66 protein-coding genes and 1 pseudogene (1 of these 67 running past the window's edge) are annotated in these 55,826 nt (G+C 47.6%); 49 read left to right on the forward strand and 18 right to left on the reverse strand.

The annotated features are described in order from the left end of the window. Window positions 1-752: 752 nt before the first annotated feature. Together E6C74_RS09875 and xylB are read right to left on the reverse strand one after the other, a co-directional pair. A complete protein-coding gene (locus E6C74_RS09875) occupies window positions 753-1,085 on the reverse strand; it encodes a hypothetical protein (RefSeq protein WP_136484588.1) in 333 nt (110 codons plus the stop codon). A gap of 197 nt (window positions 1,086-1,282) precedes the next feature. Continuing rightward, window positions 1,283-2,740, reverse strand: coding sequence for a xylulokinase (xylB, locus tag E6C74_RS09880; RefSeq protein WP_136484590.1), 1,458 nt, complete (start codon window positions 2,738-2,740; stop codon window positions 1,283-1,285). Window positions 2,741-2,936: 196 nt separating this feature from the next. Here xylB and E6C74_RS09885 point away from each other — a divergent pair, with 196 nt between their 5' ends. Then, the gene (locus E6C74_RS09885) at window positions 2,937-4,130 is read left to right on the forward strand and encodes a DNA-binding transcriptional regulator (RefSeq protein WP_136484593.1); all 1,194 of its coding nucleotides are present in this window, start codon (window positions 2,937-2,939) and stop codon (window positions 4,128-4,130) included. Between the two features lie 103 nt (window positions 4,131-4,233). Here the strand turns inward: E6C74_RS09885 and E6C74_RS09890 are convergent, their stop codons facing one another. Further along, window positions 4,234-5,637, reverse strand: a complete 1,404-nt coding sequence (locus E6C74_RS09890; RefSeq protein ID WP_136484595.1) for a sugar porter family MFS transporter — start codon at window positions 5,635-5,637, stop codon at window positions 4,234-4,236. Between the two features lie 326 nt (window positions 5,638-5,963). On the opposite strand from E6C74_RS09890, the gene xylA reads away from it, so the two are divergent. Next, window positions 5,964-7,283, forward strand: coding sequence for a xylose isomerase (gene xylA / locus E6C74_RS09895; protein WP_136484598.1), 1,320 nt, complete (start codon window positions 5,964-5,966; stop codon window positions 7,281-7,283). A 352-nt stretch (window positions 7,284-7,635) separates the two neighbouring features. Here xylA and E6C74_RS09900 read toward each other — a convergent pair whose 3' ends face one another. Further along, window positions 7,636-8,079: a DUF2798 domain-containing protein gene (locus E6C74_RS09900; protein ID WP_168797005.1), complete on the reverse strand. Its 444-nt coding sequence runs from the start codon at window positions 8,077-8,079 to the stop codon at window positions 7,636-7,638. 68 nt (window positions 8,080-8,147) lie between these two features. On the opposite strand from E6C74_RS09900, the gene E6C74_RS09905 reads away from it, so the two are divergent. The 21 genes and pseudogenes from E6C74_RS09905 (at window position 8,148) to E6C74_RS10010 (ending at window position 26,548) form a co-directional block, all read left to right on the forward strand. Then, window positions 8,148-8,585 carry a MarR family transcriptional regulator gene (locus E6C74_RS09905; RefSeq protein WP_136484602.1) on the forward strand — a complete coding sequence of 146 codons (438 nt, stop codon included), beginning with the start codon at window positions 8,148-8,150 and terminating at the stop codon, window positions 8,583-8,585. Window positions 8,586-8,746: 161 nt separating this feature from the next. Next, complete coding sequence (gene rutR / locus E6C74_RS09910; protein ID WP_136484605.1) at window positions 8,747-9,430, forward strand: HTH-type transcriptional regulator RutR; 684 nt, start codon at window positions 8,747-8,749, stop codon at window positions 9,428-9,430. Window positions 9,431-9,789: 359 nt separating this feature from the next. Continuing rightward, window positions 9,790-10,881: a pyrimidine utilization protein A gene (rutA, locus tag E6C74_RS09915; RefSeq protein WP_136484608.1), complete on the forward strand. Its 1,092-nt coding sequence runs from the start codon at window positions 9,790-9,792 to the stop codon at window positions 10,879-10,881. Continuing rightward, window positions 10,878-11,600: a pyrimidine utilization protein B gene (rutB, locus tag E6C74_RS09920; RefSeq protein ID WP_136484610.1), complete on the forward strand. Its 723-nt coding sequence runs from the start codon at window positions 10,878-10,880 to the stop codon at window positions 11,598-11,600. The genes rutA and rutB overlap by 4 nt, the downstream gene beginning before the upstream one ends. Before the next feature lie 11 nt (window positions 11,601-11,611). Then, window positions 11,612-12,001, forward strand: a complete 390-nt coding sequence (gene rutC, locus E6C74_RS09925) for a pyrimidine utilization protein C (RefSeq protein ID WP_136484612.1) — start codon at window positions 11,612-11,614, stop codon at window positions 11,999-12,001. Between the two features lie 24 nt (window positions 12,002-12,025). Further along, a complete protein-coding gene (gene rutD, locus E6C74_RS09930) occupies window positions 12,026-12,790 on the forward strand; it encodes a pyrimidine utilization protein D (protein WP_136484614.1) in 765 nt (254 codons plus the stop codon). 86 nt (window positions 12,791-12,876) lie between these two features. Continuing rightward, window positions 12,877-13,467: a malonic semialdehyde reductase gene (locus E6C74_RS09935; protein WP_136484616.1), complete on the forward strand. Its 591-nt coding sequence runs from the start codon at window positions 12,877-12,879 to the stop codon at window positions 13,465-13,467. After that, on the forward strand, window positions 13,460-14,017 hold the full coding sequence (locus E6C74_RS09940; RefSeq protein ID WP_206208402.1) for a flavin reductase: 558 nt from the start codon (window positions 13,460-13,462) through the stop codon (window positions 14,015-14,017). Before E6C74_RS09935 ends, E6C74_RS09940 begins: the two co-directional genes overlap by 8 nt. A 317-nt stretch (window positions 14,018-14,334) precedes the next feature. Then, window positions 14,335-15,828: an NCS1 family nucleobase:cation symporter-1 gene (locus E6C74_RS09945; protein WP_136484618.1), complete on the forward strand. Its 1,494-nt coding sequence runs from the start codon at window positions 14,335-14,337 to the stop codon at window positions 15,826-15,828. Window positions 15,829-15,945: 117 nt separating this feature from the next. Continuing rightward, the gene (locus tag E6C74_RS09950; RefSeq protein ID WP_136484620.1) at window positions 15,946-16,707 is read left to right on the forward strand and encodes an SDR family NAD(P)-dependent oxidoreductase; all 762 of its coding nucleotides are present in this window, start codon (window positions 15,946-15,948) and stop codon (window positions 16,705-16,707) included. A 78-nt stretch (window positions 16,708-16,785) separates the two neighbouring features. After that, a pseudogene (gene ribB, locus E6C74_RS09955) lies at window positions 16,786-17,466 on the forward strand (3,4-dihydroxy-2-butanone-4-phosphate synthase); the annotation flags it as partial. Window positions 17,467-18,147: 681 nt separating this feature from the next. Next, a complete protein-coding gene (locus E6C74_RS09965; protein ID WP_136484625.1) occupies window positions 18,148-19,086 on the forward strand; it encodes a universal stress protein in 939 nt (312 codons plus the stop codon). A gap of 134 nt (window positions 19,087-19,220) precedes the next feature. Continuing rightward, window positions 19,221-19,412, forward strand: a complete 192-nt coding sequence (locus E6C74_RS21140) for a hypothetical protein (protein ID WP_136484627.1) — start codon at window positions 19,221-19,223, stop codon at window positions 19,410-19,412. 161 nt (window positions 19,413-19,573) lie between these two features. Next, window positions 19,574-22,240, forward strand: coding sequence for a hydrogen gas-evolving membrane-bound hydrogenase subunit E (gene mbhE, locus E6C74_RS09975; RefSeq protein WP_136484629.1), 2,667 nt, complete (start codon window positions 19,574-19,576; stop codon window positions 22,238-22,240). Next, window positions 22,240-22,593 carry a Na+/H+ antiporter subunit C gene (locus E6C74_RS09980; protein WP_136484631.1) on the forward strand — a complete coding sequence of 118 codons (354 nt, stop codon included), beginning with the start codon at window positions 22,240-22,242 and terminating at the stop codon, window positions 22,591-22,593. The genes mbhE and E6C74_RS09980 overlap by 1 nt, the downstream gene beginning before the upstream one ends. Then, complete coding sequence (locus tag E6C74_RS09985) at window positions 22,590-24,086, forward strand: proton-conducting transporter membrane subunit (RefSeq protein WP_136484633.1); 1,497 nt, start codon at window positions 22,590-22,592, stop codon at window positions 24,084-24,086. Before E6C74_RS09980 ends, E6C74_RS09985 begins: the two co-directional genes overlap by 4 nt. Next, entirely contained in the window at window positions 24,083-24,559 is a 477-nt protein-coding gene (locus tag E6C74_RS09990; protein ID WP_136484636.1) for a Na+/H+ antiporter subunit E, read from the forward strand. Before E6C74_RS09985 ends, E6C74_RS09990 begins: the two co-directional genes overlap by 4 nt. Further along, window positions 24,552-24,830, forward strand: coding sequence for a cation:proton antiporter (locus E6C74_RS09995; RefSeq protein ID WP_136484638.1), 279 nt, complete (start codon window positions 24,552-24,554; stop codon window positions 24,828-24,830). Before E6C74_RS09990 ends, E6C74_RS09995 begins: the two co-directional genes overlap by 8 nt. After that, window positions 24,830-25,123, forward strand: a complete 294-nt coding sequence (gene mnhG, locus E6C74_RS10000) for a monovalent cation/H(+) antiporter subunit G (protein ID WP_136484641.1) — start codon at window positions 24,830-24,832, stop codon at window positions 25,121-25,123. The genes E6C74_RS09995 and mnhG overlap by 1 nt, the downstream gene beginning before the upstream one ends. Before the next feature lie 150 nt (window positions 25,124-25,273). After that, entirely contained in the window at window positions 25,274-25,774 is a 501-nt protein-coding gene (locus E6C74_RS10005) for a hypothetical protein (protein WP_136484643.1), read from the forward strand. Window positions 25,775-26,080: 306 nt separating this feature from the next. Next, window positions 26,081-26,548, forward strand: a complete 468-nt coding sequence (locus E6C74_RS10010; RefSeq protein ID WP_136484645.1) for a GNAT family N-acetyltransferase — start codon at window positions 26,081-26,083, stop codon at window positions 26,546-26,548. 193 nt (window positions 26,549-26,741) lie between these two features. Here E6C74_RS10010 and E6C74_RS10015 read toward each other — a convergent pair whose 3' ends face one another. The 11 genes from E6C74_RS10015 to E6C74_RS20990 all read right to left on the reverse strand — a co-directional run bounded on the left by E6C74_RS10015 (window position 26,742) and on the right by E6C74_RS20990 (window position 36,129). After that, window positions 26,742-27,704, reverse strand: coding sequence for a transposase (locus tag E6C74_RS10015; protein WP_136484647.1), 963 nt, complete (start codon window positions 27,702-27,704; stop codon window positions 26,742-26,744). A 622-nt stretch (window positions 27,705-28,326) separates the two neighbouring features. Beyond that, window positions 28,327-30,549 carry a DUF2971 domain-containing protein gene (locus E6C74_RS10020; RefSeq protein WP_136484649.1) on the reverse strand — a complete coding sequence of 741 codons (2,223 nt, stop codon included), beginning with the start codon at window positions 30,547-30,549 and terminating at the stop codon, window positions 28,327-28,329. A gap of 181 nt (window positions 30,550-30,730) precedes the next feature. Continuing rightward, window positions 30,731-31,960, reverse strand: a complete 1,230-nt coding sequence (locus tag E6C74_RS10025; RefSeq protein ID WP_136484651.1) for an integrase — start codon at window positions 31,958-31,960, stop codon at window positions 30,731-30,733. Window positions 31,961-31,963: 3 nt separating this feature from the next. Continuing rightward, entirely contained in the window at window positions 31,964-32,164 is a 201-nt protein-coding gene (locus E6C74_RS10030; RefSeq protein WP_136484653.1) for a hypothetical protein, read from the reverse strand. Window positions 32,165-32,244: 80 nt separating this feature from the next. Next, window positions 32,245-32,574, reverse strand: coding sequence for a hypothetical protein (locus tag E6C74_RS10035; protein ID WP_136484655.1), 330 nt, complete (start codon window positions 32,572-32,574; stop codon window positions 32,245-32,247). A gap of 22 nt (window positions 32,575-32,596) precedes the next feature. Next, the gene (locus E6C74_RS10040; RefSeq protein ID WP_136484657.1) at window positions 32,597-34,108 is read right to left on the reverse strand and encodes a DNA cytosine methyltransferase; all 1,512 of its coding nucleotides are present in this window, start codon (window positions 34,106-34,108) and stop codon (window positions 32,597-32,599) included. A gap of 65 nt (window positions 34,109-34,173) precedes the next feature. Further along, the gene (locus E6C74_RS10045) at window positions 34,174-34,443 is read right to left on the reverse strand and encodes a hypothetical protein (protein WP_136484659.1); all 270 of its coding nucleotides are present in this window, start codon (window positions 34,441-34,443) and stop codon (window positions 34,174-34,176) included. Between the two features lie 12 nt (window positions 34,444-34,455). Continuing rightward, on the reverse strand, window positions 34,456-34,668 hold the full coding sequence (locus E6C74_RS10050; protein ID WP_136484661.1) for a hypothetical protein: 213 nt from the start codon (window positions 34,666-34,668) through the stop codon (window positions 34,456-34,458). A gap of 48 nt (window positions 34,669-34,716) precedes the next feature. Beyond that, complete coding sequence (locus E6C74_RS10055) at window positions 34,717-35,535, reverse strand: DUF2303 family protein (RefSeq protein WP_136484663.1); 819 nt, start codon at window positions 35,533-35,535, stop codon at window positions 34,717-34,719. Window positions 35,536-35,575: 40 nt separating this feature from the next. Continuing rightward, window positions 35,576-35,971 (reverse strand): hypothetical protein, encoded by a 396-nt coding sequence (locus E6C74_RS10060; RefSeq protein WP_136484665.1) that lies wholly within the window; start codon window positions 35,969-35,971, stop codon window positions 35,576-35,578. Between the two features lie 14 nt (window positions 35,972-35,985). Next, entirely contained in the window at window positions 35,986-36,129 is a 144-nt protein-coding gene (locus E6C74_RS20990; RefSeq protein ID WP_168797006.1) for a hypothetical protein, read from the reverse strand. A gap of 518 nt (window positions 36,130-36,647) precedes the next feature. Between E6C74_RS20990 and E6C74_RS10065 the strand changes: the two genes are divergently transcribed. Further along, complete coding sequence (locus E6C74_RS10065; RefSeq protein ID WP_136484667.1) at window positions 36,648-36,842, forward strand: hypothetical protein; 195 nt, start codon at window positions 36,648-36,650, stop codon at window positions 36,840-36,842. A gap of 570 nt (window positions 36,843-37,412) precedes the next feature. Here E6C74_RS10065 and E6C74_RS10070 read toward each other — a convergent pair. After that, the gene (locus E6C74_RS10070; RefSeq protein WP_136484669.1) at window positions 37,413-38,048 is read right to left on the reverse strand and encodes a hypothetical protein; all 636 of its coding nucleotides are present in this window, start codon (window positions 38,046-38,048) and stop codon (window positions 37,413-37,415) included. 21 nt (window positions 38,049-38,069) lie between these two features. Next, window positions 38,070-38,852, reverse strand: coding sequence for a helix-turn-helix transcriptional regulator (locus tag E6C74_RS10075; protein WP_136484671.1), 783 nt, complete (start codon window positions 38,850-38,852; stop codon window positions 38,070-38,072). Window positions 38,853-38,887: 35 nt separating this feature from the next. Here E6C74_RS10075 and E6C74_RS10080 point away from each other — a divergent pair, with 35 nt between their 5' ends. The 10 genes from E6C74_RS10080 to E6C74_RS10125 all read left to right on the forward strand — a co-directional run bounded on the left by E6C74_RS10080 (window position 38,888) and on the right by E6C74_RS10125 (window position 44,168). Continuing rightward, window positions 38,888-39,091 carry a helix-turn-helix domain-containing protein gene (locus E6C74_RS10080; RefSeq protein ID WP_136484673.1) on the forward strand — a complete coding sequence of 68 codons (204 nt, stop codon included), beginning with the start codon at window positions 38,888-38,890 and terminating at the stop codon, window positions 39,089-39,091. A gap of 52 nt (window positions 39,092-39,143) precedes the next feature. Next, window positions 39,144-39,596, forward strand: coding sequence for a YmfL family putative regulatory protein (locus E6C74_RS10085; protein ID WP_136484675.1), 453 nt, complete (start codon window positions 39,144-39,146; stop codon window positions 39,594-39,596). Then, window positions 39,593-39,841: a hypothetical protein gene (locus E6C74_RS10090; RefSeq protein WP_136484678.1), complete on the forward strand. Its 249-nt coding sequence runs from the start codon at window positions 39,593-39,595 to the stop codon at window positions 39,839-39,841. Before E6C74_RS10085 ends, E6C74_RS10090 begins: the two co-directional genes overlap by 4 nt. A gap of 78 nt (window positions 39,842-39,919) precedes the next feature. Next, window positions 39,920-40,441 (forward strand): DNA methyltransferase, encoded by a 522-nt coding sequence (locus E6C74_RS10095; RefSeq protein ID WP_136484680.1) that lies wholly within the window; start codon window positions 39,920-39,922, stop codon window positions 40,439-40,441. Continuing rightward, the gene (locus E6C74_RS10100) at window positions 40,441-40,725 is read left to right on the forward strand and encodes a hypothetical protein (RefSeq protein ID WP_136484682.1); all 285 of its coding nucleotides are present in this window, start codon (window positions 40,441-40,443) and stop codon (window positions 40,723-40,725) included. Before E6C74_RS10095 ends, E6C74_RS10100 begins: the two co-directional genes overlap by 1 nt. Continuing rightward, window positions 40,716-41,687: a helix-turn-helix domain-containing protein gene (locus E6C74_RS10105; RefSeq protein ID WP_136484684.1), complete on the forward strand. Its 972-nt coding sequence runs from the start codon at window positions 40,716-40,718 to the stop codon at window positions 41,685-41,687. The genes E6C74_RS10100 and E6C74_RS10105 overlap by 10 nt, the downstream gene beginning before the upstream one ends. A gap of 192 nt (window positions 41,688-41,879) precedes the next feature. Further along, complete coding sequence (locus E6C74_RS10110; protein ID WP_136484686.1) at window positions 41,880-42,575, forward strand: phage antirepressor KilAC domain-containing protein; 696 nt, start codon at window positions 41,880-41,882, stop codon at window positions 42,573-42,575. Next, the gene (locus E6C74_RS10115; RefSeq protein WP_136484689.1) at window positions 42,572-42,880 is read left to right on the forward strand and encodes a hypothetical protein; all 309 of its coding nucleotides are present in this window, start codon (window positions 42,572-42,574) and stop codon (window positions 42,878-42,880) included. Before E6C74_RS10110 ends, E6C74_RS10115 begins: the two co-directional genes overlap by 4 nt. Continuing rightward, on the forward strand, window positions 42,877-43,161 hold the full coding sequence (locus tag E6C74_RS10120) for a DUF4406 domain-containing protein (RefSeq protein WP_240798163.1): 285 nt from the start codon (window positions 42,877-42,879) through the stop codon (window positions 43,159-43,161). Before E6C74_RS10115 ends, E6C74_RS10120 begins: the two co-directional genes overlap by 4 nt. Then, the gene (locus E6C74_RS10125) at window positions 43,155-44,168 is read left to right on the forward strand and encodes a DUF968 domain-containing protein (protein ID WP_136484691.1); all 1,014 of its coding nucleotides are present in this window, start codon (window positions 43,155-43,157) and stop codon (window positions 44,166-44,168) included. Before E6C74_RS10120 ends, E6C74_RS10125 begins: the two co-directional genes overlap by 7 nt. Before the next feature lie 40 nt (window positions 44,169-44,208). Here the strand turns inward: E6C74_RS10125 and E6C74_RS21145 are convergent, their stop codons facing one another. After that, on the reverse strand, window positions 44,209-45,132 hold the full coding sequence (locus tag E6C74_RS21145) for a hypothetical protein (protein WP_240798164.1): 924 nt from the start codon (window positions 45,130-45,132) through the stop codon (window positions 44,209-44,211). A 222-nt stretch (window positions 45,133-45,354) separates the two neighbouring features. On the opposite strand from E6C74_RS21145, the gene E6C74_RS21150 reads away from it, so the two are divergent. The 15 genes from E6C74_RS21150 to E6C74_RS10205 form a co-directional block, all read left to right on the forward strand. Then, on the forward strand, window positions 45,355-45,516 hold the full coding sequence (locus E6C74_RS21150; protein ID WP_240798165.1) for a DUF968 domain-containing protein: 162 nt from the start codon (window positions 45,355-45,357) through the stop codon (window positions 45,514-45,516). A gap of 329 nt (window positions 45,517-45,845) precedes the next feature. Further along, window positions 45,846-46,268 (forward strand): hypothetical protein, encoded by a 423-nt coding sequence (locus tag E6C74_RS10140; protein WP_136484693.1) that lies wholly within the window; start codon window positions 45,846-45,848, stop codon window positions 46,266-46,268. 137 nt (window positions 46,269-46,405) lie between these two features. Then, a complete protein-coding gene (locus tag E6C74_RS10145; RefSeq protein WP_136484695.1) occupies window positions 46,406-46,879 on the forward strand; it encodes a hypothetical protein in 474 nt (157 codons plus the stop codon). Window positions 46,880-47,019: 140 nt separating this feature from the next. Continuing rightward, window positions 47,020-47,373, forward strand: coding sequence for a hypothetical protein (locus E6C74_RS10150; RefSeq protein WP_136484697.1), 354 nt, complete (start codon window positions 47,020-47,022; stop codon window positions 47,371-47,373). Between the two features lie 243 nt (window positions 47,374-47,616). Beyond that, the gene (locus E6C74_RS10155; protein WP_136484700.1) at window positions 47,617-48,285 is read left to right on the forward strand and encodes a hypothetical protein; all 669 of its coding nucleotides are present in this window, start codon (window positions 47,617-47,619) and stop codon (window positions 48,283-48,285) included. A gap of 131 nt (window positions 48,286-48,416) precedes the next feature. Further along, on the forward strand, window positions 48,417-48,602 hold the full coding sequence (locus E6C74_RS10160; RefSeq protein ID WP_240798166.1) for a hypothetical protein: 186 nt from the start codon (window positions 48,417-48,419) through the stop codon (window positions 48,600-48,602). Further along, a complete protein-coding gene (locus E6C74_RS10165) occupies window positions 48,589-49,071 on the forward strand; it encodes a lysozyme (protein ID WP_136484705.1) in 483 nt (160 codons plus the stop codon). The genes E6C74_RS10160 and E6C74_RS10165 overlap by 14 nt, the downstream gene beginning before the upstream one ends. Then, on the forward strand, window positions 49,050-49,526 hold the full coding sequence (locus tag E6C74_RS10170) for a lysis protein (protein ID WP_240798167.1): 477 nt from the start codon (window positions 49,050-49,052) through the stop codon (window positions 49,524-49,526). The genes E6C74_RS10165 and E6C74_RS10170 overlap by 22 nt, the downstream gene beginning before the upstream one ends. Before the next feature lie 122 nt (window positions 49,527-49,648). Continuing rightward, window positions 49,649-49,843 carry a hypothetical protein gene (locus tag E6C74_RS10175; protein ID WP_136484707.1) on the forward strand — a complete coding sequence of 65 codons (195 nt, stop codon included), beginning with the start codon at window positions 49,649-49,651 and terminating at the stop codon, window positions 49,841-49,843. Window positions 49,844-50,089: 246 nt separating this feature from the next. Continuing rightward, entirely contained in the window at window positions 50,090-50,620 is a 531-nt protein-coding gene (locus E6C74_RS10180; protein WP_136484709.1) for a Rha family transcriptional regulator, read from the forward strand. Window positions 50,621-50,792: 172 nt separating this feature from the next. After that, a complete protein-coding gene (locus E6C74_RS10185) occupies window positions 50,793-51,377 on the forward strand; it encodes a helix-turn-helix domain-containing protein (protein WP_136484711.1) in 585 nt (194 codons plus the stop codon). Then, window positions 51,352-53,247: a terminase gpA endonuclease subunit gene (locus E6C74_RS10190; protein ID WP_240798168.1), complete on the forward strand. Its 1,896-nt coding sequence runs from the start codon at window positions 51,352-51,354 to the stop codon at window positions 53,245-53,247. Before E6C74_RS10185 ends, E6C74_RS10190 begins: the two co-directional genes overlap by 26 nt. After that, window positions 53,244-53,453 carry a gpW family head-tail joining protein gene (gene gpW, locus E6C74_RS10195; RefSeq protein WP_136484715.1) on the forward strand — a complete coding sequence of 70 codons (210 nt, stop codon included), beginning with the start codon at window positions 53,244-53,246 and terminating at the stop codon, window positions 53,451-53,453. The genes E6C74_RS10190 and gpW overlap by 4 nt, the downstream gene beginning before the upstream one ends. Then, window positions 53,453-55,012: a phage portal protein gene (locus E6C74_RS10200; protein ID WP_136484717.1), complete on the forward strand. Its 1,560-nt coding sequence runs from the start codon at window positions 53,453-53,455 to the stop codon at window positions 55,010-55,012. The genes gpW and E6C74_RS10200 overlap by 1 nt, the downstream gene beginning before the upstream one ends. Next, on the forward strand, window positions 55,005-55,826 hold the 5' portion of the coding sequence (locus E6C74_RS10205; protein ID WP_136484719.1) for a S49 family peptidase. The gene runs 537 nt beyond the window's last position; only the first 822 of its 1,359 coding nucleotides appear in the window; its start codon is at window positions 55,005-55,007; its stop codon lies beyond the right edge, outside the window. Before E6C74_RS10200 ends, E6C74_RS10205 begins: the two co-directional genes overlap by 8 nt.

Consider the following 55,826-nt stretch of genomic DNA (forward strand, 5'->3'; position numbering starts at 1 on the left):
GGTCCATCGGTTCTGAAAAACGAGCGTCTGTGCGGGGGATGAGACGGAGGCTGGATCACAGCAGGCTATTTTTGAACTGGCAATATTAGGGAAGTGGAGGGATAGTTACCTCCCGGCATTGCCAGTTCTGTTGGGTTAGCCTCTGACTATTGCGTTGAGGCTGTTTGATTTGTCACGATTTGACTTGTTACTCGCTATTGCGTGTCAATAGCTGGTTTTGCGGATTAGCTTGCGGCTAATCACTTGGTCACTATGATTTTTTCTCTGCTTGTTTCGTATCTTTCCAATATTGAATACGAACACGATGCAGCTGAGCTTTTCTCATTTTTTTCATAGTAATCTCCTTTATAAGTAGCGCCCTTGGTGGGCTTATTTTTCAGGTTTACTTTGTGACGCTTCTGCTTCAACAGAAGCACATAAGACGTTATGGCTTAGCTAATACGACTGAAGCAACATAACAGAAGATGCCTGCTTTTTCGCAGCGCTTATCTTACAAGTTACGATGTTTCTCTCAACAGCCTGGAATCACCTTAACCGGCCTGTGTGACAGAAAAATGTCAAACTTATCTTTGTCTGACATGTCATCGAATGTTCATATTCATACACCCAAATCTATAGTGAATGCAAGCATTAAAATAACGTTGTGCGTAGCTGTTGGCAACTTGTCGCGTTTGCTGTGGATAAGTGTCGGTTTTATAAGGCGCAACATCAGCGCTGCGCCCCGTATTTATCTAAAATGACAAACCAGTGAGCTAAGGTAAATACATCCCCAAAGTGTTTAAAATCGGGTCTAACTCTTGCTGGTGACGGTGGGAAGTGTCGATAATTGCACTCAGTTCCTGCGGACTGAGGGACGATCCAAAGATAATAAAGCAGCGCCATTGATTCTCTGCCAGACTGAGCTGGGAGAGAAAGTGCGGGTAACTGATTTCACCCTCTTCATAGACCAGGTAATAAGTCAGCATGGTTAACAAGCGCGGGTAGCACGCTTCACGAGCGATAGGACAGGTGGATAGTGCAGTGATTAAGCGTTCTTTTAGGTCACGACGAATTTCACTAAGCGAATGATCGATGATATCAGCCATAACTCTACTCCAAGCGACGTGGTACCTACAAATTAGCGTAATTTTTATCCGATAGACACTATTTTATTCTTGTGAAACGTGATTATTGCGTTGCGGGGTGGCAAAAAACAAGGTGGAGATGAGTTACCACATAAGCGGACAGACCGATATGAGCAAGAAGGGGATGGTCTGCCCAGGCAGAGGACAGACCGGATGGATCAGGCTTTGAACAGCGGCTTTAATTGTCGATAGAGGCTGATGTAAGTCTGACGTTTTACCGCCAGTTGCTGATGTATCTCAGGATTTGGCGTGTGGGTCTGCAAAACCCGCGGTTGGGCGCAGATTTGCTCTACTGCAGCCTGCTTGCCTTCAATCGCCAGCTGCGCAAGACGGGCAGCACCCAGGGCCGGACCGACATCGCCCCCTTCGCGATACACCAACTCGGTATTGAAAATGTCTGTCAGTAACTGGCGCCAGTATGCGCTGCGCGCCCCGCCACCAATTAGCGTAATGTTATCCGGCACATCACCGGTCATGTGCAGCGCATCCAGACCATCCTGCAAAGCAAATCCCACACCCTCTAATACCGCCTGTGCCATATGCAGCGGTGTCGTATTATGAGTCAGGCCAAAAAATACTCCTTTGGCATTCGGATTATTGTGTGGTGTCCGTTCACCAGACAAATAAGGCAAAAAGATAACATCGGTTTGCGGTTGTTGTGCTTCAAGCGCTTGCATCATCGCCGGGACAGCGCTGAAACCGGTTATCCGGGCTACCCAATCCAGACAGGAAGCTGCACTGAGGATCACCGACATGGTATGCCAGGTGCCCGGTAAAGCGTGACAAAATGAATGCAACGCAGCGGCCGGGTTGGTGGTGAAACCTTGGCTGACCGCGAAGTAAACCCCGGATGTGCCGAGTGAAATCATCGCCTGGCCCGGTTTGACAATACCGACCCCGACGGCGCCAGCGGCATTGTCACCGCCGCCCGCAACAACAGGGACACACGCCATACCAAGCTGCTGAGCCAGTTCCTGATTGAGCGTGCCTGTTATTTGGTTGCCTTCAAACAGTGCCGGCATTTGCGAGCGGTTGAGGCCGCAAGCGCTGAGCATTTCGTCGCTCCAGTCGCGCATGCCGACATCGAGCCACATTGTGCCGGCGGCGTCAGACATATCGGTGGCGAAATCTCCACTGAGCAGAAAGCGCAGATAATCTTTTGGCAGCAACACTTTAGCGACGCGTGTAAAACACTCCGGCTCATGTTTGGCGAGCCATTTCAGCTTGGGTGCGCTAAATCCTGGCATCATCAGGTTGCCGGTAATATCGCGACTCTCCGGTACGAGTTGTTCTAGTTCAAGGCACTCCTGCTCGCAGCGTCCGTCGTTCCATAATATGGCCGGACGTAACACCTGGTTTGCGCCGTCGAGCAGAGTCACGCCGTGCATCTGTCCGGACAGACCAATGGCCTGGACCTGCTGCAGGCTGTGTTGTTTTCCCAGCTCGGACAGTGAATTGAGCGTGGCATCCCACCACTGTTTTGGGTCTTGTTCAGACCATAAAGGCTTAGGGCGAGAGACCGTCATCGCTGTGGTTGCTGAGGCGAGTATCTCGCCGTTGGCAGAGAGCAGAATGGCTTTGACACCTGACGTGCCCAGATCAATCCCGATATACATAATTTATGTCCTCTTTGGCGTAGGCCAGTTTGTTATTTTTAGGGTACTGTAACCAGTCTATTCATTTGCTGTGCGGTCTCAATTATGATTTTTATTAATTGAGTTTAGATATTTAGCGACTCCCTTAATGATCACATTATTTTTTCTGTCATTTTGATAGACTCCGGCAAATTCTTTGACCAATTGGTTACTGCCTATGGATAAAAATTATCGAATCTCTTTACTATTTAATGCCAATAAAGTTTATGACCGGCAAATTATGGAGGGTATCGGCGAATATTTACACGCATCGCAAACCCATTGGGACATTTTTGTTGAAGAAGATTTCACCACCAATATTGATCATTTCCGTGCCTGGCGCGGTGACGGTGTGATTGCCGATTTTGATAATCCGGCGATCGAGTCACTGCTCAAGGACTCAGGGATCCCGGTGGTCGGTATTGGTGGCTCTTACAAAGATGAACAGCAATACCCGGATGTGCCTTATGTGGCGACGGACAACTACGCGCTGGTGGAGATGGCGTTTAATCATCTCAGGGATAAGGGAATTGAGAAGTTTGCCTTTTACGGTATTCCCCATGAATCCTGGGAGCGCTGGGCTTCAGAGCGGGAAAGTGCGTTTGTTAATCTGGCGACACAAAATGATTATTTTCATTCAGTCTATCGTGGCAATAAGACCAACCCGCTCAGCTGGCAATATGACATGAACCGTCTGGCGGATTGGCTGCAACGGTTGCCTAATCCGATTGGGATCATTGCGGTGACAGACGCAAGAGCGAGACATATTTTGCAAGCGTGTGATTCTTTGGGGTTAATGGTGCCGGACCGCATTGCTGTTGTCGGTATCGACAACGAAGAGATGACGCGCTATCTGACCCGGGTGTCACTGAGCTCGGTTGGGCAGGGTTGTAAATCGATGGGCTACACTGCGGCCAAGATGTTGCACCGTTTGCTGAATAAGAAGGAGCAGGGCGAGCCGCTCACTATCAACCCTGCGCGGGTGTTAATCCCGCCAACTAAGGTGTTTGAACGGGAAAGTTCGGACTTTCAGGCTCTGAACGACCCCTACGTGATTCAGGCTCTGCACTTTATCCGTCATAACGCCTGTAGAGGCATCAAAGTCGAGCAGGTACTGCATCATGTCGGTATCTCCCGTTCCAACCTGGAAGCGCGTTTTCGCCAGGAGCGCGGTTACTCGATTCATAATGAAATTCATGAAGCAAAATTAGAACGAGCAAAAAGTTTATTGATTTCCACCGAATTGCCGATTGCAGAAATCGCTCAGGCATGTGGTTATCCATCATTGCAATATATGTATTCTGTATTCAAGAAAGCGTTTGGTAAAACGCCCAAAGAATATCGCTTGAGCGGAAGTGAAGAAAATAATTAATTCCGATCACGAACGCTGCCAATAAATAAGCCTGCAGATTGCAGGCTTATTTATTATTGTTTTAGATTTAGTAATTGTTTTGGGTTTAGTAATTGGTTCAGGTTTAATGATTAGTAATCATTTTCTCTTCAGCGGATTTGGCAGATTTCTCCCATAACTCTTCCAGTTCTTCAAGCGATTTACCTTTGGTTTCAGGTACCCACTTGTAGATAAAGTAAATGGTAAAGATCCCCATCACGCCGTATAACCAGAACGGGAAGCCACCGTTAAAGGTTTGGTACACGCTGCTTTGTGGATCGTTCATCATAGGGAAAGTCTGCGAGACCACAAAGTTCGCGGCCCACTGAGCAAACACGGCGATGGATAACGCTTTAGAACGAATGCTGTTAGGGAAAATTTCTGACAGCAACACCCAGACCACAGGACCAAGTGACAGCGCAAACGCGCCGATGTAGAGCAGCACGAAGATCAGCAGGTATCCGCCGATGGCGTTGAGATAAGCCGCGGTACCAATTGCAATCATACTGACCGCCATTAAGGCTGCCCCCAGCATCATCAGCGGGCGGCGGCCGAATTTATCCACGGTCAGAATCGCAACCACGGTAAAGCCGAGGTTGACCGCACCCACCAGAATGGTTTGCAGTAATGCAATATCGATACTGGAGTTACTAAAGCCTTTCAGAATGGTCGGTGCGTAATACAGGAATACGTTGATGCCGGTGACTTGCTGCAGCACACTGAGCATAATGCCGATCACCAGAACACCAAAGAATCCGCTGGCGACGATTGATGTGCTGTTGTGTTGTTTGAATGAAGACTGGATGTCCCGCCATTGGTGATCAACATCCGCACCATTACCGTTATTAAGAGCTTTGAGCAGTGAGTAAGCCTCATCGTTTCTGCCTCGCATCGCCAGCCAGCGCGGCGTTTCCGGTACAGTAAACAGCAGTAGCAGGAACAGACCCGCCGGAATGACCTCAGAAGCAAACATATAACGCCAGCCGGTGGTATTCAGCCAGGTTTCCGTGCCAATCAGAGCGATACCGTAGTTAACGAAATAGACCACCAGCATACCAAAAATGATCGCGAACTGATTGCAGGCGACGAGGCCGCCACGCTTTTTCGGTGGGGCGACTTCAGCAATGTACATTGGCGAAACCATGGACGCGATACCGACACCGATCCCGCCGATAATACGGTAGACGACGAAGGTCCAGTAGCTTTCCGGAATCGCCGAACCGACGGCTGAGATCAGAAACAGCAAGGCGGCGATTTTCAATGCGCCACGCCGGCCGTAACGGCTACTGAAATCACCGGCGACAATCGCACCAAGCACACAGCCGATCAGAGCTGAAGAGGCGGCAAAGCCAAGTTCAGCGGGGGTGAGTTGAAAATAGGATTGCAGCGCTTCGGTTGCTCCGGATATGACGGCAGTGTCATAACCAAATAACAGCCCGCCGAGTGCTACCACCAGCGTCAGGCGCAGCACGTTGACTTTATTATTCATGTTTATTCCTCGTTATATTTTTTGTAGGGCGCTAATATTCTTGTCAGTAAATCCTGATAAATAAATTACGGAATAAATCATCATCGTTATGATATTTTGTAATTGTGATCTTAAAGTTACTTTTAAAATAACTTATTGTTTTTATTGAATTGATTGGAAGTGTGTCGAGTCTCACAGTTGAAAGATATCTGAATTAGGTTGTGAAAATTCGTAATTGAAGATTCTCTGTTATCAATGAAAATAACCTTATTCCTGACATTTGATAGCTAGAAAGTTATTCAAATGCAACGGATTGACATACTCACTAAAATAACGAGAGCAAGATTATGAATGATTTTTTTCCTAATGTAGATTCAATCAAGTTTGAAGGCCCTGAATCCAATAACCCGCTGGCTTTCCGTCATTACAATCCTGATCAGATGGTGATGGGTAAATCGATGAAAGACCATCTGCGTTTTGCCGCTTGTTACTGGCACAACTTTGTCTGGCCGGGCTCTGATGTATTTGGCAACGGTACCTTTGACCGCCCTTGGCAAAAAGCGGGCAGTGAGATGGAACTGGCAATGATGAAAGCCGACGTAGCGTTTGAATTCTACCAAAAACTTAACGTACCGTTTTACTGCTTCCACGATGTGGATGTGGCGCCGGAAGGCAACAGCATCAAAGAGTATGTCAATAACTTTGCTCGCATGGTCGATAAGCTGGAAGCCAAACAGCAGGAAAGTGGCGTCAAATTACTATGGGGTACGGCGAATGCTTTCTCTAACCCTCGCTATATGGCGGGTGCAGGCACCAACCCGGACCCGAAAGTATTTGCTTATGCGGCAACTCAGATCTTTAACGCGATGAATGCTACCCAGCGTCTGGGCGGTGAAAACTACGTATTGTGGGGCGGCCGTGAAGGTTACGAAACCCTGCTTAATACCGATTTACGTCAGGAACGTGAACAACTGGGTCGCCTGATGCAAATGGTGGTTGAGCATAAACATAAAATTGGTTTCAAAGGCACCATTCTGATTGAGCCTAAACCGCAGGAGCCGACCAAACACCAGTACGATTACGATACGGCAACCGTGTATGGCTTCCTGAAACAGTTTGGCCTGGAAAATGAAGTGAAGGTCAATATCGAAGCCAACCACGCGACGCTGGCAGGTCACAGCTTCCAGCATGAAATCGCCACCGCAACATCGCTAGGTATCTTCGGTTCAGTTGATGCTAACCGCGGTGACCCGCAACTGGGCTGGGATACTGACCAGTTCCCGAACAGTGTGGAAGAAAATACTCTGGTAATGTACGAAATTCTCAAATCAGGCGGTTTTACTACCGGTGGCCTGAACTTTGATGCGCGTCTGCGCCGTCCGTCTATCGACCCTGAAGATCTGTTCTACGGTCATATCGGTGGTATGGATACCATGGCGCTGGCTCTGAAAAAAGCGGCACGTATGCTGGAAGATGACAAGCTGGGCAAAAACATCGCGCAACGTTACGCTGGCTGGAATGAACCGCTGGGTAAAGCGATTCTGTCTGGCGATCACAATCTGGAAACTCTGGCGAAATACGCGGTCGATAATGACCTGCAGCCACAGCGCGAGTCCGGTAAACAAGAGTATCTGGAAAACGTGGTTAACCATTATATTTTCGACTAATCACTATATTTTCGATTAACCACTATATTTTCGACTAAACCCAAAGGGGGATGACCCCTGAGTTTAGCGCTGTCATTTCACTTCGTCTGTAGGGGACGGAAAGTTGGGTAGGGCAGAAATGACAGCGGTCGGGCTGGTCACAGGAACTGAATAAAATTCAGCCACCTGTGCCCAGCCCGACTTTTTTGTGCCCGCAAATCTTGGCAGGACACACACCCAAATCGCCTGTGCGTGAGCGCTCTCTGAACAAGCGTGTGTCCTTACTGCCGCCCAAATCGCCTGTGCGTGAGTGTTCTCTGAACAAGCGTGTGTCCTTACTGCGCCCACCTCGTACCGTTCACGGTTTTTACCATCAGGCGGCAGCCAGAGCGCGTTGAATTCTCGGGCGTACGATAAAGACCATGATCATGGCAATCAGGTAACCCAGTGGCAGCGCTTTGAGCAGAGTCAGCGCCCAGAAAGCAATGAACTGGCTGGCACTTTCTGCCTGTGACGTTGAAAGTACGGACATCAGGCTGATAATGGATTCCAGGCTCAGCGCAATCAGACCACACAGAATGAGCTTACGGCCAAGAGGTTGAATATGCGGCAAGCGGCGTTCAACTAACTGAGCCAGTTTCATGATCAGCAGACCGGCAATCGGCAGGATCACGACCAGAGAGAATAAGAACGACTTCAGCCATTGAGTTGCGAATTCAGCATTCAGGCCGTGGTTAATGTAAGTAATGAAAGCAGAGATGCTTGCCACAATACAGACAGGAGCAGGCAAGGTAATAGCCAGTTTTTTAAGATTCATATGGTCGACGTGTTGGTTAGTTGATATAGTCAACCATATTAAAGCCATTAGTTGACAATATCAACCATATGAATAGTAGTCCTATAGAACACCACATTGCCTATTTAACTCAGTGTATGCGTGAAAACATTACTCATGAACTTGAGCGACAAGGCGTTTTGCTACCGTTTTTTCAAAGTCTGGCACTGCACTATATTGCCACCCATCTTCCTTGCACTGCTCATGATGTTGCGATGGCGATCAAAAAGGATAAAGCGCAGGTAACCCGACTGATTAATGAACTGATCAAGCTGGAGTTAGTTGACAGGGAACAAAATCCGCACGATAAACGTGAGTTGATACTTTCATTGACGGAGTCTGGCCAGACGTTAGCGCTGCAGATAAAAGAGGTGCGCCGCGTGGTATCGGCACGTATGACCGAGGGGCTGGATGATGAGCAGCAAGCGCAGATGCAGCAGTGGTTGGTCAGGATGATCGATAATTTGGCATGCCAACAGAGTCGGTAGCAGAGTTCTACAAACGATTGAATTTATTCGTGATATCTAGTGCAATATAGTATAAAAACCAGATGGTCAGCGCTTGGAATTGGCTGCCCCCCACAGACAGCGTTTAAAGTGATAAACTTGCTGCTTAGTTTCACGACAATCATACAGTTAGAGTCGTACTCATGGTGAGAGAAAATATTTCGTTAAAGGGAGCTAAGGTCGAGGGCCTGAAGAAAACACGCACTAATGTCGAGCCTGGTACCCGGCGGCGTAAAAAATTTGAAGACAAAAGACAATTTATTCTTGAAACCGCATTGTCAGTATTCTCAAAATTTGGTTTTCATGGTACCACCATGGAGCAAATTGCCACGGCGGCAGATATCTCCAAAACCAATCTGTTTTACTATTTCAAAAGTAAAGAGGCACTTTATCTGACCATTCTGGAGAATATTCTCAATGACTGGCTAGCGCCAATTGGTAGTTTTGAAGAACCGGATGATCCTAAAGCGGCGCTGGAAAAGTACATCCGTCTTAAGCTGGAGTTATCGCGTGATCAGCCGCAGGCTTCACGTCTGTTCTGCCTGGAAATTATCCAGGGCGCGCCGATCCTGAAAAATTACCTCTCCGGTCCGCTTAAACAGATAATGAGCGAAAAGTCGAAAGTGATTGAGCAGTGGATCAGCCAAGGCAAACTAAAGCCTATCGAGCCTGCCCAACTGATCTTTATCATCTGGTCTACGACCCAGCACTACGCTGATTTCAGCGTTCAGGTGAAAGCGATTACCGGTAAAGATCTTAATAACAAAGAATTTTTTGAAGAGACCTGCCAGACCATTCAGGGAGTGGTATTGGGCGGTCTTTTCTGACTTTTATCCATTCTGAATCTCTTAACCATCCTAAATTGTGATTTGGCGCGTCATCTGACGCGCCTTTTTCTTTCCTGCATAGCTGTTTGTTGTACCGCTTCAGCCTCTTTGTCTCGTTTCTGCCTGCATCCTTACCTGTTCTCTATTTGTCCGTTTTAGCATCGCTTTGAACAAAAAATGCGCACTCAATTAGTGCTATTGCACCATTTTTATCGCAATAAAACAGACCAAGTGGTCTGTTTTAGAGTGAATGGTTTGATTTAACTCATTGTTATATAGGTTAAATTAACTTTTGGCATAAAGTTTGATTAGGATCAATGCGAAGAATCGTTAAATGCATGTCGAAAAAAGGAGTTTATATGCAGATTGGAGTATTCATTCCCATTGGCAATAACGGCTGGCTGATTTCAGAAAATGCCCCGCAATACATGCCAACCTTCGAGTTAAACAAAGAGATTGTGCTGCGCGCAGAACATTACGGATTAGATTTCGCGCTATCCATGATTAAGTTGCGCGGTTTTGGCGGTAAAACTGAATTCTGGGAACACAACCTGGAATCCTTCACCCTGATGGCAGGTCTGGCGGCAGTGACCTCAAAAATTAAGCTGTTCGCCACCGCAGCAACTTTAACCCTGCCACCTGCCATTACCGCGCGTATGGCATCGACGATTGATTCCATTTCCAACGGCCGTTTTGGCGTTAACCTGGTGACAGGCTGGCAAAAGCCGGAGTACACCCAGATGGGGCTGTGGCCGGGCGATGAGTTTTTCGCGTCACGCTATGACTATCTGTCGGAATACGCTCAGGTATTACGTGATTTGTGGGACGAGGGGGTTTCTGATCTGAAAGGTGATTACTTCACCATGCAAGATTGTCGTTTGAGTCCGCGTCCGCAAGATACGATGAAAATTATCTGTGCCGGTTCCAGTGATGCCGGGATGGCATTTTCGGCCCAATATGCCGATCACAACTTCGTATTTGGCAAAGGCGTGAATACGCCGAAAGCCTTTGCACCAGCCGCTGATCGCCTGCTTGAAGCGACACAAAAAACGCAGCGTGATGTGAGCTCGTTTGTGCTGTTTATGGTCATCGCCGACGAAAGCGATGAAGCGGCCCGGGCGAAATGGGAAAGCTATAAAGAGGGCAAAGACGTCGAAGCGCTCAAATGGCTGGGTGACCAGGCGGCTAAAGACAAAACGTCGGGCTCGGATACCAACGTGCGCCAAATGTCGGATCCGACATCAGCGGTCAACATCAATATGGGCACGCTGGTGGGCTCTTACGAAAAGGTGGCCAGGATGCTGGATGAAGTGGCCGAAGTTGAAGGCACTGGCGGTGTGCTGCTGACATTCGATGACTTTATCTCCGGTGTGACGGCATTCGGTGAGCGTATTCAGCCGCTGATGAAAACCCGTCAACACATTGGTTACCAGGGAGAGTACGCAGCATGAGTCATGACGCGATTTCCGGCTACACACTCAATCACACCGATTCTCCCTTGGTGGTCAAAGCCGAGCCTGAAGCCTTAGCGATTAAACCGAGTGAAACTGCGCTGATTGTGGTGGATATGCAAAACGCCTATGCCAGTCAGCAAGGCTATCTCGATCTGGCCGGATTTGATGTGTCCGCCACCGGCCCGGTGATTGAAAACATTAACCGTGCGATTGTGTTGTCCCGTCAGGCAGGCATGCAGATCGTGTTTCTGCAAAATGGCTGGGATGCCGATTATGTCGAGGCGGGTGGCGCAGGTTCACCGAACTGGCATAAATCCAATGCGCTGAAAACCATGCGCAGTAAGCCGGAGTTATCCGGTCGGTTTCTGGCCAAAGGTGGCTGGGATTATGCCCTGGTGGATGAGATTGTTCCGCAAGAAGGAGACTGGATAATCCCTAAAACCCGTTACAGCGGTTTCTTCAATACGAACCTCGACACCATGCTGCGCGCACGTGGGATCCGTAACTTAGTGTTTACTGGTATCGCCACCAACGTGTGTGTTGAATCGACCCTGCGCGACGGCTTTCATCTCGAATATTTCGGCCTGGTTTTATCGGATGCGACCCATCCGGCAGGCCCGCTGGCGGCGCATGAGGCCGCGCTGTTCAATATCCGTACTTTTTTTGGCTGGGTTTCCAATCTGGAAGATTACGCCCAGGCTCTGGCAAATAAATAAAGGAGATTATTATGCCTAAACAAATCGTTGTCCCTGAAGGAACCGGTACCCCTCTTGCCCCGTATTCCCCGGGTACTCAAGCCGATGGAGTGGTGTATGTATCCGGCACACTACCGTTTGACCACGACAACAATGTGGTGTTTCCCGGCGATGCGGCGGCGCAGACCCGTCATGTTCTCAACACCATTAAAGACGTAGTGGAAGAAGCAGGCGGCACCATGGCTGATGTGACGTTCAACATGATTATGATCCGAGACTGGAAGGACTACGCGATGATTAATGCGGTGTACGCGGATTTCTTCCCGGGCGATAAACCGGCGCGTTATTGCATTCAGTGTGGCCTGGTGAAAGAAGAAGCCTTGATCGAGATAGCTTCGATTGCCCATGTTGGCCAGGCGTAAACGCACAGAGTGAGGTAGGGCAGCATGTATTTTGAGATCCATGGCGATAATCACCCTGACACTGTTTTGCTGTCATCGGGGCTGGGCGGATCACACCACTACTGGGACAGTCTGATCCCTGAGCTGGCAACGCGCTTCAGAGTGGTGGTGTACGACCAGTACGGAACCGGCAACAGCGATGGTGCAATTGGTGAAGGATACAGTGTCACAGATATGGCGCAGGAAGTGAATGCGTTGCTGAGCACCACTAAAACGCAGCAAGTCCATTTCATTGGCCATGCATTGGGCGGTTTGATCGGCTTGCAACTGGCGCTCGATGCCCCGCACAAAGTGGCCAGTCTGCTGTTGATCAACAGTTGGGAGAAAACCGATGACCATACCCGGCTCTGTTTTGAGATAAGAAAGCGTTTATTGCATGAGTCCGGAGTTGAGATGTTTGTTAAAGCCCAGCCGCTGTTTTTATACCCGGCGCAATGGATCAAACAGCATGCTGCACTACTGAGTGAAGAGGCGCAAAAAATGGCCGCCGCCTTTGCGGATACTTCCAATTTACTCAGACGAATAACAGCTATTGAGCAATTTGATCTCTCCGGGCAGTTGCACAATATACGCTGCCCGACCGGTATTATTGCCAGTCGTGATGATTTATTAGTGCCTTATTCTTGTTCGGAGCAATTAAATCAGGCTATTCCCGATTCATATTTATATTTTATGCCGTATGGCGGGCATGCCTGTAATATTACAGAGCCGGAAGAATTCAGACAGATACTCGATCATTTTTACAGTTAAATTGATTAATAAAACTGACTAACCAAAAATAGTTACGAATCAAAGATACTCACTAATCAAAAAATTTTATACGCAGGAGACAATAAATGGGTCATATCATGGATGAAGCAGTACTGCAGCAGTTATTCACCGAGGCTCGTACTCATAATGGCTGGCTGGATAAAGCCGTCAGTCAGGAACAAATTGAGCGGCTTTATCAACTGACCTGTATGGGGCCGACATCCGCCAACTGTTCACCGGCGCGTTTTGTGTTTGTCACCTCAGCAGAAGGGAAAGCCCGTTTGGCACCGACCTTATCCAAAGGCAATCTGGACAAAACCCTATCGGCACCTGTGACTGTGATTGTCGCTTATGACAGCCAGTTTTACGATGCGCTGCCCACACTGTTTCCGCACGGCGACGCGAAAAGCTGGTTCACATCCAGTGAGGCGCTGGCTCAGCAAACCGCAATGCGCAACAGTTCCATGCAGGCGGGATATATGATTCTGGCCGCGCGTGCCATGGGGCTGGATACCGGTCCGCTGTCAGGCTTCGACCCGCAGGCGGTGGATGATACCTTTTTTGCCGGCACCAGCTGGAAAACCAACCTGATGATCAACATTGGCTATGGTGACCGCAGCAAACTGTATGGGCGTTTACCGCGTTTAACTTTCGAGGAGGCATGTCGTTATGAGTGAAATGAGTCTGGATTTAGTCGCCAGCAAACCGGTTAGTCATGAGATGAATTTTACCGAGTTTGCTCAGGTGGCAGATAACGGCGTGCAGGCTTTTAAAGATGGCATGGCAAGTCTGGGGTCTGCGGTCAATGTAGTGACCACTATGGTTGACGGGCAGGCAGCCGGGTTTACCGCAACGGCGGTGACCAGTGTTACGGACACGCCACCAACGCTGTTGGTGTGTTTAAACCGTTCTTCATCGGTGTTTGCCGCATTCGATAAAGCGCAAACCTTGTGCGTCAATACGTTAGCGGCGGAGCAGGCGCAAGTGTCCGGCTTATTTGCCGGTAAGCTGAGCCAGCAGGAGCGTTTCGACAGTGTGGCATGGCAGTCATTTGTCACCGGCGCTCCGGTGTTAGCGGCCAGCTCGACCGCCTTTGACTGCAAGATAGCGTCGCGCTCGACGGTCGGCACGCACGAAGTGTTTTTCTGTGAAATTGTCGGTATTGGTGCCGCGCAGCAGATTTCCAACCTGGTGTATTTTGATCGTCGTTATCACAAGTTGACCTGATAATCGCTGGAGGCTGAATCATGATATTTGCTTTGGAGGCGTTTTATTTAATTCCGTACACGCAGGACCATTTTTTGAGTGACGGCTTGATTGTTACCACACAAAATTTTGACTGATTTTACCTATTATCATCTTGATAATGTGCTGACGGTTTTAGTGGTCATGCTTAATTATTTATGGATAGTTAATTCGATAATTCGATAATTCGATAATTCGATAATTCGATTGCAATAATTGTACTACCAAGTGGTTTGAATAATTCAGCGTTGTAAAAGTGAAGGACAGCAAATGAATCTCAACGGGATGAGGACATTGTTATGCAAACGCAAATGAAGAAAGTGGGTGACTTCTATGAATTAGAAGTTGGGGAAGATTTATTAAACAGTAAAAACTTTAATCAGGATTTAGCGCCAACTAAGGTCAAAGAGCGCAGTTGGAGCCAGTGGAATATTGCTGCTCTGTGGGTGGGGATTGCGATTTGTGTTCCGACCTATACGCTGGGCGGGATACTAACCGCTTATTTTGGTCTGTCGGTGGTAGAAGCGCTGCTGACCATTTTTATCGCCAATATTATCGTGTTGATCCCGCTGACGCTGAACGCGTTTGCCGGGACTAAATACGGATTACCGTTTCCAGTGCTGCTGCGCTCATCGTTCGGGATCGTGGGCTCGAACGTGCCGTGCCTTATCCGCGGCTTTGTTGCCTGCGGATGGTTTGGTATCCAGACCATGTTTGGCGGGCTGGCGATTCACCTTTTATTAGCGGAAATTTCAACCAGCTGGGCTAGTCTGGGCAGCCAGGGTGAGGTATTGGGTTTCTTTATTTTCTGCCTGCTGAATATCGGAGTCGTACTCAAAGGGGCCAATTCCATTAAGTGGCTGGAAACCTTGTCGGCACCGCTGCTGCTGATTGTGTCGCTTGGACTGCTGTTCTGGGCCAGTGATAAGGTCTCTTATGCTGAGTTACTGTCAACGCCGGCTAATCGCCCGCCGCAGGATGGCGTGGCAAAATACTTCTTTTCCGGGTTAACCGCTATGGTCGGCTTCTGGGCCACCTTGTCGCTCAATATTCCTGATTTCAGCCGTTATGCCAAGTCACAGAAAGATCAGATCGTCGGTCAGGTAATTGGCTTGCCACTGACCATGTTTCTGTTCGCGGCGTTGGGTGTGGTATTAACCGCTGCGTCGCAGACGCTGTTTGGCGAAACCATTTCAGACCCGATCAACTTGATCGCGCAAATTCAGAGTCCGTTCTGGGTCACGGTCGCAATGGTATTGATTATCATCGCAACCTTGTCGACCAATACCGCGGCCAATGTGGTTTCACCGACCAATGATTTTCAGAATATTGCCCCGCGCTACATCAATCACACCAAAGGTGTCCTGCTGACCGGTGCGGTGGGTATTGTGCTGATGAGTTGGGAACTGCTGAAAAAAATGGGCTGGATTGAGTCAGACGTCAGCGTAGAAGCTTTTATCTCCAACTGGTTGTTGGGTTACTCCAGCCTGCTGGGGCCGATTGCCGGAATTATGATTGTCGATTACTTCATGATTCGTAAGCAGCAGCTCAATATCCTGGCGCTGTATCAGGAGAATGCTTATCCGGCGGTCAATTGGGCTGGTTTTATCGCCTTTTTGATCCCGGTCGGATGCACCTTGCTGGCGATTTCGTTTGATGTGATGACCTGGTTCTATGATTACGGCTGGTTTACCGGGGCTATCTGTGGTGCTGTGCTCTATTTTGTTGCCAGCAAGTATCTGACCGCACCATTGGCTAAACCGTTTATGTCAGCGGGTTTGAATAAAGCCTGACCCTAAGACGGCCAATATAACCAATATAACTAGATGACCAGAAGTGACATAGACAAGCAGCGCGAGGCTATGTCACTCTGAATCAGCACTGTTACTGTTTTAAAGAAGGAATGAGAAATGTCGAAAGTTGCATTTATTACCGGCGCAACATCAGGTTTTGGCCGCGCTGCGGCGCGCAAGTTTGCCTCACAAGGATGGTCGGTCGTGATTACCGGGCGGCGAGAAGAGCGACTGCAGGCATTGAGTGACGAGTTAGCTGAACTGTCTCCGGTGCATTATCAGGTACTGGATGTACGAAACAACGAAGAAGTGGTGCAGATGGTGCAATCACTGCCTGAGACCTTTAAAAACATCACTTGTCTGGTCAACAATGCCGGCCTGGCTCTGGCGCCGCAGCCGTCGCAGACCGTGGACATCAATGACTGGCACACCATGATTGACACCAATATCACCGGTCTGGTCAATGTGACGCACGCTCTGCTGCCGACACTGATTGAAACGGGGAGCGGCGCGTCCATCATCAATGTCGGTTCGATTGCCGGCCAGTGGCCGTATCCGGGCAGCCATGTTTACGGCGCGAGCAAAGCGTTTGTGAAACAGTTCAGCTACAACCTGCGCTGTGATTTGCAGGGCACGGGCGTGCGTGTCACTGATCTGGCGCCGGGCATTGCGGAAACTGAGTTTACCCTGGTGCGTACCAAGGGCGATCAGGCTGCATCGGATGCGTTGTATGAAGGCACCCGGGCGCTGGCAGCAGAGGACATAGCGGAAACCATGTTCTATCTCGCGACCTTACCGCCACACATCAACGTTAATCGCATGGAAGTGATGCCGACCGATCAGGCCTGGTCTCCATTTGCGATTCATCGTGAAAACTGATTTATCGTGAACACGGTCTGGCGTCAGAAGAGTCTGAAGCTGGTCCCTGTTTGCAATGATTGTAACAAGGGAATGATTATGCAGCTTAGTACAACGGAAGCAATTATTAACGATATCCGCTCAGGTAAGATGGTTATCCTGATGGATGATGAAAACCGTGAAAACGAAGGTGATCTGATTGTCGCAGCCGAAAAAATAACCCCTCAGATGGTCAATTTTATGGTTAAAGAAGCCCGGGGTTTATTGTGCCAGACCATTACGGCAGAGATAGCGGAGCGGCTTGAACTGCCGTTAATGACTAAAACGAATGGTGACAAGTTTACCACTAACTTCACGGTTTCGATTGAAGCGGCTCAGGGTGTGACCACCGGTATTTCTGCTTTTGATCGTGCTGCTACCATTACCACGGCGGCCGCCGTTAAAGCTCAGCCCCAGGATATTGTTTCTCCAGGTCACATTTTCCCGGTGGTGGCTCAGCCTGGCGGTGTGTTACATCGCCCCGGTCATACCGAAGCGGGCTGCGATCTGGCCCGTTTGGCTGGATTGGCACCTTCAAGTGCGATTATTGAAATCATGAACCCGGATGGCTCGATGGCGCGCCGTGCTGATTTAGAACGTTTTGCCAGTCAGCATGACATCAAACTCGGCACCATTGCGGATCTGATTCGCTACCGGTTAGAACATGAGATGTTATTGGAACTGACCGCACAGCTGCCGCTCAATACACCTTTTGGTCAGTTTGATCTGTATCGCTTTAAATATTGTCCTGATGATTCCGACTGTTATGCGCTGTTCAGTGGACAGGCGCGCAGCCACGTGTTCTCTGACAAGAGGACAGACGTCTTCGAGAAGGTACCGATTGAGAGTCATACCCTACAGCATGAACTTGACTGGTTGTCATTCTGCGGCGGCGAAGTGATGCAATCACTGCAACGCATGTCCCAATCTTCCCAAGGCGGCATGGTGGTTATTAGCAGTTCTTCATCATTATCTAAGTTCGATATCCGCGATCAGGTGTTGCGTTTCCTGCAGCAAAACGCACCAGCTTGGCAAGCTATTTCACGCAGCTGCCACGCGGCATAATCAAAGAGGTCAAACAAAAATGGCCTGTTATTTTTATCGGAGCGATACCGCCTCAATACAGCGCCGGCCTGCTGCATTTTGTTAATGGCGGTATTATTTCCACTCTGATCGATAGTCATTGTGTATGTATTGCTATCGCCAAGGGTTACCAGTTGCAGCGGCGCCCGATTGGCAGTGGCGAAGCGGTGGAGTCAAAGTATCCAGCCAGTGGTTTAAGTCGCTAAATAGCCCCGCCAGCGGGATAGAAGCAACAGGTTGGCTATCGTGTGACCTATGTAAATTAATACGCCGTTACAATTGTGGGTTAGGTATTATGCTTCCCGGGTGGTTAAAATTTAACCACTTAAGGAGGTGTGTATGAAACGATTTGAGAACATACTGTATGCCACCCAAGGGTTACCTGGCCATAGTGACGCGCTCGACCAGGCTATTCGAATCGCCCTGAACAATGGCGTTTCTGTCACTGGTCTGATTGCCTGTCCGGCTTTCCCGCAAGAGTGGGCTCATTACCAGCAAAGTTATGAACACTCTTTGTCTAATTCGCTGCAGGAAAAGGTGGCCCGTTTCAGATCAGAACATGACCTATCTGAACAGCAAGCACCATTTCCGCTCCTGGTCAAACACAGTGAGCAACCCGCTATCTGTATCATTAAACAAGCCCTTGAGAACGACCACGATTTGATCATCAAAGAAGCGGAGCCGCTGCGCAACGGGGCCGGTGGTTTTAAAGCGATGGATATGACCTTGTTACGAAAATGCCCGTGTGCCGTTTGGCTGCATCGTCCCACAGATAAGCCCAAAAACAAACGAAGAGTTGCGGTAGCGATTGATCCGACGCCAAGCGGTGAGGCACAACATGCGCTCTCTTTACGTTTACTGGAGCTTGCGCGATCGATTGCTGATTCCTGTGACAGCCGGCTCCACCTGATTTCATGCTGGGAATACTATCTCGAGCATTATCTTGAAGATAACAGTTGGATCCATGCCGATCCGCAAGAGCTTAATCAGGAAATTGATAAAGCCAAAAACAGCCATCAACGCGCGTTACAACAATTGCTTGAAGAGTCCGGTATTGCAGGCGAAACGGTCACTCATTATCTGCACGGTAATCCCGATGACGCCATTCCGGAATGCGTGCAGCAGGAGGATGTGGATGTCCTGGTGATGGGCACTCTGGCGAGAACCGGTATTGCCGGATTTGTGATTGGCAACACCGCGGAGAATATTCTGCAATCTATTCGCTGTTCTCTGGTCGCCCTCAAGCCGGAAGGGTTTGTTTCTCCGATCAAGTCGTGACCGAAGAGACTGGGCCGCCTGGTAGCAGGAGATTAAACGGCTGACCATCAAAAATGTCAAATAGCTAGTTCGATGTTAATAGCTAGTCAGATGTTAAACAACGGGTCTGATGTTCAATAAATAGGGAGCTCGATATGCAACGATTTTGCCCACGATGTAAAACAGAAATGATAGAACGTCTTAATGTCTACGTCTGTCCCAGAAATGATATCGGTGATTGCACTTACGATGCATTTGACAGCACGGATGGCGATTACGAAAGCACGCGAGGTCAGTCTGTTTACAGTGATCTGCGTTCTTTTAATACTGCCGGCAGCAACAAATAGCTCAAACGGGCAATCAACATACACCGGGTGGTGTAGCGCCATACCTCTGAATAAATGTCTGCTATTGAAAGTTGCTGCCTGGGCGAGCTATCCGGCCGTTGTGATACGCCGTTTAGCTCCCCTTCGCGCTATCATCACCGCTGTATCAGATTGTAGCTGAAATGCCTGAATTGACTCATCATGCTCGTTCGCAGCCTATAGCCTGGCTTTTGTTTCCGTTGTTGCCGCTGGTTATCTTTGTTGCGTTGCTTTTCTGCTATGACGCGCAGGGGAGTGACGCACAGGGGACAGTCTGGTCTGTACCTTGGGTGGCGTCGATGGGGATCAACCTGAGTGTACGCCTCGACGGATTATCTGCTCTTTTCGCGGGATTAATCAGCGGTATCGGTTTTTTGATTCAGGTGTATGCGCTGGCATATCTGCGTGACAAACCGGCCCGGTTGTCATTTCACTGTCAACTCACTTTGTTTATGCTGACCATGCTCGGCTTGGTGGTCAGTGACAACTTGTTACTCCTGTTTGTTTTTTGGGAGCTAACTACGCTCACTTCTTATTTGCTGATCGGGTTTAACCATGAGAGCCCGACTTCACGTCAAAACGCCCTGCAATCGTTACTGGTTACCGGAGCGGGTGGACTAGCGTTGCTGGCCGGGCTCATAATGCTGGGTGACATGGCAAATAGCTATGAGCTCGACGTGATATTGCAGCAGACTGAAGTGATAGCCAGCCATGCGCTGTTTTTGCCCTCCATGGTGCTCATCTTTCTCGGCGCCGTGACTAAATCGGCACAATTTCCTTTTCATTTTTGGTTGCCCAATGCAATGGCGGCGCCGACACCGGTCAGTGCTTATCTTCATTCGGCGACTATGGTCAAGGCCGGGGTCTATTTACTGGCTCGCTTTTCTCCGATCTATTCCCACAGCGAGGTATGGTTTTATACCCTGGTGATCATCGGCGGAATTACGGCGGTCTGGTGTACGCTGGTCGCTATCCGTCAAACGGATCTCAAGTTAATGCTTGCATACAGCACTAATGTTGCACTGGGTAAACTGATGTTGTTACTTGGCATCGGTACTCAGTTATCGGTGTCCGCATTGCTGCTTTTTATCGTGGCGCACGCTCTGTACAAAGCGGCTCTATTCATGGTGGTGGGAAACGTTGATCTGGCGACCGGGACCAGAGATATACGGCGCCTGTCCGGCTTGAAATCAGTTCTGGTCATGAGCACAACAGCATTGGTGATTGCGGCGTTATCGAAGGCCGGTCTGCTGCCCATGATGGGATTTGTCAGTAAAGAGTATATGTACAAAGCCTCGCTGGAAATCGGGATTATGGTTACCGCGACTTTGGTAGCGGCCAATGCATTAATGGTATCGGTGGCTATTTTGTTAGTACGCAAGCCGTTTTTCTCGCGTCAATCCGGGACGGCGTCAACCATCAAACCGGTCGAAAAAAGGTGGGCTTTGTGGCTTCCCGCGACCTTATTAGCGTCAGGCAGCCTTCTTTTACCTCTGTTTGGCCTGAACTGGCTGGATGAGCAGGTTATTACGCCCGGTGTCGCGGCAATCTTGCCCGGAGCTGAGCCTGAACCAACCAAACTTTGGCAAGGGTTCAACTTCGCGTTATTGCTGAGTGTCATCACGGTTTTGCTGGGGGTGGCGGTGTACGTGTTATGTCCGGGCCTGCTTTCGCGCTGGCGCAGTGCAGGGGAGCGAGTTATCAAGGCCGAGGTGGTCTTTTCCGGGTTGATTGGGGCTATGACGCAGATTGCCCGCTGGCAAACACAGTGCCTGCAGCACAAACCGCTGCGCAGTTATGTATTACGGTTTTTTAGCGTACTGGCCGGCTTGCTGCTCATCAGTTCGATGGCGTTTACCACGCTGCCCTTTGATTCCCTGTCTGAGGTGGCTTTTTACGAAATTGCGATAGCACTGCTGATGGTGGCGGCGGTGTTTGTTTGTATTACCACCGGTGCACGCCTGTTGGCGATTGCGGCGCTGGGCAGCATAGGTTTTATGACCACACTTGTGTTTATGCTCTACAGTGCGCCGGATGTGGCTAAAACCCTGCTGCTGGTTGAAACTTTGATGGTGGTATTTATGGCGCTTCTGATGCGCCATATTCCCCGTCTGGAAACGGTGCACGCTCATTCCGCTCTGCGTAAGACTGTACATGCGATCGTCGCTGTGACGATAGGGCTTAGCGTTTGTATGCTTTTGCTCTATGTGACCAAACAGCCGCTGGACCTGACAGTGACCGACTTCTATGCACGCAACAGTGTGCCGGGCGGGCACGGGCGTAATATCGTTAACGTTATCCTGGTTGACTTTCGTGCGCTGGACACACTGGGTGAAGCGCTGGTGGTTGTCATGTCAGGCCTGGCTGCGGTGAGTTTACTTTCTTCACGCTACGGTAAACAAAATCGTATCCAGTCGCTGATTTTTGCGACGACCTCTCATATTGTTGCGGCGCTGATGCTGGTTTTCTCTCTGTACTTAATGCTGCGCGGACATAATCATCCCGGCGGTGGTTTTATCGGCGCGTTAATCGCGGTGATCGGTTTCTCTTTGCTGATGTTCGCTAAATCACCGCGTTATGTGCGCGACAGACTGCAATATCCGCCGTTTCGGATTGCGCTGTTCGGGGTGCTGTTGAGCCTGACGGCCGGCAGTTTCAGCTATGTTGCCGGTTTACCCTTATTAACCGGTTTGTGGTGGACAGAACCAGTTACGATCGGCACACCGCTGATGTTCGACATCGGTATTTACCTGGCGGTGATCGGCGGCGTGATGGGAATGCTGCTGCGCATCAATGAGGAGCTGGACTAATGGAACTGCTCTGGAGCATGGTCGTCGGGGTATTTGTTTCGGCAGGCATCTATCTGATGTTAGAGAGGCATGTGCTGCGTTTACTGTTCGGGCTGATTCTGCTCAGCAGCGCGATTAATCTGGCGATCTTTACCGCTGGCCGGTTGACACCAGGCTTGCCGGCACTGATTGAAGCCGAACAGGTATTACCGCCGGAAGGGGCGGCTAACTCGTTACCGCAGGCCTTGATCCTGACCGCGATTGTGATTGGTTTTGGCTTGCTGATATTCACTTTGATACTGCTTTACCGTGCCAATTCTGAAGCAGGCTCGGCCGATGCGGATAGCATGCAATCATCGGAGGACGACAAATGATCTCTGTGCTGCTGACTCTGCCGGTGGTGATCGCTTTGTTTACTGCGATCGGGCTGTTTTTTGTCCGGGATTCTCATCGTGTCTCGGAATGGGTCAGTGCGATAAGCTCGATTTTTACTCTGATTGTGAGTTGGGTACTGGGTGTTACTGTGTTTGAACAGGGGCCACAGGCGGTGGCATTTGGTCAGTGGCCGGCACCGTTTGGTATTGTGTTTGTGGCTGATCTTTTTAGTGTGGCGATGGTGACGGTCACTGCGCTGATCGGCGTAGTGAGTGTGTTTTATGCAATGGCAGATTTGTCGCACAAACCAGCATACGGGCTTTATCACATGCTGATGCACGTGCTGCTTGCCGGGGTGTATGGCGCGTTTCTGACCGGTGATATCTTTAATCTCTATGTTTGGTTTGAGGTGATGCTCATCGCTTCATTTGCACTGATGGTAACCAACGCACGTAAGCAACAAATTGATGGTGCGGTGAAGTATGTCGTCCTCAATCTGGTTTCTACCCTGGTGTTTTTACTTGCGATTGGTTTGCTCTATGGCGCGACCGGTACGCTTAATCTGGCAGACTTACATGGCAAAGTGGGCCGTTTGTCGGTTGAAATACAGACCTCATTAGCTGCGTTATTTCTATTTGCGTTTGCGATTAAGTCGGCGCTTTTTCCGCTCTTCGCCTGGTTGCCGGGGTCCTATCATACCTTACCCAGTGGCGTTGTGGCCCTGTTTGCGGCTTTACTGACCAAAGTGGGCGTGTATGCGTTGATGCGGGTTTTTACTCTGGTATTTCCGCTGCCCGGCAGTGGATGGCAGTCAACCTTGATATGGGTTGCCGCATTGACGATGTTAACCGGTGTGCTCGGTGCAGCCAGTCAGTTCAGCATTAAAAAAATATTGTCATTTCATATTATTAGTCAGATTGGCTACATGATCATGGGGCTTGCGTTGTATACACCGCTGGCGTTATCCGGTGCCATTTTTTATATTGTTCATCATATTATCGTTAAGGCTAACCTGTTCTTGATCGGCGGTTTTCTGGAACGTAGATATGGTTCGGACCAACTTGCGCAATTAGGTGGCGTGTATAAGGCAATGCCGTGGCTGGCGGTGCTGTTTTTGATACCTGCGTTCTCGCTGGCGGGATTTCCGCCATTGTCGGGGTTCTGGGGCAAGTTTCTGGTAATAAAAGCCAGTGTGGAAACAACGTACTACGCACTGGCCACGGTCGCTTTGGTGGTCGGATTGTTAACGATATTCTCCATGACCAAAATCTGGAGCGAAGCATTCTGGAAGGCTTCCCCCGAGGCCCGGAAAGAGGCCTCGCTACCGGTGAAAATCCAGTGGTTGTATTGTGCACCAATCGTGCTGTTAACTTTAATCACTGTGCTGATTGGTCTGGTGGCGGAGCCATTTTATCAGTTTGCGCTTCAGGCGGCGGGACAGTTGTTGCAACCTGATGGCTATATTCATGCTGTGCTGGGAGAGAAGGAATGACGTATTTATTACTCAATCTTTTTTTAGCCCTGATCTGGATGATGCTTAACGGCAGCTACACCAGCCTGAGTTTTATCGCCGGATTTGTGATTGGTTTCATTATCTTGCGCCTTAGCCGGCCTTTTGGGCTCAAAAGCAGCTATTTTCGACGTTTCAGAGCGGTGTTCGTTCTGTTGCTCTATTTCAGCTATGAAGTGATTCTCTCGTCTGCGCGTGTTGTCTGGGATGTGATTACGCCGACTCATCTCAGCGACCCCGATATCCTTTATATCCCACTGGATGTGCAGTCTGACCTGGAGATCACGCTTCTGGCTAATATGGTTTCTCTGACTCCGGGCAGCCTGAGCCTGGATGTTACACCGGACAAGAAATACCTTATTGTGCATGCCATGTTTGCTTCCAAACAAGATCAGGTGGTACGAAGCATTAAACAGGGACTGGAGAAAAAAATTCTGGAGGTGACTCGTGACTGACTGGTTAGTACTCAGTATCAATATCGCCTACGCCGGGTTATTAGTTAGCATATTATTTGCGTTTATCCGCTTGATTCTGGGACCGACGCTGGCAGATCGGGTCGTTGCGCTTGATCTGATCTCATTTACCACCATAGGTTTTGTGACGGTCTACACACTCGATAGTGGTCAGCAAGCTTTGTTAGATATTGCGATTACACTCGGGTTGGTTGCATTTCTGGGGACAGTCGCATTTGCCCGGTTGATCATTAAACAGAAGGGAAACGAATAATGGAAGCCATCACGGGAATTCTGCTGTGTCTGGGAACCGTATTCATTGTGATTGCTAGTTTAGGCGTGCTGAGAATGCCCGACCTTTACACACGCATGCACGCGGCGACCAAAGCCGGTACGGTTGGCGTCAGTTGTTTATTGGTGGCATTAGCGTTCAGCATCCCGGAAATTACGGTCATTTCCCGCGTTATTGGCACGATTTTATTTATTGTTCTTACCGCTCCGGTTGCAACTCATCTGCTTGGCCGCGCAATGATAAAAACCGGTTATAAAATCTGGCGCAATGACTGAAAAGGTTTCAGGTATTCGCATGTTTGCCTTTCATCTGTCAATGGCGGTACTTGCCCTGCTAATCCTTAACTGACCTGAGCATCGCAGGTGTTTCTGGTAAAGTTATGTGATAAAAAGAGGATTAAATTCATTCTTTTATTCGGGCTTACTATGCAAAGAATTTTAACTCTGCTTGCACTGACACTGTTGTTGCCTCTGACGGGATGTGCGACTTCTGAAGTACAGCCACTGGCTATTGGAGATAAAGTGAATCTGGATGGTCTGCAGGACCAAAATGAGAACACTTTCACTCATCAAAATAACATGCAAGCCTTGTTGTTTGTCGATGGGATGGCGGGTAAAGACCTGATTCAGAACGTACTGAATACCATCGATACGCAATGTATGGAGCAGGGGAAATTAGTTTATCTTGCTGATATCAGCGCGATGCCGGGTTTGATTTCAAAATTCATCGCGGTGCCTAAAATGCGTGATTACGGCTATCCCGTCTGGCTTGATCGTGACGGTTCGGCTTCTGCCGCTTTACCGGTACGGGAAGATGAAGTGACGCTGCTTAGTATTGATGATCAGCTGATTAGTGGCGAAGAATTTTTTGCTAGTAGTGAAGCCCTGACCCAGCGTTTGGCCAAGATGTGTGGCGTGGCTAAATAAACCGCTGTTGTTTGCTGTTACCCGAATCCCGAGGAAAGACCTTCGAGGACACACGCCTTCTGGAGAAGGATCTAGAGGATGGAGTATCAAGGACACTCGCGATTGTCGAGTCGAAATTTATGTCTACGCGAGTAAGAATTCCGAGGACACACTCTTTAGAACGGAATTATTGGGACACACGCTTTAGCATGGTATTACTCGCCAAGCTGGTATCGGACACGCGCGATTAATTTGGTCTTGTTGCTCGTCTGCTATATCCTGCTGTGATACGAAGCCACCCCAATAAGTGGCCTGACGGAGGACGTTTTGTTAAAGATTCGTCGTTATAAAACCGATGATGCCCTTACTTTACGAGAGCTTTTCATCAGCACGGTTCATCACATCAACCAACGCGATTACACTCAGGAGCAATTGTGTGCCTGGGCTCCGGTCGAATTTGACGCTGTTTTGTGGGACACACAGCTAACGTTGTTAAATCCTTATGTTGTACATCTCAATGGCAAAATTGTCGGTTATGCCGACTTACAACCCGATGGTTTAATTGACCACTTCTTTTGTCATTATCAGCATCAGGGGCAAGGCATCGGACGATTTTTAATGCAGCATGTCCTGATTAAGGCTCAGCAACGGGGTATTAAACGGCTCCATGCTCATGTCAGTATTACTGCCCGTCCTTTTTTCGAACATATGGGCTTTCGGGTAGTCAAGGCACAGCAGGTGACTGTACAGGAACAGACGCTGACTAACTATCTGATGGAACGACCGGCGTGGTAGCGCTGCCAAATAAGTCCAGCGCTGGCTTACATCTACGATGGGGTTTAAAAAGGTCAGGGAGTTTGCGGGTATGGGGTATAAATTTGAGCAGACGATTTTAGTCGACTATCGGCAACTGACTTTTACCGTTTAACGCCCAGGTTAAACAGTTCTATGCTCGGACCAATAATCCAGAGTCGTGACTCAGACATCGTCAGGATATATGAACGCCACACATACGTTTACGCTTGAGTTTGTCTTTTGCGCGCAGTAACTCAGGGGTTGAACCTATCCATAGTCCAGACTGCTTTTCTAACTGGGTGCAGAGTCTCAGGCACGTCTGCTGGGGCAGGGTTAACTGCTGCAGGATGAAGGGATGAGTGGCATCGAGTCGTCCTTTTTTGTCAGGTCTTAACTGACGCCCGATCCAATCAAGCAGTTCCAGGTAATCACTGAGCCGGAAAGGGATACCTGCCGCCTTATCCTGATGTTGGTAACCAACAAAATCAGATAAAGGCGATGCCGTTGTATTGCCTTTTTCGAGCTCTGACAGTCTGAATTTAATCGACGTGTGATGAGATTGTTTCAGTGACGGTGCAATATTCGCTCTGATCGGGTTAAGATCAACGTAAGCCATTACTGCGAGCTGCGCTTTTTCATCAAGCAGAGCTTGAGATTTAAACCTGCCTTCCCAAAATCGCCCTGTGCAATCATCTTCTCTATTCGCTTGAACGGCAATATCGTAGTTCAGTTCTTTCATAAACCAGCTTAGTGAACACAGGCGTTGTCGCCAGGTATCTATGACTTGATGGCAGAGGTTCCATTCAGTTTCGCAGGTCAGTTGCTGAGAAATGTATCTCTGTATGATGACAGGTAAGGTGTGTTCTGCGCCCCACCGTTCGACGACTTCAAGCGCTGAAAGAGACTGGGCTGCGTCGGTATCGATAAACGTAACCAGATGGTAATGGTTGCTCATAATGGCATAGGCGCAAATACGGACACAGTAGATTGCGGCTAAGGACAGGATGCGCTGTTCTACCCAGTCACGACGATGTTCGTAAGACTGCCCGGACAGCTTGTCGTATCCGCATAAGTAAGAACGTCTTACGCAGCGAGAAACACAATGATAATAAGGTGTAACATCAGGACGGATGAGCTGACTGCGTGCGGTCGTCATAAGAGTCTTCCGATAGGGGGCGTCATCAGATAATGGTCAATCAAGAGATGATTTTCATGAACGACGTTAAGAGACGCGACTGAGGTCAAGTAAGTGAATGTCCATCAGGGTGGTGCGAGTATGAGATACAGTGACTTTCGTTAGGTGTGTGTCCGCTTTGACCATCCGCTTTGAACATCAGTCTTGACTCGGATGTGATCTTGGTTGGTGCGTGTGTTAATCATATGCTGGGATGTTTATCGAAGAGGCGAGTGTCCTTGTTATTTGCTTGGAGGGATTTGGGTGTGTGTCCTGGTTTTATATTGCTGGTTTTATACTCGTTTGATGAACTGAGGACTGATTCAGGACCCAAAAACGGTGAAACCCCGATGTTGGTAGAACTGGCGTAGTATTTAGAAATAGTTCTTACAATTTAATAGGTTAAGTTATGTTTTTTTGTATTTTTCTTGGCTTGGAATCTCACAAAATTTACATCAGTAACATCTTTAAAAATCATAAAGTTAGGATCTTATGGACTACTGTATAACTACACCCCCTACAGAGGGTGTAGTTATCTAAGTAAGTTGGTACCTAATGGCAAGCCATGCCACCATTTTGCAACGCGGTCTGGTACCGATCTATTTTAAATATCATAGTCAATAGTCTCATAATCTAACTCAAAGAAATTTCCTTCTGATATTCTTGATTTTTTTAGTTCTATTTTAGGAAGAAAACTGTGCCTATTTCTGTTTAGCTCAGAAATTATTGTTGTAATGAGTTTAATTGTCGATTCTTGGAATTTATAACCTAATGTAATACTGCGTATATAGGCATTAGCTTTATCTGTGATTTTATTTGGGTATCGATACGCTTCATAGTAAACTTTCTCTCTATTATAGCCAAATAGTCTGACTTCCTTCTCATACGCCCAATCATCGTTTTTGGTTAACATATACTGATTAAATAAAAAAAGTCCCTTTTCATTATATCTTTTCAGTGTATGTTCATATTGGACTTTGTCGATGCCGACACCTTCTGGCAAGTCGCCAGAGAACACATATTCAACCATTATCCCAGTGTGATTTTGTGCGTAGTGGGACCACATGAGCATGGAGTTACTATTCTGAGACAGTGAAGATAGCTTAAACTCCGGACGAAGAAGTTGATTATCATTACCGTTTATTAGATTGTCATATGGTAACTCAATAGGATCATTCAATTGGGTTTCTGATGCCATATAAAAATAACTATTCATAAGTGCATCGAGGGTGTATTCATTAAATGGGTAATACTTATAAAGAGAATCTTTTTCAGTTAGACGAAAAGTATATGGGAAGTGATTAGTTATAGTTTTATTATATTTTTTAATTAATTTGTCATGCTCATTGTTAATTTTTTCACCACTAACTTTCAATCGACTTTTTAGATAGCTCCTCATGATTACTTCGTTATTCTCACCATAATTAGTCATTAACTCGAATGCCTCTTGATAGAGTTTGTGGGCTTTTTCGTCGTCACCACGTTGTTCTGCGATATATCCTAGTATGTTGATACTTGTACTAGAGCGATTAATTCCCTCGAGTAATTCTGACGCTACATCTAAATTGCAATTTTTTGAAATTAGAAGGGATGCAAGTCTAATTATCTCGATTTCACTTAATTCGTCTTGCCGCTCTTGTAAATCAGTCAATTCCTGATTGTTGTATGCGTTGTTAAAAATATCTCTAGTTTCATCCATCATCTCCTTTAGCTTGTTATAGTGACAAAAATCAAAAAAATATTTGTCACCAAATCTCGTTATGATATTTTTATAAATACCGTACATTTCGACATGGTGGAGGTTTTGGTTGCTTTTTTCTAGAATTTTTAAAAGAGAATCTCGTTCTTTAAGTATCAAATATGCGCAGTATAGTTGATATTGTATTGAGGGTTTGGATATGGCGATATTAAACCCGTCTTTCTCAACAGATTCGACTAATCTAATGTCTGGTTGACTACCCATTAAAATAGTGGACACAATATGATACAACTTTAAAGTGCTATTGCGATCTTTTTCTTCTAATTTTTCATATATATCAACCACATCAGAATACATCTCAGCTTCAAATGCGGATTTTAATTTAGTCTTTAAAGATGTACTGTTTTTTATCTTGATGTTTTCATAAACATCTTGAGCTGTGACATTTAAATTTAAATTTTTTTGGTAAAAATGTTTCTTTAGGATCAACTGGTCATCAATAAGGCCTTTGTTTCTATATAAGTATAATATTTCCAAGTCTGGCCATTCGCATTTCTCTAGAATTTTTAGGCCTTTATCATAGTCACCTAAATAATAATAACAAAGTGTCAATATATCACTGGCTGTATTACCGAACCTATGGTCTTCAAAAATATCTTTTATTTTCTTCCATTCTTGCACTGAAAAATTTGCATCTACTAGCCAGCCCTCTCTATACGATATCGAGTCGTTTATAATAATGATATTATCTTCTTTGTAAGACTTTGTTAAAGCATCATAAAAAACACGAGCATCTCTGGTATAAGTGAATAAACTCCATAGGGCAAGTAAATTATCAGGATTTTTCTCAACTGACTTTCGATAGAAATACTCAGCTTGCCCGATGTCATCTGTAAGCGTGAATAGGTTCTGTGCAATTCCACCTAAGTATAGATACGCTTCTGATTCATTCCCTAGTCGGTTAACAATCTCGTTAAACTCTTTATCTTTGTTAATGGCATTGGCATCTAAAACGAAGTAATATAAGGCTAGGTTATCTAGATCAGCGTCCCATAACTTTTTGTCATCTAGTCTACTAAGATGAGAGTATTTCTTTTGTTGGAACAACCTCTTGGCTTTTGTATCCATTTTCTTACCTACACTTATGGTTTACTTTTGACTAATTAAGCATTCTAAAAGAATTAATTAGTCTATGTCTAACCAAAGCTATCTATTCGTAGTGTATGGGAAAATGTCAAACTAGCCCTGATCGAAAATGTTCATTGTTGGGCCGGGTATCTATTAAACAAGCGCTCCTAATCAGAAAGTATCACAGCTTAACCGTAATCGGTGTCACTTCATTCCAAACTACATCATTTTTGTCTGTATAGATCTTGGTGGTTTTCTCATTGGCATGCGCCATACGAACGGTGGCGCTTTCGCCCAGGGCCTCGATGAGCTTGGCTGATAGCCGGCGGATTTCGTGGTAAGTGGGGCGCTCTGATTTATCCAACTCATCGTACAGGCCCAGTTTGTCACGCACTTTACTGAACTCTTTGCTGATATTGTGGTGATGTACTTGGTATGGGTGAGAACATTCTTTGGCGACCCCACGTTGGGACTGGGTTGGCTTCCGGTGCACGATGTAGGGGCAATGCAGCCGATCAGTTTTGGACAACTCAACTATCTCTTTAATGGCATCAGTAACCGGGATGGCCACGAATGACGAATCGGATTTCTTTACTTTCTCACGGTGAATGTAGAGAGTTCCGTGTACCTGGCAACCATCCATTTCCCTTGGTTCATCGTACCAAACGATTCCGCATACACCTTCTTTAGGCTCAGATAATTTGTACTTGATTCGATAAACTTCTCGCACAGCATGAGTGGTTTGCAACGAGAGTGACATGGCTATTTTCAGGAAGAGTGGGGCGGCTGCATAGATACGTTCGTAATCTGAAACAGAGAGATCTTGTCGCTTCTTCTTGAAGTCGTCTTTGGTGACCTTCTTCATTTTCTTCTGCAGCATGAAGTTGAAGTCCACTGCACTTTCGTCGGCCAGGTACGAAAACACCTTCTTCATGTTCGACACCTTTCCGTTAAACGAACGTTTAGCCAGTTCGCCATACTCATCACTCAGGAACTCATTCAGGTGTGCCAGTGTGAGCGATTTCGTGTGCACACTGCCTAATACTTCTTCCAGTTTGGCGCACTCATTCACGAATTTCTGGAAAACACCTTGAGAAAGATCTTCTTCCGATTTCACTCGTTTAATCACCAACGGTAGCCATTCTTTCAAAGGCTTGTTGAACCGATCGGTGCGCTGCTCAGCTGAGCTATATTTTGATGTTCCCTCAAGACTGAAACCAGAACTAGAGCGATGCTTGGCGTTGTAGGCAATCGCGGCCTGAATCGCCTGGTATTCAGTGGTGCCAGCCGGAAACATCTTCATCACACCATCAATCGTTTTAAAGCGAAAGCGTGTTTTGCCTTTGTGGCTTACTTTCAGCAAAAACTCAGGGTAATGGGTTGTTCCCTTGCTTCTTCGACGAGCTGCCATGACTTAGGACTCCAGAAAACTTAGTAACTCATTGGTTTTGTCTGAAAGGCTGGCATCGTCGGTGACGATGACCATATACACACCGGTCGGTGTTGTAGTGCCTTGGATCTTTCCCGTTTTTATCCAATTCACAACGGTGGCTGGCTTGATGTCGGACCCAGGCCAAAACTCTCTCAGATATTGTTTAGGTTTGATGATTCTCATAAATCACCTCGACTTTTATTATTTGGAGGGGCTAGTGCAACCACCAATCTCAGTGCTGGCTGGTGGTTGACGAGATAGGGTTATGGTGCTTCGAATTGTATTGAAGCCAGGTAACTTCGTGCACCGTTTACTCTTTGGTGATAGTGCGTCTTGAAAGCGGCCATTCTGGTCTCGCGGCCCTCAGTCCCTTCAACTGAATTGGTATAGATGCCGCAGATCGCCCAGTCTTTCACTTGGTTGGCTTCTTTGCTGTCGATGATGGTGGTTAGTTGACTAGCCAACTCATTGCGTTCACGTTCAAGTTTGATGGCGTAAGCGTGCAACGTTTTACACCCTTCCATATTTTCCAGCGGTACCACTTGAGCTTCAGATTCAGGTGTAGCTGTAGAATGATCATTACTTGTTTTCATCAATGTGCTTTCCGTTGTATGTTTAAGCGACCATAGCCGCCGGCTGCTTGCCGAAGTTAGCTTCACAAAGCACCTGGGACATAGTTGGAGGGACGGAGTTACCCACTCTCGCAACCTGGTTTGCTTTAGAGCGCTTTTGGCCGTCACTGGTGTGGGAAATATGGTAGTTCTCAGGGAAATCATGTGCTGCAAACAACTCATGTGGCTCTAGCATCCGCATACCAATATCGATAACCTGATACTGTTCACCCTTAACGGTTACCAGACCAAAGCGATGCTTTGTCGTAATGGTTTGTACGGGTTGATCGAGGGCGTGCCCATAGTTGGTACCGTAGTACTTGAGCAGAAATGCCCGAACCTCACCGATATGGAACCCTCCGGCTGATATGGTGTGCACCGGTTCATCGGTGCCATGGCCGATATTACTACCGCGCATTTTGAGCATATGACTGGTAACCAAAGCGTTATGATCAGTTGTTGTCACTGTATGCAAAGGCTCAGTTAGATCTGAACCTGTCACGCCGCTGTAGTGCTTAGCCATAAAAGCGGTAACCAAAGCAAAGTGACCACCTTTGACTTGGGCGCAGATGGTACGCAGTGGCTCATCGGCTGGCATGTTTCTCTGGTTTGATGCATTAGCGCATTCAGTGATGAACGGCGTCTGGTTTTCTTCACTGACAATGAACGGGTTTTCTGCATTTATGACGAAGCGTTCAAGGCCTTTGGCGATGCGCTGCATTGTCTTCTCGGCCAGTGGTTTTTTGCGACCGAAAATAGACTTTACGGGTATCGACCAATCGATAATATCTGCAGCCGTTCTATATGGGAGCAGCCCAGAGTCATTAGGTCCGTGAGTTGGGGATGGCCAGCGTATCGATTTTCCGTCTTTACGCGCAACCAGAAAGAAGCGTTTCCGGATAGTCGGGACACCAAAGTCGCAAGCACTCAGAACTCGGTGCTCGATTTGGTATTCGAGGCCTTGCTCAAGCTTCTCATAAGGAAATTGGTTGCCAAGCGCTTCCTTTATTTCAGGCCAGGCTGGGTGTCCTTTATCAAGACCAGTGGTTAATACCGAGACAAAAGCATGGAATGTTTCTCCGATTCTGTCCGGATCAGGTTTCCACTTGCCTGGTTCAACTTCCAGAAGAGGTCCCCATGTCATGAACTCTTCGACGTTTTCCAGCATGAAGACCCGGACGGGTACCATAGAAGCCCAGCGAACGGCCACCCATGCCAGACCACGAATATTCTTATTAACGGGCCGGTTACCTTTGGCTTTTGAAAAATGCTTACAGTCCGGTGAAAACCAAGCCAAACCAACAGGGCGTCCGGCGCAGGCTTCAACCGGATCCACATCCCAGACCGATTCACAGTAATGTCTGGTTTCAGGATGATTTACCTTGTGCATATCGATAGCATCAGGATCATGGTTAATGGCAATATCGACATGGCGGTTAAGCCCTAACTCCATGCCTGTAGACGCACCGCCACCGCCGGCAAAGTTGTCGACGATAATCTCATTGGGTAAAAGCACGTGAATTCCTCGCAAGAAAAAAGGCGCGATTGCGCCTTATAGAAATAGGGTGTGAACAACTGGTATCAGACCGATGGCTTCTGATCGCCAGCGTAAGGATTAAAGCTAGCGTTTTTTGAGCCGCCTTTCGTTGGGTCAAACTTCTTGAAGAAGTAGGCGCCGTAGTCCGGGATTTCTCCATCCATGATCATTTCCAGTTCCTTTTGGAAATCGAGTTCACTCAAACGCTGCAGAGTTGCCGCTCGTTTCGCGTTATCGATAGTTCTGGATGGTTGCCCTTTTGGGCGCAGAGACATAACGCCTTCAACGGCTGTTTTTATATCTTCCTCAGACATAGTTCTTGTCCCTTACATTACCGCCGCCGCGTCCCGGGCGAACATGGTGAGAAATTCAGGGGTGAGTGAGATATTCGCCGGACATTCCCGGCTAACTCCCCAGCCGTTGTTTTCATTTTCAGTCTTAACGAGAGTCAGGTTATGTACCTGACACGCGAGCTGGTGGCTGAAGTAGGGGGCCGAAGTGGTAACTTTCCCGTATTGGGTATCGATGGTTGCCGCCATGGATAATTCCTCGCAAGATGCGCCCTCGATTGAGGGCGCGATTATCATCTAGTAAATGAACGAGCCAATGAAGAGCTCAATTTCGATGCCTTCGGTTTTGAATGTCTCCTGCAGCTTGGCCTGGAACTCTTCACCCATTTCTTCTTCGTGCTGCTCCAGTTTCTTAATACGCAGTACCAGAGTTTCATTACCGATGGTGCTCATACGCATTTCGAACACGCGAGCAGCGAGGCCCAGATAAGGCTCACACGTGAACTTGAACACCGCCGGCATCGGAAATTCTTCTTTAGTCCGGACCGCGATCGACTCGTATTCAGATTGGTGGTGGCTAAAGTCATCCACATTCGATTCACGGCCGCTTTTCGCTTCAAATTTCATGTTACGGATAGCGGCTGATGCAACGGAGTTTTCAATGAGTTCACCGGTGGTCGAAAAGACTTGAATGAAATCACCGTAGTCTTCTACCCATTCGGCCAGTTTCTTTTGGCCTTGGCGCTGCTCATTGACACTAAGCAGAGCATTGAAAGCTGATGTTTTACGAAGCAGCAGTTTCGCCTGGTGTTTGCAGTGTCCTGGGTGTGACTGGGTACCTAAGTCAAAAATGGTGAGCGCAGCCATTTTCTCAGCATCGATAAAGCACTGGTTACCTTCAAGCTGGTATTCTTCGTGATAGCGCACGAACTCATCGATGTTGGCCGTCTGCATCACGCCGCGGAACTGATTGCGATTGGGCATGAACTTTTCCAGATCATGCAGTGAAAACGATTCAGGCAGTGCGGCGACCGGAAATCCGGCAGTGGTAAGCTGCTTCAGGAACTCTGGAGCATTGGCGGTTTCCTGAATTTGCTGAATGGCTGTTTTATCCATGTGATTGTCTCTCTTTCAATAAAGTAGTAGGGGAAGTGAATTAACTGCGCACTTCGCGCAGCATGCCGTCTTCAATCGCGGTCTGGCCGTAAATGTCTTCTTTAGGACGGTCGTAGGTAAGTTTGCCTCCTTTGCCCACATAGGCGATGGAGGTGTACTGGAAGTCTTCGGATTTGGTACCAAAACCTGTCTTTGGCTCTTTCACTGACATATTGACGGTGATCTCTACCATCTCGTTGTTGGTACCCATGGGCTTGAGTTTCAGGTCCATTTTCACATTGCCCTGTTTGTCGGCGTAAGACACCGCCCGGGCGACGTTGGACATCGCAAGGCCAACAACGTTGGAGATAACCCCGCCGTCCAGCTCTTGCATCAGTTTGGGAAAGTTGGTGGTGCGATCCTCTAGGCTGAGGTTGCCTGCTTCTTGCTTTGACATGGGGTTCTCCCTGGTTAATGGAACGCGATAAGCGCGATAGACAAAAAGGTAATGGCTGAAACCACGCACATCCGCCGGGCCTCTTTTGCTCGTTTGGATTCCCAGGCATCGTTAGCGTGAATCCATTTCTGCTGTTCTTGACGATCAAGATTTGGCATTTTCGGTCTCCAAAAAGAAGCCCAGAGAACTGGGCGAAGTGTTGCAGTGGAAAACAGATTTTGGGAATCGCCTGTTACGTTGGTGCAAGCCACTCTCAAAATGACAGGCTCTACCTGTCACCGACGCTTGAGAACTAACTAGCTCTCAGGCGATTCGCGTCTTTCCGCTGGTCATAATGATCACCGGACTGGATAACCGGCTCATTCCGATAGAATATTGACGACCGTCTACGTCCTGGGCTTGGGATAGAACACCCAGGCTTCATCTTCCATTGCTGGCGCGGCTTACGTTCATATCATCGACACCGTCTTTGTTGAGCTTGCCTCAAGGCAGATGCTTAAGTTGAGTGGCTGGCTATTCAGAAACACACCGAGTTAAAAGAAAACTCTCCAGCCACTCACTAAAGCACCCAGTTGCTGGATTATTTAGTCACGCCCAGCTACGTGATCTCCACGACTTTCCACAGACATAGAATCTGATAACGTGTTCATTCCACAGACTAATTAAGGAACACCACATGAGTAATGAAAGTGCAATTGTTGAGCTTTGCAAGATTCCTACACCGACCAGAGACCATGCAGTTGCTTGCGCACTAGAGCTAATTAAAGCCGACATAATGAGTTCATCTCCATCCGGAACACTTGACAAACACCTTCGCAATTTATCAATGTATGCTGAAAAAATTGAAAAAGCTCTCAAGGTAAAAAGCTAATCATTCAAGACCCGTTTTTAATGGGTCTTTTTTTCACTATGACTTCTAACTGTTCCTCTAATGTTCGTAGTCTCTCAAGCTCAAACTGATTAACTAATTCTGCGTTTTCATCATGGAAATATCCCTTACCTATTTCAAATGACTGAGCAACTGTCGTTGCCTGAGCTGCAATAGCTCGTCATATATGCGCCGATGTAACTCGGTCGGCCATAATATCCTCCTATAAATCTGAAACGCCTCTGATGCAGTTTCATTAGGCTTTGTCGGCATATTCCTTAGTCCACTGTCCGACCACCAAAGGCGTTTCAAATTGGCTCTGTTACCAAAGCCGAATTTGTGTCAGTGAATTTCTGTCCTCCGTCACTGGAATACTCGGAGTGACCTAACCGGATAGCCGGGTAGTCGTTCATGGTTCGTTTTGTTAAAGAGCTAGGCTGTGTGCCTTGGATGAATAAAATGTACCATAAGTACATTTGTTGTAAAGAACTAAAAGTACATTTTTATCCTGATGTAATGTACTGGCAAAAAAAAACCGCCTATTGGCGGTTCATGTATTTAGTAAACTGTGAGCTAGTTAGAAATAGAAGATTGCTCTGATAAAAACTTAGCGAATGCCATCTTAGCCCAAAGTTTAGGCGCTTGAATGTCTTCAACTGTGGGTTCTAGACGTTCTTCCCAATAGGATTTCAGCAGTTCGACTCTTACAACTACTTTTTGTGCTTCAATAACTTGAGATAATTCACTTCTAGAAATCCAATACTGCTTATGTGTTTCCTTAAGCGTGATGGAAGAGGTGCTCAACATGGTAGCTGAAGAATAGACCTTATCGATGAATTCACCGTACCCGCGCTTATCTACAGGGGGAAGATCAAGCCTCGTCCCATCAATGTTCAATTTCAAAGGCATTTTAGGGTCAAAATTTTCAGGTTCTCCCCACTCAGCTACCAGAATCATCTTGTTATCCGGCAATGAACTATTCCATCTAAGTCCTAATCTTAGCAAATTACCCCCGTCTCCGATAAATGATGGAGCAAGGGTTATTCGAGATGTGCCATCAAACTCTGATACATCTTTAGTTAAATAACCAGGTAGTCCTGGTTGGTCATACATTGCTTCAATCTCGTCAGCAGTAATACTGCATCCTGAGATCGATATGGCCAAAACAAAAAGTAGGCTTTTCATCCCTGAAGTTTTGAATTTAAGCATTGTCCCTTGAATATTCCTGATTTAAAGCATAACTGAGTACCAGAATACACGACCCACAATAGTGATTTTTTGTTCTGATATCTGTTCTTCCGTGTATTCTCTGGGAGGGTATTCTAACTCATTGAAACTGTAGATTCTGAGCCCACCACCAGGTAAGCGATATAACTTCTTGATAAATAACTCACCATTATGGTTGATGGCAAAGATTTTACCCTCAATTAGTGTTTTATTACCGCAATCAATACCAACAGTAGATCCATCTGGTAGCACGGGTTCCATGCTATTGCCATGTACGGCAACACATACTGCATTTTCAGGAGCAACGTTATAACGGCGTAACGTTGATTTCGCGAATCTTAAACGGAAACCGTTATCGTGTTCTAAGTCGCTGACAAAACCATTGCCAGCTGAAAGTTTTATTTCGGATAAAAATGGCACTGCTACTTCATCATCACCGATCGGAGTTCGGCTATCCCATACTTGCATATTACCGAGGACCTTTGCATTCCCCGTTGAAGATTGTTCCTCTTTACCATATTGAAGCCAATATAAGCTGACTCCTAGAAAGTCAGAGAGCTCCGCCATTTTGTTTTGGCGTGGCATAGACTCGGCATTTAGCCACTTGCTAACAGCCTTTGGAGTTACTCCCAATTTCTTGGCAAGTACAACGCCTCGTCCATGTTCTTCAATCCCAGCTTTTGTACAGGCCTGTGCAAGCCTTTGGGCGAAGTTTGATCGCACTGTTTCACTATGAACCATAGGTTCAATAATAATGCCTCTTGCATGTACTATCAGTTCCGTCATAATATGTACTTATTGTTCATTTTTGGGTTGTTAACATGTTGAGAGAAGCCATTACATCCATTGGCGTTCAGAAAATTTCAGAGCAGTGCAATGTAAGCGTTCGTGCGGTTTATAAATGGTGCGAAAAAGGAGTCCTTCCGCGTACTGAATACACTGGAGAAACGCACTATGCCGAGCAGATCGAAGAATTATCTGACGGTAAATACAGCAAAGACCAGCTTCTGAACATTCCCCGATAAGTTCATTCTTCAAACTTTTCAGTCATAGGTAAACCACCAAACCAAGGAGTACATGGTGAATAAAAAAGAAATGGTGAACAAAACGATCGCTGGCGTCACCGGTGGCAAAGAAGCGGTCGCTGCTGTGCTGGGGATGTCGGTTGATAGCTTCAATAACCACTTATACGAAAAGAAAGGGTCCCGTTTCTTCAATGTGGATGAGCTGGTGGAAATGGCGGACTTAACGAATACGCCGTTTGTTGCTGAGTACTTTGCTCACCGTGTAAACAGCATGGTCGTGGGGCGGCCAAACCTGGCGGAGCTGGACAGCGTGGATATGTTTGACTGCCACCTGCATCTCAACGCCGTGAAAGGGCTGCTGGATAAAACCATTGAGGAAGCGAAAGCGGACGGTGTGTTTGATGAACAAGAGCGCCGAACAATTGCCTGCCTTAAAGAAGAGTACCAGGCCACTTTTGAAGCGTTCATGTTGAAACTGGATGCGCTGTATACGGAGTCAAGATGAACACACAAGCATTTTGGATAACTGTTCAGCAAATGGGCGAGTTAACTTCAAACTCTTGTCGAGTGGCCACCAGCATGGGGCAGGCGACGGAGCAGTTTGAATATGATCAAGTTCGGAATTTGAAAACGCTCTGTGACAACGAGCTAAAGCGGCTGGATAAGTTGGCTTTAAACCGCGGCAACGGTCTAAAGCCGAGTGAAAAATCTTGCGAGGGATTTTCACATACCACTTCGGAGAAGCAGTGATGAAGAGAATAACACTAAGTGCACGAATAGAGAACCACCAGCAAGGTTTGTTCATGGTGGCCGGTAAGGGGAGGACGTATGGCTAAGGAACGTATTGAACGAGATTTTTATCCCACGCCTCCCTGGTGTGTGAAAGCGCTGTTGGACTGCATTGAATTCCGAGAACGTGATGTGATTGCTGAGCCTTGCCGCGGTGACGGCCGGGTGACGAACGAGTTACCCGATGGACACGTCATCAAGTACGCCGAGCTGGCGGAAGGCATCGACTACCTGAATCCGTCCAAGGATATGTCTGCAGATGTGATCATCACCAATCCACCGTTTAGCCTGGCTCTGGAATTTATCGCAACGGCAATGACCCGGGACTTGGCGAATGACGGCACCATGTGTTTCTTACTGCGCCTGTCCATGCTGGGCAGCAAGCAGCGTGCTGATTTTTGGCGCAAGTTTCCCTGGACCAATTTACTGATCCTCACACCACGCCCGTCGTTCGTTCATGGTGGCAGTGATAACTCCGAGTATGCCTGGATTTGTTGGGACCGTGGTAACCGCATTCAACGCCCCGCGTTCTGGACGTTGAAAAAAGAAGAGGTGGAATAATGTCAGTGGCACATGAATATAACGGCTTAAAAGGACTGAAGAGTATCGGCGCTGCGTATGGGATCAGTGAATCAACGCTGAGCCATCGTATGAACAAGCGTGGTATGACGTTGGAGGAAGCTATTTTTGCACCTCTGCATGAGCGTAACCGGTGCAAGGTCGCTAAAAACGTCCAGAACGTCGATGACAGTCCTAAGACTCAATTTGTGGCAGTTCGCACGCCTTATGCGATGCCGAAACTATGGCGCCTGGCACTGGGCTTTCGGGAGGCGGCATGTCGGTAAAAGTAATGAGCTATGTGTGGGATATTCCGTTGTTTAAAGGCTCTGACAAGTTAGTGATGCTTTGCTTGGCGGATCATGCCGATGACAAAGGCCTTTGCTGGCCGTCCATCGATACCATTGCGCGTAAGAGTGGTGTATCACCAACAACCGTCAAATCGACTTTGAAAAAGCTTGAGACTGCGGGTTGGCTGGCCAAAAAGAACCAATTCAAGAAGGCAGACACTGGGCGTTTAGTACGATCGAATAACCAGTATCAACTGCCGGTTTTACTGCTGAGAAAGACTGCGGATGAACAGACGGATTTTGAACAGTCGAATTTCGTCCGTTCAAAAGTCGAACATTCGAAATTCGAACAGACGAAAGAACCCGAGGGGGTAGGTCAGATTTCGGCTGGGGGTAGGTCGGAATCCGGCTATAAACCATCAATAGATCCACCAATAGAACCATCAGGCAAAGATCTTGTTCCGAGCCAGCTCGAAACCGGCAAGCCGGAAGAGCCTGTTCTGTTCAAAATCCCGCTGAAGGGAAAACACCAGGAGCATGCGGTGACGCAATCGGAGTTGTTCGAACTGCGAGACCTGTATCCCGCGGTGGATGTTGCTCAGCAGCTGCGAAACATGATCGGCTGGTGCCAGGCGAACCCTACTCGGCAGAAAACCAGTTCTGGCATCAAGCGTTTCATGCACTCCTGGCTGTGCAAGGAGCAGGACAAGGGCTACGCGGCCCAACCCCCGGCATCACAGCAACGAGCATCAACTCAGGACGAGTGCGAGGTGATCAAACGCCAAATCCGACAGCTTGAAATTGACATCAACAACGAGAACGCCGCACTGATTTCGTTCCAGCAACGCAAATCAAGCGCATCGCAGGAAGCGGCGAAGTCTTCGGAGAAGAAAATCAAATCGCTGATGGCTCAGCGTGAAAGCTTACTCGACAAGCTAAGGGGGCTGGATGGCGACTGAACGGGAGTTGGTGCAGCTGGTGGAAAGCCACAAACGTGTTTGGACCGCAGAGCGTGTATGTGCCGAATTGAACGTCGATGTGTGTGAGTTAGCGACATTGCTCCGCAAAGCCAAGAGAGCGGCTGGCCAGTTCGTCGTGCACAGCTCTGAGCCTACCGGGCATTCACACAAGATTTGGTTAGAGGGATGAGTATGTTTGGATTGAGTACAAACACTGAAATGACCATGAGCAGCCGTGAAATAGCATCACTGACCGGGAAGGATCATAAAAACGTTCTGCGTGTGATTCGGGCGTTGATTGATGGCCAGGTTTTAGCCGCTCAAATTGAGCCACTAAAATTTGAGTACCGCGGCCAATGGTTTGATTACTTTGAGCTGAGTAAACGCGATTCACTGGTGGTAGTGGCACGGCTCTCTCCGGAATTTACCGCAGCGGTGGTCGACAGGTGGCAAGAGCTTGAGAAAAGTAACCCGACATTGCCATCGTCATTTGCGGAAGCCCTGCAACTGGCCGCGAATCAGGCCAAAGAGCTGGAGAGTAAAACGCAGCAGCTGGCACTGGCCGCACCAAAGGCGGAGTTTGCTGATGCGGTCGCTGGCGCGGATAAGGGGGTGTTACTCAGTCACTTTGCCAAAGCGGTGGGACTGGGATCGGTTACCATCTTTCGAATCCTGCGCGAGCAGAAGATCTTCATCAGTCGGGGCACGTCTTACAACCTGCCGTATCAAGAGTACGTTGAACGCGGGTATTTCACAGTGAAGCAGGGCACTTACGAAACTAATTCACAAACGCGCATCAGCCATACGGCGATGATCACCGGTAAGGGTGAAATGTGGTTACGCAAAAAGCTGATTGATACAGGACATCTTAAGGCGGTGGCGTCATGAGTCAGTTGGAAGCGTTGCTGTTAACCCATATACGGGCGGTGAAGCTGGCGATGCCTGTAGCGGAATACCGTTTTCATGAAACCCGCAAGTGGCGGTTTGATTTTGCATACCCTGATCGGCGGTTAGCTATTGAGGTGGAGGGCGGTACCTGGGCCAATGGGCGCCACAACCGCGCCAAGGGTTATCAGGCTGACTGTGAGAAATACAACGCGGCGGTATTGAAAGGCTGGTCGGTACTGCGCTTTACCGGCGACATGATCAAATCAGGGCAGGCCATTGAAACACTAGAGAGGGCACTTCGTTGAAGAAAGTTTATATTGCTGGCCCGATGACCGGGTTACCAGAATTCAATAAGCCGGCGTTTCACGCCAAAGCGGATGAGTTACGTGAAGAGGGGTTTACAGTGCTGAACCCTGCCATTCTGCCGGACGGATTAGAGCATCACGAATACATGCAGATTTGTCTGCCGATGGTGCAAGTCTCGGATGCCATTTACATACTAAGCGGATGGGAAAGTTCGAAAGGTGCGTTGATGGAGCATGACCTGGCTATGGGTATCGGTCTGTCGGTGACTTACGAATGCTAGTGTTACAGCCTTTTCTGCAATCAGATCTTGGTTTGATGATGTTCAAACCTGGAAAGACACTGCTCAGTGAGCTGGCCAAAATGAGTCAGGGTAACCGGCTGGTGGTCATGCCTCTGCCTGATGAGCTGGTGAATGTACCAAGCGGAAAACTGAACCGTCCGGTATTTCCGGATAGTTTGAACTCTCTGGCTGGTGATGAGCGATTGCTAGAGTTCTTTATTGATCCAACCGTGCGGCGCCGGCTGGGCGATTTTCGTCACTGGCTTGAGCGTATTCCTCATTGCCAACTATCTGATGGAGAATACTGCGATCAAAACCTGACGGTACTGGAATGCGGCCGCGGCGCCGTTCGGCTGTGCTGGCATCACGATAACCATTACCGCGATACGCCAAGTGAGCGATGCATCGAACTGGCGGAGAGAAACGTGATGTTGTTTTCCCAGGAGCGAGTGCGCCAGCAGCTGCGCCTGGAGCCGGGTCGGGCCGTGTCATTACAAGAGCTTGGCTGGTGGAGCATTCTCAACGGTGTTTATGATCAGCTGCCGGATTCGGTTATTTCCGAATTGCTTGGTACCAAACGAAAAACGTCAGGTACTAAACTGTCACCGCGCCGCGAGAGTGACGAACGATTTACGGACAACGGCAAAGCCGTAATCGATAGCCGAGTAAAAGCCATAAGCCTGACGATCGACCCTGAGCCACCAGCGATGTTTATGGCCAGACCCAAAGAACTGACCTGGCACAGTGAAAAGTATCTGCAGTTTGTTCGCTCACTACCATGTGTGATCACCGGAAAAACCGAGGGTGTGGTGGCCCACCACCTGATCGGCCATGGCGAAGGGAAGATGGGCGGTAAAACGCATGATCTGTTTACGATGCCACTGGCCGCCGATGAGCATCGACGGTTTCATGATGACCCGAGAGGTTGGGAAGCGCGACATGGCAGCCAGTTGTTCTATGTGAAGCGGACGATTAAGAGGGCATTTGAGTTAGGAGCGTTGGTTTAACCAATGTCCTAACTCTTGTTTTATAGTTAATACATTCAACCTAGATAGGGTAATCTGAAGCTCTCAATTTTTTTTCTTCCTCTTCAGATAGTTTATTTACTTCAAATACTCGAGGGGGTGGGTTTACTATAAAAGGAATTCCCATATCATCATCTATCGCATCTTCAGCGATAATTTCTCTGACATTTTCTCGTAGCACTTTTAGCGTATTACATATTATGTCATCAATTTGAGTTAGTTCTATAAGTATGGCCTCACCATTACTTAAGAACTTGCATAGTTCATTGAAGGGAATTGTTTCTTTTAAATCGGAAAATTTAATTTCAAATCTATTGTTTCCCAAATAGTGACGAGAAATATAATCATTAAAGCTATTGTTTTTATTAAAGTCATGATGTATTTCAAATAGAAACTTAAGTCTGTCAAATCTTGAAAATATGTAGTTTATGTTTCTGTTGTCTAAATATGGGGCAAGGTTTTTTTCGTTGTCAGTTAACTTGTTAGCTGCACGAGTTAAATAATAAAATTGATTCAAGGCTATTTTATCATGATTAAACTCTGATAAAGATATTTGTGGAATTAATGCACTTCTATAGAAATGATTTGCTTTGTTGACGGAATAATTATCAAATATTTCTTGAATGTTTCTAATGGAATATAATATTTGAGAAAGTGAAGATTGAAGAGCATTAAATGCATGGTATTCTTCCTTGTTTCGTTTTCTTTTTTCGTTTTTACTCATGTTATTCAATGCCATCTTGGCTGCAAGTAATGCAATCAATGCGGTAGAGGTAAATCTTGCCAAGTTGACCCCAAGCGTGCTCCAACCTGATGAGGCATTAGAAAATGACCCAATCATTAAGGAAAGAATGCATGTAAAAGAAATTAATATAAATGTCTTTGGAAAATTTTCATCAAGCATTTTGTCAATGAATTTATTGAATTTCTTGTGAATGTCATCCATGTTTTATCACTCTAATTTAAGAAGTTTTAGGAAACTAGTATAGCGTAAGAAATATTTAGAGAGGTATAGTTTAATGTTTTATTTGTGGTTGATGTTAATGAGTTGAGCGTTGACCCTGCAGCTATTAGAATGGTTACAAGGCACTAGCTCACGACCATGTGTGATCACCGGAAAAACAGAGAGGTGTTAGTCCACCACGTGATATGCCATGGTGAAAGGAAGATGGGTGGGAAAACACATGATCTGTTCACCATACCGCTGGCAGCCGATGAACACCGCCGCTTTCACGATGACCCGAGAGGGTGGGAAGCACGGCATGGCAGCCAGTTGTTCTATGTGAAGCAGACGATTAAAAGGACGTTGGAGCTGGGGGCGTTGGACTGAAATATCTCAAGATAAACGTGAATATCCTCATGTTCAAACACATTCCTAATTGACACGTGGTCTAAAGGACAAGATATGATTATATAGACTGTTCAACCACTTGAATTTGTCTAAGCCTGCAGTTGGAAATTAAAGAGTTTCAAGGTTGTTTCGTGATAATTGGGTGGCGCATTTTAACGACAGCGTCAATCAGAAGTTGTCTGAATCATAATTGCTCTAAGGCAGTCAAACATTGCTGGCCTGCTTATGTGAATCAATACGAATACTGTTTACTTATACAGTTATTGATGATAGTTTAACCAGTGGATGAGTTTATATTGGGGACAGTTATGAGTAACAGAGCTAATGATGATTATTTCCAACTAATTGCTTTGCTGGCAGTTGTTATTGGCGGTATTGCGGTATGGAAATTTTCTCAAGTGTTTGGCTTACCTTGGCAAATTAGTATAAAAGTTTTAGGGTGGATGCTTCTTGCCAGTTTAATAGCTGGTGTATGGACATATTTTTCAAGAATGAGTTTTGAACCAAAGGTCATTTGGCCTCTCTATGTAGCGGCTCTTTACTTATCATGGTTCCCAGCTTTTGATTATTGGGGTGTGACAACAACCAACTATACAACTTTATCGTACCTAGATAGCACAAAAGAGTACACGGAAGTTGCATGGTATGCTTTGTGGTATGTTAAGCTTCTAATTACCATATCTTTGGTGGCGGGTGGCTATATCTTAGACAATAAGGTTAAAGAGTTATAACAAGAATTTAAGAGTGATTCCCAACGCTTGGTATTTTTCATTCCATCGTTGGGTTTTGTGTTTAAGGTGGCTTGGTTAGGTGTAGTGGTAACATTGCTCACACATTAATGAAGCGTAATATTTTTTTGGAGTATCATATGTTGCATCCAATTGATCAGTGGATTGATCAGACTAATCTTGAGTATCAAGAACGAAGGATTTGTTGCTCTAAATTTGTAGATGAATTCAAAGGCTTTTATTCTCCAGAGTTTCTTCAACAAGCATATTTTGTAATTGTCGATAAGATTCCAAAACCTAATTTTCCAGAGCTTCGTCAAATGGGTTTGGGTGGCTTTATTGATATGGAATTGCACGGAATTACGTATAAAGATACCTATTATGTTCTCACTCATCTAGCATCAGATTTAGGTTTACACTTCCATGAGCTTGTCCATGTTGCTCAGTGGAGACACTTAGGTGCAATACCATTCATGAAACGGTATATAACTGAAATACAAACATCGGGTTATCATGGTTCATCTTTAGAGAAAATGGCATATGGTTTAGATTCTCACTTCAGAGCTGGTGGCGAGAAAATAGATGTACCCATTTACGTTGCACAAAAAATGTAACAATCTATTTGAACGTACGCATAGTGTTCATAATCGTTTTAGACGAATTCGCAACGCTCGGCGGTTTGAAAGTGATTTAGCTTTTGTATTTACGCTGCAATAGCTTAGTTCAGCTTGATATCTAATAATGAGGTTAAATTGTGAAAATGATTGTTGTGGCATATATATTGCCAATGATTTTTCTCCTCTCTGCATGTGGGCAAGAAACCACTAAACCCACAATTAAGTATGAACGTATAGGTGGCCAAGGAAAAATGCACTTTACTTATATTGAAAGTGGAGTAGCTGTCTCAAAAAAGTCATACCTTCAAGTAGGGGATTATCTTTGTAAAGATGAAAGTGTCTGTATGGTGATGTTTTGGAACAATAAATCCTTAACTCCTGCTTCACTTCCGATGACTCAGGAGCAGGTCAACGCAAAAATTGCGCATTATAATTTAAATAAAAAATCAGGTTTGCATCGAGTAAATATATGTTCAACAGATGGATGTTGAGCGTGTGGAAAAGTAACTGTTTCCGGTACCGCTATCACGTTCAGAAATATGTTCCCTGGATGTGTTTTCCCTATTAATCCTTTCCTGTTTTTGCGAGTAACACGCCACTTTTTTCGATGGGATTTCGTTACCAACATTGTTTTCAATATGGTCTTCACTGAACCACTCAACAACTTTCAGTTAGTTCGTTTCAGCTTCAGATAGACTGTGCTTTTGAATAGTGGTTTGTCAGAGAGGTGATGTGTGGGTTTAGTGGTTCAGATTGAAAGTTGGCCAATGGCAGCAGCTATTGCATTAGCGACCGAAGGTGTAAGAGCAAACTATAACTCAGGTGTTGGCGGAGGAGGTTTTGGCGCAGCTGACCGTGAGATAGGTTCAAAGCTGGATGGTGCCAAAGTACTTGCTGTTCTGGAGCGAATGGAGAAGCGAGAACGTCACTTGGCTGACTGGTGTTTCTTTGCCTATGCGTCACCGGGTTGGAATTCGAAACAAAACCGGGAACGGCTGCTTACGACTCTGATGAACGATTGGGTGCTCACTAACTGCATTTCTAATGATGTGCTAATTCAGCGCCGGACGTTCGATAAGTTCGCCACTATTGTACCTCTCATTGCTGGTGGTTTTGCATTGGAGTTAGTCTCAGGCGCATCGGTAGAAAGCTCTGATCAAGGTTTGAGTTATGTCCCACCGACTGACAAAGGTCATCTCATATCTCTGCTGGTGGATTACGACTGTGAGCTAAAGGGAATTGATAGCGACAGTTTCAAAAAAAAGCGTACTCGATACCATCAGACGAATTGGAATCGCTGGCAAGAACATATCGAGACTATTCGAGCTATCCTGATGGGATACGAAAAATGTGCTCAAGCAATGTTCAAAAAAGAGCTTGAAAACAAAATGATGTCATATTAGCCTATGTATTCCTAGTTTGGGTTTTTGTGCCTGAACCACTGAAACCGCCCGCGAGGCGGTTTTTTTGTGCCTGAATTTCCTCTCTTCTCACTCTAACAACCAGGACACTCCTGTCGGGGGTGGGTATGCGTATGAATGAAAAAGTCTCTAGTTCTCTGTCGTACTGGTGGAATACCGCTATTGGCGTTTTCGGTTCAATATCGACAGATGCATATATGGTTTTGATCGCCTTGGTGGGTATGTTACTCACGGCATTTATCAACAACCATTGGCAGAAGAAACGATTCAACGCGGAGTTTGGCAATGAGCAGGATTAGCAAAACGGTAAAGGTTTTAGCTGCTGCCGGCGCCAGTGCTCTGACAATTGCTGTTTCAATGGTTAAGCCATTCGAAGGACAGGAGAACGTTCCTTATTATGATGTGGTTGGTGTCCTGACGGTATGCTTCGGGCACACCGGTCCTGACATCGTTGAAGGCAAAGTCTATACGCAGCAAGAATGTCAATCGTTGCTTGAACAAGACCTGCTGGCTGTTAAGCATCAGGTAGACCCGCTTATCCCGCCAACTATCCCGGACACAACCCGCGCTGCGCTGTACTCATTTACTTTCAATGTTGGTGTGGGGGCGTTCAAACGTTCAACATTACTCAAGCGTCTCAACGCCGGTGACCTGGTTGGCGCATGTAATGAGCTTAAGCGTTGGGTGTATGCCGGCGGCAAGAAATGGAACGGCCTGATTAACCGAAGGCAGGTTGAGGAGGAAGTATGCAAGTTGCATCCACCATGAAATTGATCGTTTCCGGAACGATCATCATTTCTCTTATCATCGCGAGTAGCTTATTCGTCATTGAACGGCAAAAGCGTCATAACGCTGAGCTCAAACTCAGCCAAGTCAGCGAACAGCGTGATTCACTGATTGCTCTGAACAATAAGCAGGTTGCGAAAATCAACGCGTTTAATCAAATCGGAGTAGAGCATGCCGAACAACTATCAGCTGCAACGGAAGAGATTGACCGCCTCAGCGATCGTCTGCGCACTGGCCCTGAGCGGGTGTTCGTCAAGGCAGATTGTCCAACCGCAGTGCCCGATACCACCAGCACCGGAAGCGTGGGCGATGCAGCTGCCGCACGACTTACCCAAGCAGCTGAACAAGATTATCTACGTCTCCGACGAATGATGGCTGAGAACCTGCAGCAGACGAAGTATCTGCAGGACTACATTAATACTCAATGCATTAGGTAGAAACGAAGTCAGCCTGACGTCTGGTTAATCAAGACCTTTAGCCTTTGCACCATTGGCTAGCGTTAATCCGTCAGTGCTTTCGTTAGAGCTCTGATTATTTCAATGAATCGAAGAGAAACAAAATGTCTAAAGATTTAAGTATTCGCCAGTTTGAATCCGTATTGAAACATCTGTCTGAGTCTGCTCTTAACTGGATGGACCGCCAACCTACGGTCAATGAAGACAAGATGAAAAGCGCCAAGGCCAAGTTGACCGAAGCAATGAACCTGGCTATCGAAGCGGCCAACGAGAAGGACAGTGAAGATGAAGCTGGTTGATGATTGGAAGCAGTCACCGAAGTGATCGTCCATTCAATGGCAACTGACCTTGCTATTCGGTAGACGCGAAGTCAGTCTTACATTCCGTTAATCATTCAGCCTCTGCTTATGCAGGGGCTTTTTTGTATCCGCGCCACGCCTGGCGCAATCGCACAGAGCCTTATAGAAATGAGCCCTGGAGGAATATCGTTTTCTCTGTGGGCGGTATTTCTAGGCGACGGGGCTCATTTCTATAAGGTGAAGATAATGACAAATACCCATGTACTCCCAGCATTTGACTTCAACGAGATGGTTATTGTGAATGATGGTGAGGTTATTACTACCTCACTTAAAGTGGCTCAGTATTTCATCAAACGTCATAGTGATGTGATGAGAAAAATCAGGCAAATAGTTCATGACTGTTCCCCTGAATTCAGCGAACGCAATTTTGCGTTGGCTAACTACTTGGATGATCAAGGGAAGTCGAGACCAATGTACACCATAACCAAGGATGGGTGGATTATGCTGGTGATGGGCTTTACTGGTCAGGTCGCATTTTCTGTTAAAGAAAGTTATATCCAAGCCTTCAACTGGATGGCAGAGAAACTGCGCGGAAGACAGGTGATGGGTGAGGAAGCGATGAATCAGTTTGTGGTTAAAGACACACGTTCAAAGCTGAAAGGTACGATCGGCAGTCGGTTGATGAATGAGCGTAAGAAAGAAAAGCCACGTTTGCTTGAAGAAGAGCAGCGAGTTCGTGAGTTGTGTTGTCCTCAGCTATTCAACGATCTGACGTAGAATTTTCGAACGTTCATGTTCTTATGTGAGCACATTAGAGCGAAGTCGTGTGGTTAAAGAGTGGGTCCTTTCGTCGATCTGGCAATACCACGGGGTTTATGCCTCGCACGAAGTCGCTCGCTAAAATTTTTTTTCAAATTTGGGGTTTCCGGTTTCCGGTTATAAAACATGAATGAATCAGCTATTCAATCCAGACAAAAAGTTCACGCAGTCGGATATAGCCGAGCTTCTTGGAATATCCGACAGACAGGTCAGAAACCTTATCCAGCAAGGGATCTTGCCTGCGGCGAAAGGTCGTGGAGGCATGGACCCTTTAGTCTGCAATCACGCCTATAACGCATACCTCAGACAGTCCAAAAGTGCGGATCAAAAAGCGGAAACCGACAAGAAAAATGATCCCCAACACTACGAGCAACGAAAGCGAGAGCTCGAGCTCGACAAGCTGGACGAAACCGTCGCCATGATGCGGGCCAAGCGATTGACCTTTGAAAAGTTCTACGCACCAGTAGAAATTATTCCCGATGTCATTGGCCAGGTGGCATCCCAAATCCGATCACGCCTAGATAGTTTGATCCCCAAGATGAAGAAGTCCTGGTTGGACATGCCGCCAGAAGCGGTCTCTGTTCTGGAGGAGGAAATTATAGCGGTCTGTAATGAGTGTGCCGATGTACAACCCGATCTCTCCGATTACATTGACAGCGATCCGGAAATCGGTTCGTCGTGGTTTAACAGTGTTGAAGAAGACGCCACCAGTTAGCGGCGCAGAGTGGGCGAACAAGTATTACCGGCTTGCTTCCGGTTCATCGCAGGAAGAAGGAGCATGGGTCACGTTACCGTTTCAGGTTGCCATCCTGAACATGATGTGTAACCGGGCAATCCGCAGGCTGGCGTTTCAGAAGTCTGCGCGTATCGGTTGGTCGAAAATGATGATTGCTGCGGTGACGTGTTTACTGCATCAGTACAAAGCGAACACTGTGATTTATCAGCCCACGGACGACGACGCCAAAAACTTTTGCATCGATGAAATAGACGGTGCGTGGTCAGACATGCCGATCATTCGGCAAATATTTCCTTACTTGTTCGCTAAAGACCAAAACAACACCACCAAAAAGAAAGTGGGGCTGGGATGGATTCTGGACATTCTTGGAGCGGCAACACCCAAGAACATGCGACGGATAACCAAAACCGCTTTGTTTGGCGATGAAGTGGATGGTTGGGACTGGGAGCTGGGGAAAGAGGGCGATCCTATTTCGTTGGCTCGTACCCGTCTTGAAGGGGCAGCGTTTCCGATGGAGCGCTGGGGGACAACACCAACCAATACGGGCGAGTCTCACATTGAGCGCTTGATGATGGAGATGGACCTCACTTTCCGTTTTTATCTACCTTGCCCCTATTGCGATTGTGAGCAGGTGCTGGAATGGGGAAGCAAAGACGCGCCCTATGGCATGAAGTGGGACAGCACACAGCACAGCATTGAGGCTAAGGCTCGGACTGCCTATTACCAGTGCTGCCAATGTCATCAGGCAATCCATTATCCGCAGCTGAAAGCGATGGAACTGAAGGGCCGTTGGAAGGCGGAGGATTTAACCTGGACTCAGGATGGAGAGCATTTCTTTGATTGCGACGATAAGCCTATCCCGGTTCCGGTAAGTGTAGGGATTCATTGCTGGGCCGCATACAACACTACCATGACAGATGGTTGGGTCGGGTTAGTGCGGGAATATCTCAACCGTTACAAAGACCCCTCGAAGTTAAAAACGTTTGTGAATGTGTTTCTCGGTGAGCTATGGGAAGGTGAAAACGGTGAGAAGCTGGAATGGGATGTGCTCAAATCCCGCCGCGAAATTTGGTGGTCCGGTAACCGAGTGGACAACCCGGTACCGGAACAGGCCATCGTCCTGACCGGCGGCATCGATACCCAGGATGACCGTATTGAAATGTTCGTGTGGGCATGGGGCGCAGGTGAAGAGTGTTGGCTGGTGTCTCATATTGTTTTGCTGGGCGACTTGTCCTCGCAAACTTTAAAGAACACGGCTGGTTCGGTGTTAACCCGGACCTATAAAAAGCGCAATGGCGAAGAGATGGACGTCCGGCTGTGGTGCTGGGATGCCATGGGTCATAAAACGGATGACGTTTATGAAATGAGCCGCCGCCATGGCGTGATGTGGGTGATCCCCATTCAGGGTGAAAACCAATATGGCAAGCCGATTCAAAACTTCCCTCGCAAGAAAAACGCCAAGAAAGTGTATCTGACCCGACTCGGTACCGATGGCATTAAACAACGCCTATACAGTCGTTTGTCGATTATGCCGAATGGCACCGAACCCGTGCCGGGCTGCGTTCACTTTCCGCTGGATGATGAGATTGCCGGTGATGAGTTTTTCAAGCAGCTCTGCTCTGCCAACAAGAAACTTGAATACGACAGGAACAATCGCAGCGTGTGGCGCTGGGTTAAACAGTATCACGCCTACGATGAAGCGCTGGATGGCTGGAACTACGCCTATGCCGCACTAAATATCCTGGTGCAAAAATTCGGACTGGTATTGGATGCTCCTGAGCCAGTCAAATCAACGCCAAAAGCCAGCAGCATCGCTGAACTGGCGGCACGTCTTAAAGGTGGATCATGACTTTACAAGAAAGGCTGGCTGAAGCGGAAAACGCGTATCACCGGCTTCAAACCGGCTCACTGGCCGTGAGTGTCCAGAGAGGTGATCGCCGGGTCGATTACAACCGGGCCAACATCCATGAGCTACGCGCTTACATTGACGATTTGAAATCTCAATTGGGTATCACCAATGCGCGCCGCCGCCGACCAGCAGGAGTGGGATTCTGATGAAACACACCGAATTACTGGCCGCAGATGGTCAAACACCACTCAGAGAATCGGTGTTCAGGGCTGGCGGGGTCGGGTTCGGTGGACAGTTGAAAGGGTGGAATCCACCATCAAAATCCACGGATGCGGCCTTACTCCCGGTCATGAAGCAGGCCAATGCCCGAACCGATGATGTGGTGCGTAACAATGGCATCGCGGCCAACGGTATCCAGCTGCACAAAGACCACATCATCGGCTCAGAATTTCGCCTGAGTTACAAACCGAACTGGCGCCTGCTTGGCATCAAGCCCGACAAAGGGTTTGTGCAGGAGGTGGAGGCCATCTTTCGTGATATTGCCGAGGACCCGAGTTGTTTTATTGATGCCGAGCGCCGCCGCACGTTCACCATGATGATGCGGGAGGGCGTGGAAACTCACGCCATGACCGGTGACATCATGGCAAAGCCGGAGTGGATACCCGACCGGCACTCACCGTTCTCGACCGCTATTCGCATGGTTTCCCCACGCAAGGTGACCAACCCGAACCATGCCATGGACAAACCCGAACGCCGAGGCGGGGTGGAGCTTAACCGGCATGGCGCGCCCGTCGCGTTCTACGTCGAAGAAGGGGCCGATAACTTTGGCCTGATTAAAACCTGGCGTCGCATTGCCAAGACCAACCGTTCTGGCCGGGCCGGGTTCATCCATATTTTCGAGCCGGTCGAGGGTGGTCAAACGCGCGGCGTTAACCGATTCATGTCGAGCCTTGAGCAGTTAAAAATGCTCGATACGCTGCAAAACACCACGCTGCAACGTGCGGTTGTGAATGCGATGTACGCGGCCAGCATTGAGTCTGAGCTAGGCTCAGACCAAGCAATGGAATTCCTGTTTGGTGCGGACACTCAAAATGGCGCCATCGAAAAAATGCTGATGACGTACGGCGAGTATTACTCGTCCAACGAAATCAAGTTCAACGGTGTCAAACTGCCCCACCTGATGCCGGGCGATAAAATCAACCTGCACAGTGCCGGAAATGCGGACAACGGATTCGCTGCGTTAGAGCAATCCATTTTGCGTTATATCGCAGCCGGTACCGGTGTTGATTACGCTCAGCTTTCTCGCAACTACTCGCAGATGTCCTACAGCACCATTCGTGCTGCGCATAACGACTCATGGCGCTACTTCATGGGGCGACGAAAAATCATTGCCAACCGATTCGCCAGCCAGATTTTTGCGCTCATTTTTGAAGAAATGATCCTGCGCGGATACATCACCTTACCTCGCAAAGCGCGTTTTTCATTTTGGGAGCGCCGCCATGCCTGGACCAAATCGGACTGGATTGGCTCTGGTCGCCTGGCGATTGATGGCCTGAAAGAAGTGAAAGAGGCGGTGCTGAAAATCGACAGCGGGCTATCCACTTACGAGAAAGAGCTGGCTCAGATGGGTGAGGATTATCAGGAAGTGTTTGAGCAGCAGGTCGCTGAAATGGCGGAGCGCAAAAAACAAGGCTTGCCGCCACCAAGCTGGATGCGATTGCAGGCTCTGGCACCCGATAACCAAACCGAGGGAAGTAATGAGTAACGTCTCACACATTAACTTAATCACGGCGGCGTTTAACCGGCCGTTAGCATTAGAAGCCGGTTATGCGCGCACGTTCTTTTCGGCGTTAAGCCAGCGCCTTGGCAATGTTCACAAGCTGACTGATGTGGATGGCAACATCCTGATGAGTGCGGACCTGAAAAAAGAGGCTGCGTCTTATAGTTCACGGCGCTCCAATGACCGCAGTTATCAGGTCGTCAACGGCATTGCGGTTATCCCAATCAGCGGCTCACTGGTGCATAAGTACGGCTACATCCAACCAGTGTCGGGTATGACCGGGTATGACGGCATCATGCACCGACTGACTGAGGCGGTGCACGACCCGGACGTGAAAGCCATCATGCTGGATATGGACACCCCAGGCGGCATGGTCGCCGGGTGTTTTGACCTGGCTGACAAGATTGCTCAGTACCGCAGCATCAAACCGATTTGGTCATTGGGCTACGACATGCACTGCAGCGCCGGTCAGATGATTGCTTCTGCTTGCTCCCGCCGTTTGATCACTCAAACCGGTGTGGCTGGGTCGGTGGGCGTCATTGCGGCGCACACCAACGTCGAGAAGATGCTCGAGCAAGAGGGGATTGAAATCACCCTCATCACCGCAGGCAGTCACAAGGCAGACGGCAATCCTTACGCCGCCTTGCCAAATGACGTGCGTGATAAGTGGCAGAAAGAACTGGAGGCGAATCGTCAGATGTTTGCCAGCAAAGCAGCCGGTTATATGGGGATTGATGTCAATCAGGTCCTCAATACCGAAGCTCAAACCTATGAAGGGCAGGACGCGGTGGATATTGGC

Source organism: Vibrio sp. H11 (genome assembly GCF_004804295.1).
GTDB classification, from domain to species: Bacteria; Pseudomonadota; Gammaproteobacteria; order Enterobacterales; family Vibrionaceae; genus Vibrio; species Vibrio ostreae.

Coding starts and splice junctions, on each gene's coding strand:
- E6C74_RS09875 (WP_136484588.1), bottom strand. CDS start 1,085: ATGGCTGATATCATCGATCATTCGCTTAGTGAAATTCGTCGTGACCTA.
- xylB (WP_136484590.1), bottom strand. CDS start 2,740: ATGTATATCGGGATTGATCTGGGCACGTCAGGTGTCAAAGCCATTCTG.
- E6C74_RS09885 (WP_136484593.1), top strand. CDS start 2,937: ATGGATAAAAATTATCGAATCTCTTTACTATTTAATGCCAATAAAGTT.
- E6C74_RS09890 (WP_136484595.1), bottom strand. CDS start 5,637: ATGAATAATAAAGTCAACGTGCTGCGCCTGACGCTGGTGGTAGCACTC.
- xylA (WP_136484598.1), top strand. CDS start 5,964: ATGAATGATTTTTTTCCTAATGTAGATTCAATCAAGTTTGAAGGCCCT.
- E6C74_RS09900 (WP_168797005.1), bottom strand. CDS start 8,079: ATGAATCTTAAAAAACTGGCTATTACCTTGCCTGCTCCTGTCTGTATT.
- E6C74_RS09905 (WP_136484602.1), top strand. CDS start 8,148: ATGAATAGTAGTCCTATAGAACACCACATTGCCTATTTAACTCAGTGT.
- rutR (WP_136484605.1), top strand. CDS start 8,747: ATGGTGAGAGAAAATATTTCGTTAAAGGGAGCTAAGGTCGAGGGCCTG.
- rutA (WP_136484608.1), top strand. CDS start 9,790: ATGCAGATTGGAGTATTCATTCCCATTGGCAATAACGGCTGGCTGATT.
- rutB (WP_136484610.1), top strand. CDS start 10,878: ATGAGTCATGACGCGATTTCCGGCTACACACTCAATCACACCGATTCT.
- rutC (WP_136484612.1), top strand. CDS start 11,612: ATGCCTAAACAAATCGTTGTCCCTGAAGGAACCGGTACCCCTCTTGCC.
- rutD (WP_136484614.1), top strand. CDS start 12,026: ATGTATTTTGAGATCCATGGCGATAATCACCCTGACACTGTTTTGCTG.
- E6C74_RS09935 (WP_136484616.1), top strand. CDS start 12,877: ATGGGTCATATCATGGATGAAGCAGTACTGCAGCAGTTATTCACCGAG.
- E6C74_RS09940 (WP_206208402.1), top strand. CDS start 13,460: ATGAGTGAAATGAGTCTGGATTTAGTCGCCAGCAAACCGGTTAGTCAT.
- E6C74_RS09945 (WP_136484618.1), top strand. CDS start 14,335: ATGCAAACGCAAATGAAGAAAGTGGGTGACTTCTATGAATTAGAAGTT.
- E6C74_RS09950 (WP_136484620.1), top strand. CDS start 15,946: ATGTCGAAAGTTGCATTTATTACCGGCGCAACATCAGGTTTTGGCCGC.
- E6C74_RS09965 (WP_136484625.1), top strand. CDS start 18,148: ATGAAACGATTTGAGAACATACTGTATGCCACCCAAGGGTTACCTGGC.
- E6C74_RS21140 (WP_136484627.1), top strand. CDS start 19,221: ATGCAACGATTTTGCCCACGATGTAAAACAGAAATGATAGAACGTCTT.
- mbhE (WP_136484629.1), top strand. CDS start 19,574: ATGCCTGAATTGACTCATCATGCTCGTTCGCAGCCTATAGCCTGGCTT.
- E6C74_RS09980 (WP_136484631.1), top strand. CDS start 22,240: ATGGAACTGCTCTGGAGCATGGTCGTCGGGGTATTTGTTTCGGCAGGC.
- E6C74_RS09985 (WP_136484633.1), top strand. CDS start 22,590: ATGATCTCTGTGCTGCTGACTCTGCCGGTGGTGATCGCTTTGTTTACT.
- E6C74_RS09990 (WP_136484636.1), top strand. CDS start 24,083: ATGACGTATTTATTACTCAATCTTTTTTTAGCCCTGATCTGGATGATG.
- mnhG (WP_136484641.1), top strand. CDS start 24,830: ATGGAAGCCATCACGGGAATTCTGCTGTGTCTGGGAACCGTATTCATT.
- E6C74_RS10005 (WP_136484643.1), top strand. CDS start 25,274: ATGCAAAGAATTTTAACTCTGCTTGCACTGACACTGTTGTTGCCTCTG.
- E6C74_RS10015 (WP_136484647.1), bottom strand. CDS start 27,704: ATGACGACCGCACGCAGTCAGCTCATCCGTCCTGATGTTACACCTTAT.
- E6C74_RS10020 (WP_136484649.1), bottom strand. CDS start 30,549: ATGGATACAAAAGCCAAGAGGTTGTTCCAACAAAAGAAATACTCTCAT.
- E6C74_RS10025 (WP_136484651.1), bottom strand. CDS start 31,960: ATGGCAGCTCGTCGAAGAAGCAAGGGAACAACCCATTACCCTGAGTTT.
- E6C74_RS10030 (WP_136484653.1), bottom strand. CDS start 32,164: ATGAGAATCATCAAACCTAAACAATATCTGAGAGAGTTTTGGCCTGGG.
- E6C74_RS10035 (WP_136484655.1), bottom strand. CDS start 32,574: ATGAAAACAAGTAATGATCATTCTACAGCTACACCTGAATCTGAAGCT.
- E6C74_RS10045 (WP_136484659.1), bottom strand. CDS start 34,443: ATGTCTGAGGAAGATATAAAAACAGCCGTTGAAGGCGTTATGTCTCTG.
- E6C74_RS10050 (WP_136484661.1), bottom strand. CDS start 34,668: ATGGCGGCAACCATCGATACCCAATACGGGAAAGTTACCACTTCGGCC.
- E6C74_RS10055 (WP_136484663.1), bottom strand. CDS start 35,535: ATGGATAAAACAGCCATTCAGCAAATTCAGGAAACCGCCAATGCTCCA.
- E6C74_RS10060 (WP_136484665.1), bottom strand. CDS start 35,971: ATGTCAAAGCAAGAAGCAGGCAACCTCAGCCTAGAGGATCGCACCACC.
- E6C74_RS20990 (WP_168797006.1), bottom strand. CDS start 36,129: ATGCCAAATCTTGATCGTCAAGAACAGCAGAAATGGATTCACGCTAAC.
- E6C74_RS10065 (WP_136484667.1), top strand. CDS start 36,648: ATGAGTAATGAAAGTGCAATTGTTGAGCTTTGCAAGATTCCTACACCG.
- E6C74_RS10070 (WP_136484669.1), bottom strand. CDS start 38,048: ATGCTTAAATTCAAAACTTCAGGGATGAAAAGCCTACTTTTTGTTTTG.
- E6C74_RS10075 (WP_136484671.1), bottom strand. CDS start 38,852: ATGACGGAACTGATAGTACATGCAAGAGGCATTATTATTGAACCTATG.
- E6C74_RS10080 (WP_136484673.1), top strand. CDS start 38,888: ATGTTGAGAGAAGCCATTACATCCATTGGCGTTCAGAAAATTTCAGAG.
- E6C74_RS10085 (WP_136484675.1), top strand. CDS start 39,144: ATGGTGAATAAAAAAGAAATGGTGAACAAAACGATCGCTGGCGTCACC.
- E6C74_RS10090 (WP_136484678.1), top strand. CDS start 39,593: ATGAACACACAAGCATTTTGGATAACTGTTCAGCAAATGGGCGAGTTA.
- E6C74_RS10095 (WP_136484680.1), top strand. CDS start 39,920: ATGGCTAAGGAACGTATTGAACGAGATTTTTATCCCACGCCTCCCTGG.
- E6C74_RS10100 (WP_136484682.1), top strand. CDS start 40,441: ATGTCAGTGGCACATGAATATAACGGCTTAAAAGGACTGAAGAGTATC.
- E6C74_RS10105 (WP_136484684.1), top strand. CDS start 40,716: ATGTCGGTAAAAGTAATGAGCTATGTGTGGGATATTCCGTTGTTTAAA.
- E6C74_RS10110 (WP_136484686.1), top strand. CDS start 41,880: ATGTTTGGATTGAGTACAAACACTGAAATGACCATGAGCAGCCGTGAA.
- E6C74_RS10115 (WP_136484689.1), top strand. CDS start 42,572: ATGAGTCAGTTGGAAGCGTTGCTGTTAACCCATATACGGGCGGTGAAG.
- E6C74_RS10125 (WP_136484691.1), top strand. CDS start 43,155: ATGCTAGTGTTACAGCCTTTTCTGCAATCAGATCTTGGTTTGATGATG.
- E6C74_RS21145 (WP_240798164.1), bottom strand. CDS start 45,132: ATGGATGACATTCACAAGAAATTCAATAAATTCATTGACAAAATGCTT.
- E6C74_RS21150 (WP_240798165.1), top strand. CDS start 45,355: ATGGGTGGGAAAACACATGATCTGTTCACCATACCGCTGGCAGCCGAT.
- E6C74_RS10140 (WP_136484693.1), top strand. CDS start 45,846: ATGAGTAACAGAGCTAATGATGATTATTTCCAACTAATTGCTTTGCTG.
- E6C74_RS10145 (WP_136484695.1), top strand. CDS start 46,406: ATGTTGCATCCAATTGATCAGTGGATTGATCAGACTAATCTTGAGTAT.
- E6C74_RS10160 (WP_240798166.1), top strand. CDS start 48,417: ATGAATGAAAAAGTCTCTAGTTCTCTGTCGTACTGGTGGAATACCGCT.
- E6C74_RS10165 (WP_136484705.1), top strand. CDS start 48,589: ATGAGCAGGATTAGCAAAACGGTAAAGGTTTTAGCTGCTGCCGGCGCC.
- E6C74_RS10170 (WP_240798167.1), top strand. CDS start 49,050: ATGCAAGTTGCATCCACCATGAAATTGATCGTTTCCGGAACGATCATC.
- E6C74_RS10175 (WP_136484707.1), top strand. CDS start 49,649: ATGTCTAAAGATTTAAGTATTCGCCAGTTTGAATCCGTATTGAAACAT.
- E6C74_RS10180 (WP_136484709.1), top strand. CDS start 50,090: ATGACAAATACCCATGTACTCCCAGCATTTGACTTCAACGAGATGGTT.
- E6C74_RS10185 (WP_136484711.1), top strand. CDS start 50,793: ATGAATCAGCTATTCAATCCAGACAAAAAGTTCACGCAGTCGGATATA.
- gpW (WP_136484715.1), top strand. CDS start 53,244: ATGACTTTACAAGAAAGGCTGGCTGAAGCGGAAAACGCGTATCACCGG.
- E6C74_RS10200 (WP_136484717.1), top strand. CDS start 53,453: ATGAAACACACCGAATTACTGGCCGCAGATGGTCAAACACCACTCAGA.